Source organism: Providencia sp. R33 (assembly GCF_019343475.1).
Lineage (GTDB): Bacteria > Pseudomonadota > Gammaproteobacteria > Enterobacterales > Enterobacteriaceae > Providencia.
This window is the reverse complement of the sequence record NZ_CP072453.1, coordinates 4,314,623-4,372,293: the sequence shown is the minus strand read 5'-3', so window position 1 is coordinate 4,372,293 and position 57,671 is coordinate 4,314,623. Positions and strand designations below refer to the sequence as shown.

General features: G+C 41.7%; 47 protein-coding genes, 3 tRNA genes and 3 rRNA genes (2 of these 53 running past the window's edge). 14 read left to right on the top strand and 39 right to left on the bottom strand.

Annotated features, from left to right (window positions below; genetic code table 11):
* On the bottom strand, nucleotides 1-123 hold the beginning of the coding sequence (locus J6836_RS20320; RefSeq protein ID WP_219245635.1) for an NAD-dependent succinate-semialdehyde dehydrogenase. Its footprint begins 1,326 nt before the window's first position; only the first 123 of its 1,449 coding nucleotides appear in the window; its start codon is at nucleotides 121-123; its stop codon lies beyond the left edge, outside the window.
* 32 nt (nucleotides 124-155) lie between these two features.
* Entirely contained in the window at nucleotides 156-1,283 is a 1,128-nt protein-coding gene (locus J6836_RS20315) for an aromatic ring-hydroxylating oxygenase subunit alpha (protein WP_219245634.1), read from the bottom strand.
* 322 nt (nucleotides 1,284-1,605) lie between these two features.
* Between J6836_RS20315 and J6836_RS20310 the strand changes: the two genes are divergently transcribed.
* Nucleotides 1,606-3,165 carry a BCCT family transporter gene (locus J6836_RS20310; RefSeq protein WP_219245633.1) on the top strand — a complete coding sequence of 520 codons (1,560 nt, stop codon included), beginning with the start codon at nucleotides 1,606-1,608 and terminating at the stop codon, nucleotides 3,163-3,165.
* 87 nt (nucleotides 3,166-3,252) lie between these two features.
* Here J6836_RS20310 and rimI read toward each other — a convergent pair whose 3' ends face one another.
* Together rimI and J6836_RS20300 are read right to left on the bottom strand one after the other, a co-directional pair.
* The gene (rimI, locus tag J6836_RS20305; RefSeq protein ID WP_219245632.1) at nucleotides 3,253-3,705 is read right to left on the bottom strand and encodes a ribosomal protein S18-alanine N-acetyltransferase; all 453 of its coding nucleotides are present in this window, start codon (nucleotides 3,703-3,705) and stop codon (nucleotides 3,253-3,255) included.
* Entirely contained in the window at nucleotides 3,674-4,084 is a 411-nt protein-coding gene (locus tag J6836_RS20300) for a DNA polymerase III subunit psi (protein WP_219245631.1), read from the bottom strand. Before J6836_RS20300 ends, rimI begins: the two co-directional genes overlap by 32 nt.
* 131 nt (nucleotides 4,085-4,215) lie before the next feature.
* Here J6836_RS20300 and rsmC point away from each other — a divergent pair, with 131 nt between their 5' ends.
* From rsmC to J6836_RS20285, 3 genes are all read left to right on the top strand, one after another.
* Entirely contained in the window at nucleotides 4,216-5,229 is a 1,014-nt protein-coding gene (gene rsmC / locus J6836_RS20295) for a 16S rRNA (guanine(1207)-N(2))-methyltransferase RsmC (protein WP_219245630.1), read from the top strand.
* Nucleotides 5,230-5,388: 159 nt separating this feature from the next.
* A tRNA-Leu gene (locus tag J6836_RS20290) sits at nucleotides 5,389-5,474 on the top strand.
* A gap of 48 nt (nucleotides 5,475-5,522) precedes the next feature.
* Nucleotides 5,523-5,608 (top strand) — tRNA-Leu (locus J6836_RS20285).
* Between the two features lie 94 nt (nucleotides 5,609-5,702).
* Here J6836_RS20285 and J6836_RS20280 read toward each other — a convergent pair.
* From J6836_RS20280 to J6836_RS20255, 6 genes are all read right to left on the bottom strand, one after another.
* Nucleotides 5,703-5,957, bottom strand: a complete 255-nt coding sequence (locus J6836_RS20280) for a DUF1435 family protein (protein WP_219245629.1) — start codon at nucleotides 5,955-5,957, stop codon at nucleotides 5,703-5,705.
* 119 nt (nucleotides 5,958-6,076) lie between these two features.
* Complete coding sequence (locus tag J6836_RS20275; protein ID WP_219245628.1) at nucleotides 6,077-6,607, bottom strand: GNAT family N-acetyltransferase; 531 nt, start codon at nucleotides 6,605-6,607, stop codon at nucleotides 6,077-6,079.
* 217 nt (nucleotides 6,608-6,824) lie between these two features.
* A complete protein-coding gene (gene phoA, locus J6836_RS20270) occupies nucleotides 6,825-8,264 on the bottom strand; it encodes an alkaline phosphatase (protein WP_219245627.1) in 1,440 nt (479 codons plus the stop codon).
* Nucleotides 8,265-8,446: 182 nt separating this feature from the next.
* Nucleotides 8,447-10,015: an alpha/beta hydrolase-fold protein gene (locus J6836_RS20265; RefSeq protein ID WP_255586273.1), complete on the bottom strand. Its 1,569-nt coding sequence runs from the start codon at nucleotides 10,013-10,015 to the stop codon at nucleotides 8,447-8,449.
* A 58-nt stretch (nucleotides 10,016-10,073) separates the two neighbouring features.
* The gene (locus J6836_RS20260) at nucleotides 10,074-10,688 is read right to left on the bottom strand and encodes a DUF3156 family protein (RefSeq protein ID WP_255586272.1); all 615 of its coding nucleotides are present in this window, start codon (nucleotides 10,686-10,688) and stop codon (nucleotides 10,074-10,076) included.
* Nucleotides 10,663-12,156 (bottom strand): APC family permease, encoded by a 1,494-nt coding sequence (locus J6836_RS20255; protein WP_219245625.1) that lies wholly within the window; start codon nucleotides 12,154-12,156, stop codon nucleotides 10,663-10,665. Before J6836_RS20255 ends, J6836_RS20260 begins: the two co-directional genes overlap by 26 nt.
* A 399-nt stretch (nucleotides 12,157-12,555) precedes the next feature.
* Between J6836_RS20255 and J6836_RS20250 the strand changes: the two genes are divergently transcribed.
* Nucleotides 12,556-13,221 carry a helix-turn-helix transcriptional regulator gene (locus J6836_RS20250; RefSeq protein WP_219245624.1) on the top strand — a complete coding sequence of 222 codons (666 nt, stop codon included), beginning with the start codon at nucleotides 12,556-12,558 and terminating at the stop codon, nucleotides 13,219-13,221.
* A gap of 4 nt (nucleotides 13,222-13,225) precedes the next feature.
* Here J6836_RS20250 and J6836_RS20245 read toward each other — a convergent pair whose 3' ends face one another.
* From J6836_RS20245 to J6836_RS20225, 5 genes are all read right to left on the bottom strand, one after another.
* The gene (locus tag J6836_RS20245) at nucleotides 13,226-13,969 is read right to left on the bottom strand and encodes an SDR family oxidoreductase (RefSeq protein ID WP_219245623.1); all 744 of its coding nucleotides are present in this window, start codon (nucleotides 13,967-13,969) and stop codon (nucleotides 13,226-13,228) included.
* A gap of 127 nt (nucleotides 13,970-14,096) precedes the next feature.
* Nucleotides 14,097-15,590: an aldehyde dehydrogenase family protein gene (locus J6836_RS20240; RefSeq protein WP_219245622.1), complete on the bottom strand. Its 1,494-nt coding sequence runs from the start codon at nucleotides 15,588-15,590 to the stop codon at nucleotides 14,097-14,099.
* Nucleotides 15,591-15,618: 28 nt separating this feature from the next.
* Nucleotides 15,619-15,987, bottom strand: coding sequence for a cupin domain-containing protein (locus J6836_RS20235; RefSeq protein ID WP_219245621.1), 369 nt, complete (start codon nucleotides 15,985-15,987; stop codon nucleotides 15,619-15,621).
* Between the two features lie 48 nt (nucleotides 15,988-16,035).
* Nucleotides 16,036-17,340: an NAD(P)/FAD-dependent oxidoreductase gene (locus J6836_RS20230; protein WP_219245620.1), complete on the bottom strand. Its 1,305-nt coding sequence runs from the start codon at nucleotides 17,338-17,340 to the stop codon at nucleotides 16,036-16,038.
* A 334-nt stretch (nucleotides 17,341-17,674) separates the two neighbouring features.
* Nucleotides 17,675-18,421, bottom strand: a complete 747-nt coding sequence (locus J6836_RS20225) for a helix-turn-helix transcriptional regulator (protein WP_219245619.1) — start codon at nucleotides 18,419-18,421, stop codon at nucleotides 17,675-17,677.
* A 262-nt stretch (nucleotides 18,422-18,683) separates the two neighbouring features.
* Between J6836_RS20225 and uriH the strand changes: the two genes are divergently transcribed.
* The gene (uriH, locus tag J6836_RS20220; RefSeq protein WP_219245618.1) at nucleotides 18,684-19,628 is read left to right on the top strand and encodes a uridine-preferring nucleoside hydrolase UriH; all 945 of its coding nucleotides are present in this window, start codon (nucleotides 18,684-18,686) and stop codon (nucleotides 19,626-19,628) included.
* A gap of 46 nt (nucleotides 19,629-19,674) precedes the next feature.
* Here uriH and J6836_RS20215 read toward each other — a convergent pair whose 3' ends face one another.
* Nucleotides 19,675-20,661 carry a glycosyltransferase gene (locus tag J6836_RS20215; RefSeq protein WP_219245617.1) on the bottom strand — a complete coding sequence of 329 codons (987 nt, stop codon included), beginning with the start codon at nucleotides 20,659-20,661 and terminating at the stop codon, nucleotides 19,675-19,677.
* Nucleotides 20,662-20,934: 273 nt separating this feature from the next.
* Between J6836_RS20215 and J6836_RS20210 the strand changes: the two genes are divergently transcribed.
* The 4 genes from J6836_RS20210 (at nucleotide 20,935) to idi (ending at nucleotide 25,440) form a co-directional block, all read left to right on the top strand.
* Nucleotides 20,935-21,843, top strand: a complete 909-nt coding sequence (locus J6836_RS20210) for a DUF808 domain-containing protein (RefSeq protein ID WP_219245616.1) — start codon at nucleotides 20,935-20,937, stop codon at nucleotides 21,841-21,843.
* 470 nt (nucleotides 21,844-22,313) lie between these two features.
* Complete coding sequence (narX, locus tag J6836_RS20205; protein WP_219245615.1) at nucleotides 22,314-24,080, top strand: nitrate/nitrite two-component system sensor histidine kinase NarX; 1,767 nt, start codon at nucleotides 22,314-22,316, stop codon at nucleotides 24,078-24,080.
* A gap of 38 nt (nucleotides 24,081-24,118) precedes the next feature.
* Complete coding sequence (narL, locus tag J6836_RS20200; RefSeq protein WP_374447600.1) at nucleotides 24,119-24,757, top strand: two-component system response regulator NarL; 639 nt, start codon at nucleotides 24,119-24,121, stop codon at nucleotides 24,755-24,757.
* Nucleotides 24,758-24,918: 161 nt separating this feature from the next.
* Nucleotides 24,919-25,440, top strand: a complete 522-nt coding sequence (idi, locus tag J6836_RS20195; protein WP_219245613.1) for an isopentenyl-diphosphate Delta-isomerase — start codon at nucleotides 24,919-24,921, stop codon at nucleotides 25,438-25,440.
* A gap of 15 nt (nucleotides 25,441-25,455) precedes the next feature.
* Here the strand turns inward: idi and J6836_RS20190 are convergent, their stop codons facing one another.
* The 9 genes from J6836_RS20190 to pepQ form a co-directional block, all read right to left on the bottom strand.
* The gene (locus J6836_RS20190) at nucleotides 25,456-27,006 is read right to left on the bottom strand and encodes an HAL/PAL/TAL family ammonia-lyase (RefSeq protein WP_219245612.1); all 1,551 of its coding nucleotides are present in this window, start codon (nucleotides 27,004-27,006) and stop codon (nucleotides 25,456-25,458) included.
* A 1,634-nt stretch (nucleotides 27,007-28,640) separates the two neighbouring features.
* Nucleotides 28,641-28,756 (bottom strand): 5S ribosomal RNA (rrf, locus tag J6836_RS20185).
* A 142-nt stretch (nucleotides 28,757-28,898) separates the two neighbouring features.
* Nucleotides 28,899-31,807, bottom strand: a 23S ribosomal RNA gene (locus J6836_RS20180).
* Between the two features lie 245 nt (nucleotides 31,808-32,052).
* A tRNA-Glu gene (locus J6836_RS20175) sits at nucleotides 32,053-32,128 on the bottom strand.
* 132 nt (nucleotides 32,129-32,260) lie between these two features.
* Nucleotides 32,261-33,801: ribosomal RNA gene (locus J6836_RS20170) — 16S ribosomal RNA — on the bottom strand.
* The 16S, 23S and 5S rRNA genes sit together here with 1 tRNA gene alongside, the layout of an rRNA operon.
* Nucleotides 33,802-34,264: 463 nt before the next feature.
* Entirely contained in the window at nucleotides 34,265-34,789 is a 525-nt protein-coding gene (hemG, locus tag J6836_RS20165; protein ID WP_219245611.1) for a menaquinone-dependent protoporphyrinogen IX dehydrogenase, read from the bottom strand.
* 50 nt (nucleotides 34,790-34,839) lie between these two features.
* Nucleotides 34,840-36,291: a Trk system potassium transporter TrkH gene (gene trkH, locus J6836_RS20160; RefSeq protein ID WP_219245610.1), complete on the bottom strand. Its 1,452-nt coding sequence runs from the start codon at nucleotides 36,289-36,291 to the stop codon at nucleotides 34,840-34,842.
* A 28-nt stretch (nucleotides 36,292-36,319) separates the two neighbouring features.
* Nucleotides 36,320-36,934 (bottom strand): IMPACT family protein, encoded by a 615-nt coding sequence (locus tag J6836_RS20155; protein ID WP_219245609.1) that lies wholly within the window; start codon nucleotides 36,932-36,934, stop codon nucleotides 36,320-36,322.
* Complete coding sequence (gene pepQ, locus J6836_RS20150; protein WP_219245608.1) at nucleotides 36,934-38,268, bottom strand: Xaa-Pro dipeptidase; 1,335 nt, start codon at nucleotides 38,266-38,268, stop codon at nucleotides 36,934-36,936. The genes J6836_RS20155 and pepQ overlap by 1 nt, the downstream gene beginning before the upstream one ends.
* Nucleotides 38,269-38,525: 257 nt before the next feature.
* Here pepQ and fadB point away from each other — a divergent pair, with 257 nt between their 5' ends.
* Both fadB and fadA read left to right on the top strand, forming a co-directional pair.
* On the top strand, nucleotides 38,526-40,718 hold the full coding sequence (gene fadB / locus J6836_RS20145; protein WP_219245607.1) for a fatty acid oxidation complex subunit alpha FadB: 2,193 nt from the start codon (nucleotides 38,526-38,528) through the stop codon (nucleotides 40,716-40,718).
* Between the two features lie 4 nt (nucleotides 40,719-40,722).
* Nucleotides 40,723-41,889 (top strand): acetyl-CoA C-acyltransferase FadA, encoded by a 1,167-nt coding sequence (gene fadA / locus J6836_RS20140; protein ID WP_219245606.1) that lies wholly within the window; start codon nucleotides 40,723-40,725, stop codon nucleotides 41,887-41,889.
* A 212-nt stretch (nucleotides 41,890-42,101) separates the two neighbouring features.
* Here fadA and fre read toward each other — a convergent pair whose 3' ends face one another.
* The 3 genes from fre to pepE form a co-directional block, all read right to left on the bottom strand.
* Entirely contained in the window at nucleotides 42,102-42,803 is a 702-nt protein-coding gene (gene fre / locus J6836_RS20135) for an NAD(P)H-flavin reductase (protein WP_219245605.1), read from the bottom strand.
* A 10-nt stretch (nucleotides 42,804-42,813) separates the two neighbouring features.
* Nucleotides 42,814-44,286 carry a 4-hydroxy-3-polyprenylbenzoate decarboxylase gene (gene ubiD, locus J6836_RS20130; protein ID WP_219245604.1) on the bottom strand — a complete coding sequence of 491 codons (1,473 nt, stop codon included), beginning with the start codon at nucleotides 44,284-44,286 and terminating at the stop codon, nucleotides 42,814-42,816.
* A gap of 112 nt (nucleotides 44,287-44,398) precedes the next feature.
* Entirely contained in the window at nucleotides 44,399-45,124 is a 726-nt protein-coding gene (gene pepE, locus J6836_RS20125; protein ID WP_219245603.1) for a dipeptidase PepE, read from the bottom strand.
* A gap of 163 nt (nucleotides 45,125-45,287) precedes the next feature.
* Here pepE and rfaH point away from each other — a divergent pair, with 163 nt between their 5' ends.
* A complete protein-coding gene (gene rfaH / locus J6836_RS20120; protein ID WP_219245602.1) occupies nucleotides 45,288-45,785 on the top strand; it encodes a transcription/translation regulatory transformer protein RfaH in 498 nt (165 codons plus the stop codon).
* A 77-nt stretch (nucleotides 45,786-45,862) separates the two neighbouring features.
* Here the strand turns inward: rfaH and tatC are convergent, their stop codons facing one another.
* The 10 genes from tatC to udp form a co-directional block, all read right to left on the bottom strand.
* Complete coding sequence (tatC, locus tag J6836_RS20115) at nucleotides 45,863-46,633, bottom strand: Sec-independent protein translocase subunit TatC (protein WP_219245601.1); 771 nt, start codon at nucleotides 46,631-46,633, stop codon at nucleotides 45,863-45,865.
* 3 nt (nucleotides 46,634-46,636) lie between these two features.
* A complete protein-coding gene (gene tatB / locus J6836_RS20110) occupies nucleotides 46,637-47,197 on the bottom strand; it encodes a Sec-independent protein translocase protein TatB (RefSeq protein WP_219245600.1) in 561 nt (186 codons plus the stop codon).
* A 3-nt stretch (nucleotides 47,198-47,200) separates the two neighbouring features.
* Nucleotides 47,201-47,482, bottom strand: a complete 282-nt coding sequence (tatA, locus tag J6836_RS20105; protein WP_219245599.1) for a twin-arginine translocase TatA/TatE family subunit — start codon at nucleotides 47,480-47,482, stop codon at nucleotides 47,201-47,203.
* Nucleotides 47,483-47,595: 113 nt separating this feature from the next.
* On the bottom strand, nucleotides 47,596-49,230 hold the full coding sequence (ubiB, locus tag J6836_RS20100; RefSeq protein ID WP_219245598.1) for a ubiquinone biosynthesis regulatory protein kinase UbiB: 1,635 nt from the start codon (nucleotides 49,228-49,230) through the stop codon (nucleotides 47,596-47,598).
* On the bottom strand, nucleotides 49,217-49,870 hold the full coding sequence (locus J6836_RS20095) for a ubiquinone biosynthesis accessory factor UbiJ (protein WP_219245597.1): 654 nt from the start codon (nucleotides 49,868-49,870) through the stop codon (nucleotides 49,217-49,219). Before J6836_RS20095 ends, ubiB begins: the two co-directional genes overlap by 14 nt.
* Before the next feature lies 1 nt (nucleotide 49,871).
* Nucleotides 49,872-50,627, bottom strand: a complete 756-nt coding sequence (ubiE, locus tag J6836_RS20090; protein WP_219245596.1) for a bifunctional demethylmenaquinone methyltransferase/2-methoxy-6-polyprenyl-1,4-benzoquinol methylase UbiE — start codon at nucleotides 50,625-50,627, stop codon at nucleotides 49,872-49,874.
* Nucleotides 50,628-50,701: 74 nt separating this feature from the next.
* Nucleotides 50,702-52,057, bottom strand: coding sequence for a DNA recombination protein RmuC (rmuC, locus tag J6836_RS20085; protein WP_219245595.1), 1,356 nt, complete (start codon nucleotides 52,055-52,057; stop codon nucleotides 50,702-50,704).
* Nucleotides 52,058-52,164: 107 nt separating this feature from the next.
* Nucleotides 52,165-52,695, bottom strand: a complete 531-nt coding sequence (locus J6836_RS20080) for a DedA family protein (RefSeq protein ID WP_206086343.1) — start codon at nucleotides 52,693-52,695, stop codon at nucleotides 52,165-52,167.
* A gap of 137 nt (nucleotides 52,696-52,832) precedes the next feature.
* Nucleotides 52,833-53,615 carry a tyrosine-protein phosphatase gene (locus tag J6836_RS20075; protein ID WP_219245594.1) on the bottom strand — a complete coding sequence of 261 codons (783 nt, stop codon included), beginning with the start codon at nucleotides 53,613-53,615 and terminating at the stop codon, nucleotides 52,833-52,835.
* A gap of 275 nt (nucleotides 53,616-53,890) precedes the next feature.
* The gene (udp, locus tag J6836_RS20070) at nucleotides 53,891-54,649 is read right to left on the bottom strand and encodes a uridine phosphorylase (RefSeq protein WP_219245593.1); all 759 of its coding nucleotides are present in this window, start codon (nucleotides 54,647-54,649) and stop codon (nucleotides 53,891-53,893) included.
* 448 nt (nucleotides 54,650-55,097) lie between these two features.
* Between udp and J6836_RS20065 the strand changes: the two genes are divergently transcribed.
* Nucleotides 55,098-55,487 carry a YidB family protein gene (locus tag J6836_RS20065; RefSeq protein WP_219245592.1) on the top strand — a complete coding sequence of 130 codons (390 nt, stop codon included), beginning with the start codon at nucleotides 55,098-55,100 and terminating at the stop codon, nucleotides 55,485-55,487.
* A gap of 56 nt (nucleotides 55,488-55,543) precedes the next feature.
* On the opposite strand, the gene metE is transcribed toward J6836_RS20065, so the two are convergent.
* Nucleotides 55,544-57,671 carry the 3' portion of a 5-methyltetrahydropteroyltriglutamate--homocysteine S-methyltransferase gene (gene metE / locus J6836_RS20060; RefSeq protein ID WP_219245591.1) on the bottom strand. It continues 152 nt past the right edge of the window, so only the last 2,128 of its 2,280 coding nucleotides appear in the window; its start codon lies off the right edge, out of view; the stop codon is at nucleotides 55,544-55,546.

Sequence of the window (57,671 nt, the reverse complement as noted above, 5' to 3'; positions counted from 1 at the left end):
AATATTTCCCAGCACAGATTGGTCAGCAGGGTTAGTCACAGGAATTTTTTTATCTGAATCAACCCATTGCCCGTTAATATAACAAGACTGGCGAAAAAGCGTTGGGTGAGTGACTGTCTGCATGTGTGACGACTCCTTTGGTGATTATTCAAAAATTATTCAGTATGTGCGCCAGCAACAATTTTGTGGAAGTGTGCCACGCCATGCTCACTGATCCCACTGCGCTGCCTATCCGCCATAATGCGTCCTTGGCCACGATAGCCACGGGATCTCAGCCCTTTTTGAACACTTTCAACTAAACGCAAATCTTCTGGGCGGAACACAGTGCGATACCATTCCACTAAGTTTTTCTGATATTCCGTCAGCTCTTCATTAAGGAAATAAATATCATAGTGCTGCAAAGTCTCCCCTGCGCTCACTGGAAATTCATAAATAACGGTCATAAAATCCCCACCCGGCGGCATGTTGAACATAGTGCTTGGCCAAATCCAAAAACCAAAGAAGCGCGGGTCTAAAACTGATTCATCAAACTGATAGGAGGAATCAGATGGCTTGGCTTTACCAATTTGTACCGTCCAATTATCCAGAAGTTGATGTTCGTAAACATTCACATCTACAGAGCTGGCGAAACTGACGTGGTTTGTTGGGCAGTGATAACATTCAATATAGTTATCAACGATTGTTTTCCAGTTTGCTGGTGTACGGCTAACAAAACGCGCTGCCAGTTTTAAATCGCCAATCACCGCGCAGGCTTCTTGCATTTTTTCAGCTAGGCCTGGCAGTTGTTCTTCAATCGGCTGTGGCTCACCCACCGTCATATTCACATAAATAAACCCTGCATGTTCAGTCACATGGAAGCTGCTTAGTGACATCGCATCAGACTCAAAGTTATTCACGTTTTCACAGTTTGTCGCATGGGCTAACTGACCATCGAGTTTGAACGCCCACGCATGGTAAGGGCAGGTAATCACATTTTTAACTTTACCGCTGTCACCACTAATTAATTGGTGCCCACGGTGAGGGCATACGTTATAAAAACCACGTAGGACATCATCACGACCGCGTACAATCACTAAGCTTTCGCCAATTAATTCACGGGTGATATAGGAATTTTTTTCTTTAACTTCACTAATATGGGCAACGCAAACCCATGAGTTAGCAAAGATTTTTTCTTTTTCATATTCAAAAATATCATTAGATGTGTAATAACGTGCAGGGATTGTCCATGCGTTATCAATATCAAGGTGATCATTAATCGAAATGACTTTTGCTGCATTGCTCATAATTGCCCTCACTTATGTAAACTTATAGTTAACATCTTTTGCACAGATGTTAACGAAGATCGCATAAATGATCAAACAAAATATTGGGCAACATTCAGACGAAAACATTTAATCAATTAAAATCAATGCACTGAGTTATAAATAATTAATTTTAATGTTAACGCTCAGTTAATTACTTGTTGACTACGCAATCTTTGCATGGCTATTCTCTGTAAACCCAAAGTAACCATACACCCGATGTACCCTTAAAAAATAAACAGGCATTCCCTGCAAGCCAACTCTCATAAAAGACAAAAAATAAGTGAGCAACTGGAGAAGAGGTATGATGAATCATAAGAAATCCGTATTTTACGTGTCGTTAGCCATTAGCTTGGCTATTATCAGTGTGGGCGCGTTTATCCCAGACAAACTGGAAGCATTTTCACATTCTGCTCTGAGCTTTATCTATAACAACCTAGGCTGGTTTATTCTAGGTTCCGTCTTTATCTTTTTTAGCTTTTGCATGTTCCTTGGTTTTTCTAAATTCGGTCATATTCGTCTTGGTGATGATAGTGATAAACCCGAATACAGTACGGTGACATGGATTGCCATGTTATTTAGTGCATCTATCGGTATTAGCTTGATGTTTTGGGGGGTTGCTGAGCCAGTCTCTTACTATATCAGCCCTCCGATTGGCCAAGGCTCAACCGAGCAATCGGCAAAAGCAGCAATGCAATATGTTTACCTACATTGGGGGGTTTCCGCATGGGCTTGTTATGCGTTAGTCGGTGTTGCCCTTGGTTATTTCCAATTCAGAAAAAAGCTACCTTCATCAATTAGTTCCGTTTTCTATCCCTTAATTGGCGATCGTATTTATGGTTCTGTCGGTAAGCTAATTAATGTGTTAGTGATGCTTTCCGTTGTAATTGGAATCGCCACCTCATTGGGGTTTGGTACACTGCAAGTTAACAGTGGAATGAATTACTTATGGGGACTCCCTATTAGCATTTACGTGCAGGTTGGGTTAATTGCAGTTATCACTGTTGTTTATATCGCATCAACCATTTCAGGATTACAAGGGGCGATTAAACACCTATCAAACCTGAATATAATCCTTGCTTTAGCATTGATGGCATTTATCTTTATCTCTGGCCCAACACAAACCATTTTGAAAGTATTGTTCCAAGGTATTGGCGACTATGTGCAAAACTTTGTCAGTATGTCATTTCGTACCGAGCCTTATAATGACGGTACTTGGATTGCTAACTGGACACTGTTTTACTTCGGCTGGTGGATTGCTTGGGCGCCATTAGTGGGTAGCTTTGTTGCACGCATTTCAAAAGGCCGAACCATTAAAGAATTTATGATTGGCGCAGTATTTATTCCAGTATTAAGTGCATTTGCATGGTTTGCCGTGATGGGAGGTTCTGCAATTCACTTAATTCAAAATTTAGGGCAAACCGCACTCGCCGACGCAGTAAAAACCGATGTAACGTCAGCGCTATTTAAATTCTTAGATTATTTCCCTGCATCCACTTTCATTAGTGTGCTTGCCATTGCGTTAGTGCTGATCTTCTTTATTACTTCAGCAAACTCCGCGGTATTTGTATTGGGAATGGTCAGTGAAAACGGTAACCCGAACCCGTCTCACATCACCAAAATCATTTGGGGTGTTGTGATTGCTGCAATTGCTGTTGTACTTATCATGACAGGTGGGCTATCTGGCTTACAATCAGCGTTAGTTGCCATGGCAGTTCCCCTTTCCATGATGATGCTAGTGATGTGTTATTCCACCTATAAAGGGCTAAATGAAGAATTGAATGCACAGGCTACAGCCAAAAAGCAGATAAAAGAGCCTCTTTCTATTGCTAATGAACCGGTGTTACCAGAGCCCGAGAAGTAATTAGTCAGTGAATTAATAATGCCTCAATAACAAAAACCCCAGAACATTTGCCATGTGCTGGGGTTTTTTACTCACTTTCAGGGGCAATTATTGGAAGCCAAATAGCGTGAGCGCTAAAACTAATGCGTCTTCTCGACCTTTTTTAGCAGGGTAGTAGTCTTTTCGTACAGTGACCTCATGAAACCCGAGCTTTTCATATAAATGCAATGCAGAGGCATTTGATTCTCGAACTTCTAACCAAAGCGTCATAATACCTTTATTAATCAGCTCACTAATCAACTGTTCCAGTAATAAACGCCCGTATCCCCTACCTTGAAAATCAGGGTGAATAGCGATATTAAATAATGTTGCTTCATCAAGAACACATTGTGTTATCGCATAACCAACAATCTGATTATTAACAGAAATTTTTAGGTTATGATACCTTTCCCCTTGATTTCCATAAAAAACCCGCTCAGTCCATGGAAAATCATGGCTTAACTTCTCAATTAAGAAGGCAGTAGCAAGGTCAGATTGCTTTAGTGTTGAAATTTTCATCATATTGATAAATTTGTTTCCATAGTGCCTGTTTGGCGCTAATACTCGTCATAAGTTCAGACAAAACAGGTGAAAAGTACGTCATTTTTGAACCTTCTGGATGGACTTCTCCCCCCAGAACCCAACAAGGAATTGTTATTGGCGTTGGGATTAAATTTAGCTGCTCAGAATTAATACAAACCACATCATCTTGTGCAATTTGCATTGAGAGAAAAATATCTTTTAACAGCTGACTATTTAAATCAAGGTTCTCATCAGTAATAATAATAAGCTTAGTCGACGCTGGGATCCTGACACCACGTTCACCACGTAACACAGCCGGATTTCTCACCATCCATTGAGTGATCCCCATTTGTTCTAAAAGCCTGTCACGTCGTGTCATTTATTTTTCCAGTCGCAATTTTACAACCCCATCTTATCAAAGGGGATTAATAGCGCCAACAGAGCAATGCGATTTCTCGCATTTCTGGTATGGTGTTAGCAGTTTTTATCATTTTAGGAGATTGACAGAATATGTCATTACTGACACCGGCCAGTGAAGTTATCCAGCGCCATCTTGAGCATTTTACGGATCGTCATGTCATTTTGGCTGGTGACATTCAGGATGAATTGGCTGCCACTCTCGAAGCCGCAAGCGTTCGCGTCGTAACCAATCAATACCACCGTTGGAAAAACCTACAGCCATTAATGGGTGAAATGGTTTTATTTTCAACAACAACACCTGCTGAATTTATCCAACCTTGCGATACGTTGATTTACTTCTGGCAAAAAAATAAGCAAGAAGCGTGCTTCCAACTGGACGACCTGTGCACCCATCTTGCTGCGGGTAGCCAAATTTTTGTTGTCGGTGAAAACCGCAGTGGCGTTAAAAGTGCTGAGTCCATTATGGAAGGCATCGCAACCTTACAAAAAATCGACTCTGCTCGTCGTTGTGGTTTGTATTATGGTGAATTAGAGCAACCAACGACCTTTGATATTGCACGTTGGTGGCGTCACTATGATCTTGATACTGTGAGAATTAATGCACTTCCTGGTGTGTTTAGCCATAATGAGCTGGATATCGGCAGTGATTTACTGCTTTCGACATTAACAGAACCAATGAAGGGCGATGTTCTCGACCTCGCTTGCGGTAATGGCGTTCTTGCAACCGTCATTGGTACGCAAAACCCAGATGTTAAGCTAACTTTAAGCGATGTTAGCGCCTCTGCATTAGATTCTGCAGCCTCAACACTTGAAGCCAATAAGCTCACGGGGACAGTGGTAGCAAGCGATGCTTACTCTGATATTCACGACAAATTCGATTGGATTATCTCTAACCCACCTTTCCATGATGGGCTAAATACCAGCTACAATGCCGTTGAAAACATGATTTACCAAGCACCTAAGTTCCTGAAAAAAGGTGGTCGCTTACGTATTGTTGCCAATGCGTTCTTGCCTTACCCTGACTTATTAGATAAAGCCTTTGGTAGCCATGAAGTGCTAGCAAAAACAGGTAAATTCAAGGTTTACCAAGCCACGAAACGCTAATTACTGGCTGTATTATCGCGCAATTTAACGGTCAGCCTAATGTGCTGGCCGTTTTTTAATCAAACAAAAAATTGATGATTAAAAAAATATTGACGTCCGCTAAAATTAGCCTAAAATCCGCTGCGTATTATCGTTGTTAGAAAAGTTAGATTTGGCATTGCGAGGGTGGCGGAATTGGTAGACGCGCTAGCTTCAGGTGTTAGTGTCCTATGGACGTGGGGGTTCAAGTCCCCCCTTTCGCACCACTAACTTTCAAATAAAACACGGTAATTCAGCATTGACGAAACAGTATTGCGAGGGTGGCGGAATTGGTAGACGCGCTAGCTTCAGGTGTTAGTGTCCTTCGGACGTGGGGGTTCAAGTCCCCCCTTTCGCACCACTGGTCAGTGAATATATTTCCCTAGAGCCCTGCTCGCATTCCTCTTAAACTTCCCAGTTTGCATTCAACTCAATTAACGCTTTCGCGAATCAAATTACCTTTGCAATACAAAAGCCATCAGAAAGCACAGCAATGAAACCACCGCTGGAATAATTAATAAGCGGCGAGAGCCCCGGTTAAATAACATCCCCGCTGTTGCGATCATCATAGTGATCATCACCACTTTTAGGTTATCAAACCCCATCTTGCTGAGAACATAAGCAATGCTCAGCAATACCACAGCAAAAACACCCCATAGACCTGCGCCTATACGCCGTAAACCTGCGGTTTTTGATATGCTAGTTGGCATCGTGACCTCAACAACCTTAAATGATAATGATTATCAATCATATCTTCTTTTTAGTGAATTTCAATCGTTTTTATTCAGAAACAACCATAAATTAACATGGTTTTTACAAAATAGATAACTTAAGAAAAACAATAAACGAAATGAATATCTTCAGGCTCAAGGGCGAATAGTTCTGGATCAGGTATTTTAATCAACTCGCATCCCATATATTGGTAAAAATGCACCGTATTTTCAGAGGGTGTTGCTGAGATATACAGGCCTTTCGCCCCTTTTTGCGTTGCAATGTCCACACATTGTTGGAATAACCTCCCTGCAAGCCCTTTGCCTCGATATGCGTGGCTCACGTGCAAAAAGGATAGTTGCAACAAATCCTTTTGCTCCCCTCGCCACATATTATCCACACTCGCAGCCGCAATGATTTTCCCTTCATCAAAAACCCCAAAAAAAATCGCCCCTTGGTCATAACTGTCTAATAAATGAGGGGTATAGGCCTCTGGTTCACCTTCAGGCCAGCCTTTCATATCAAAGCGCTGCTTCGAAAGCACCAGTTTGCCCTCTTGATGTAAATAAAGGTGTTCAATTAATTCAGTGCGATCAATTGACCAAACTGAAGGGATTTCATCTCGTTGTAGCTTGCGGATTTCTCTCATGTCTTGCTCTCATTACCTGCGCAAATATAAATGCACTTTATTGTTATCTAGTGAATTTGTGTCCCACGATAACAAGTAAAAAAACAAGTTCAACAATTTCAGTAGGCTGTTAAGTCAAGGTTGAAATAAAAACGAGGAATTGAAAAGAAATGGAGACGATAAAATAAAAATTCCCCACAACATCCGTATTGTGGAGAATTTACACTACAGGGTTGGTTTATTGCTTCAGTCCCATTGCATCACGCATGGTAAAGAACAAATCGGTTTGGTCAGTCAGGCCCATTACATTCGCAGCATGTGGGCCATAAGCCGCAACACGTAGCTGAGCACCTGTATGCTCTTGTGAATCATCTTCTTCAGAGTTGCCGTAATTCACCACCATCACAGAACCATCTTTGGTAATCAACGCTTGAGTTAAACCCGTTGATTTCGTGCCTTCAGGAATGATTTGGCTTGAGTGTGAATGGTCAGCCGTGACGATAACTAAGGTATCACCATGTTTTTTCGCGAAATCTAAGCCCACTTGTACTGCTTGGTCGAGGGCAACAGTTTCACCAATTTGGCCACATGGGTTGGCTTTGTGATCCTGTTTATCGATAGACGCACTTTCAACTTGCAAGAAGAAACCATTTGGGTTGACTTCTAATAGATCGATCGCCTTTTGCGTCATTTGCGCTAATGTTGGCGCATTTGGATCTAATTTCGGATTCGGTTTACACTCCAATGGCGCATTGTTGATGTTGCCATAATGCACGGCTTTCGGGCCTTCCCACGCAACGGTCATGTTGCCATCGTGGAATAATCCAAGCACAGGTTTGTCTTGGTTTGCCACTTTCACATCGTTCAGCGACTGTGCATCACGTACGATGGTGTAACCACGCTCAACGGCTTGTTGTTCAAGCGTTTTACCCTTGTAGTCACCCGCTTTCGCTTCTTGTTTGAAGCTCTTCGCACCACCGCCTAACGTGACATCTGCACGGGTCACCAGTAGCTGTTCTGAAATTGAACCACGACCGCCATTTTCAAGGGCATTGGTTCCACATTTTTCTGAGGTTTCTTCTGGGCCGTAACATTTACGTGCTGTCACGTGGGAGAATTGCGCCGCTGGCGTTGCATCTTGAATTTCAGAGGTCGTCACGTTACCTGTTGCTTTACCATTACGTTTAGCGATTTCAATTAAGGTTTCGTGGTCTTTACCGAACACATCAATCCCTAACGCGCCGTTGTAGGTTTTCACACCAGAAGACCATGCCGTTGCGGATGCCGCTGAATCTGTGACGTAATCAGGTTTTTGTGTCTTTTTATCTAACGCATAATGCGTATATTGGCCTGTAATTGGCAATGCATCGATACCTTTAAAGAAGCCAGAAGCCCCTTCTGCATAGTTACGTGCAACGGTGATTTCTGAATCGCCCATTCCATCGCCAATAAATAAAATGACGTTTTTCGCTTTGCCATTATGCAGTGCGGCTTTCATAATATCCGTTTGCTCGGTCGCTAAGCGGCGTGCGCCACCAAACTTGGTGATATCGCCTTGTGCTGCGCGGTTTTCTGAAACTGCATCATTTTTGTCCGCCGCATAAGCCGGAAGGGTGCTACCTAACATTAATGTGCTGACTGTGACAGCTAAAAGGGATTTCATAAAATTACCAGTCATAACTGTTTTCCTTGCCAATCAATAATGAAAAAAGAGGAAGTATGCTTCAAATAATGACTGGCATGCTAAAGTAGCCAGATGACAGTTGAATGACGCTTTTATGGCGAAATGAAGACGATTGTCATAAATGTGAAAAAAGCAGCGCATTATCCGCTGCTTTTTTTATTGAAATTAACGCACGATTACCACTGAGAAGTGAGCTGTTTAGTGCCTTCGTACAACGTTTCGCACCAAGATACATAATCGTGGCCACTGGGTAATTCGATGGCATCAACGAAATAGCCTTTATGTTTCAATACTTCCAGCAACTGGTAATGATTTTGAATGATCCCGCCCCAGCTTCCCCGTTGCTCAAATAACCCCGCTTCAAGGAAAAAACGAATTGGCTGCGGTGGCATCGTTTCTATTTCGCTGATTAACCATTCAGGGTCTTCCCCTTTTGGCGACCACCAATAAGACCCTGACATACTGAGAACGTTGCCAAATATTTCAGGGTGTTGTAGCGCATTCCATGTTGCCCCTAACCCACCAAAACTTGAGCCTGCAATAATGGTATGATCCGCTTTGGCATCAACACCTTTTTTCGCCAATTGTGGCATTAGTTCCTCCGCCAGCAATTGCGGGAAAAGCGCATTAGGAGGTAGCTCCTCACCACGCCTATCAGAACTAATGCTATCAACAAACACGATATTCATGGGTGGGAGAACGCCCTGATTCATCCAGCCATCAAAGAATTTCGCCATTTGGTAGGTATGAAGATAAATTTGCCCATCCAAAAGTACCAATACAGCAGGCTGCTTCATCGGCATATTTGGCCGGTACACGGTAATTTGCCGCTCGTTATTCAATATTTTGCTAGATAAGGTAAAAGTCTCTAACTGCCCTTTAATTTGGTTTTTTTCAATGACAGGAAATTGGCACTGGCGAATATTCGCTGCCAGTGATAGCAAGGAAAAACGGTTATATTTATCCGTTGAGGCAGAAGGAATGCTTTGTGAATTGTAAGGGTCAGCCTGTGCGGTGACTAAAATGGCTTTACGCTGTGCAAACCCGCCTTCTGGCACCGTTGGGATATCTGGGGCAATTTTATATTGGGTTAAGGTATCAGCTGGAATGATAAAAGAACGGTACCAAATATCTGTTCCTTCTATTTGTGCCATTCTTTCATGGTTACCTGAAGGCGCCCCGAGAATGTAGGCATTGGATTTTGCGCCGCGCCATAAAAATGTCGCCCGTTTTTGCCGACCTGCGAGGTCTTCAACCAGCGGTGTCCCTTGTGCGGCAACCGCCAGCCAAAACGCCTTAGTATCACCATGTTGATAATGTTCATCAAGCAGGCTTTGCAGTTTAGGGCTAATAGGCTCGTTATCTTTTTTAATCGCTAAAGGTAGATAATCGCTAACATCAAACTTGAGTTTCCATGCTCTCCCCGGAGAGCCTTGTAAATCAAGGTAATACACCCCGTTTTTTGGAACGATGTAATCCGCTGAATGGGGTTCTTTATCGGAACCATATGCCTGTAAAACACGCACAGGCTGCTTGTCTGCATTCAACAAAACGACCTGAGAGACCCCCTCGCCGCGCTGTTTAATAAAATCTTGCTGCGAAGCTTCAAAATAAACGCAGCTATGGCCTTCGCTATCATGTACGCCTTCTACAGAAGAAAGCTCACCTAAACGAATGCAGTCCGATTGCGAGGCCATCGCTGCACAGGAGAACAGAATACAACCTAAAAGCGGCAAAGATTTCACATCTAATTCCAAGGAGTCAACTGATAATAATTATTACTATCAAAAAACCTTTTTAAACTCAATGGGTCGCGGTATGTTTTTCCATCAATTGGTTAATCAACTGAAGAGCACTAAGTAATCGATGCTGTTGCTTTTGGGATATTTTCAAGTAACGCCTTGTTGCTGGCACACGGCTAACAAGCTCCGATGCGGTAAAAGGCTCGATTTCACAATGCCAGTGACCCTGATTAAACGTCATTTGGCATGAATTAAAATCTAACTCTTCCAGCGTCTCTCTAATAATTGGGTAGGCATTCAGCCAATCAATCACTTTTTGCCCATCCGCTTGCTTCGATACAAAATGAATGTGTTTTTTTCTCACGCTACCGCGCGTTTTCACGACAATTTTTGCATTTAAATTTTCATCACAAAAACCTGATACGGAAAAACGGCTGTATACAATAAATGCGAGAAATAATTTTCTAACACGCTCAGTGACGTTGACAGTCAACGAGGGTTGCGGCTGGATCAGAAGCACACCTGGTGCTCCCCACTCACACGGATAAAACGCCATGTCCCTCTCAATGCGATTCAACGTCAAACCAGCTTGATAACCTGCGGGTAATCTTTTCTTCGTCAAATTGCTCACTCGCTGCCATAACGAAGGTTTAGGCGAGGTTACGTAATGGCTCAAGTTGCACCTCCTCATGCTCTTCATCTCTAAAGGAATTAGAGAGAACCAATTCAACATCAACAGGTTTAAATGGATTCACTTTTTGAACAAACACCGTCCAAATCAATGCATAACCTGATGTTAAACCTAACATTATCGCAAATGGTATATACACATCCGACTTATTCATACCTGGAGGAGTGATATACACAATCGCTAAAATAATCCCCACACTTGAAATAATTTGTGGAATTGGGAAGAACGGTGAACGGTAAGCACGGTGTAAGTCAGGACGACGAATACGTAATAACACCACGGAAATCGTCACTAATAAATAAGCTGTTCCCCAAGAGCACACCGCCGCGAGCACTAATGGTATGATGCGGTCAAGGTCGCCTTGGATAGCAAAAGCATGCAAGCATGGGATCATCACAGCCACTAAAATACCGAATACGGGTGTTTTAAAACGAGGGTGCAAATACGTGAAGATGCGCGGCAATGCCCCATCCAATGCCATACCATATAAAATACGCGGTACAGCAGCCATCAGTGTATTGATAGTTGCCCCGCCCGCTAATAACAACGCGACACCAATCCAGTATTTACCAAATTCGCCCATTACACGCTCAGCAAATGCAGGGATTGCCATCGGTGTTTCCAGTAAGCGCGTGCCCGTTTGAGGATCAACCACCACGTTTTCAACTTGGTTAGCTAACGCCGCACCGAACAGCACCATACATAAGGCCACGCAGAATAAACCGGTTGTCATAGCACGAGGGATCACTTTGGCAGAGTTTTTAATTTCGGGTGCCATTGGTGTCACCAATTCACAGCCCACAAACATAAACATCGCCATGCCCACAAAGCTTAAAACCAGTGTCGGGTCAGAGATATTTAGCTCCGCACCAAACCACCCTTCCATTGGTACGTTAAATGGCAGCATCAAGCCTGTAATACTAAAAATCACCAATGTAGACCACATGGCGAAAGTCAGCACCACTTCAACCTTACCAAACGCTTCAATGCCGAAAGCATTTAAGATACCAAAGGTGACAACTAAACCAACACCAACCATCCACGATGAATTACTGGTTTCCAGTACGGTATTCAGGTGCTCAAAGTTCACGAGTGCCATAATTCCCGACAAAATGGTTTCTGCGGTTCCTGCAAAGACGTGCACAATCAAATAGGCGGATAGCGCGCCGGTGATAGCCCAAAAGCGCCCCATACCGCAAGAAATATAGTCATACACCGAGCCAGAGGTAGGTAGAATCGCCGCTGCCTCAGAAAAGGTGGTAAGCTGTGCCTGCATCATAATAAAGCTCAGCAGTACCGCTAACGCAAAAGTATCGCCACCAATACCAAATCCACTGGTGACCGTTAAAATAACAGGGCTCGCCATAATTAAGCCCGCAGAACTCGCCAGCGTCGTTGGAAACCCAACTTTCCCCTTTTCGAGGTGTGACGACAATTTTGAGGATAGATTCATTTTGTTTCCCTCTTGCTCACAACGCAGTCAAAGATGTGAATTTTTTGTAAAAATAGCGTGACTACATTGCCACTATAGAAAGAAGCACAAACCCGCCACCATCGTTCTAAAGAACGATACCCAGAGAGAGGGGGGAATTCTTGTAACTATCCGAAAAGTACCAAAAAAACCGACAGAAATAAAAATATACACTTGAATATCAATGCATAACGAACATTTCAGTCATTAATATATTAATAATTAATTGGCAAAAGATACCAAATCCCAACAAACCAAGGTCAAGCCACTTTTTATCAGTTTCAAATACTGTTATCGACCTCACGTTATTAACATGTTTATTTTATGTTAATAACAATAAAGTGCATGATAATTACCAGACTCACTATGGGAGGTAATCAAATGAGCTCACCTCAATTTAGCGACCACCAGCAGACATTAATTGATTGCTGCCTAAATACTATCGCGCACATTATTCCGATTTCTGCGTCAGTATATTACCTTGTCAATGACCACTGGCAGCCTGACAACTATGTGTTATATGGGATCTCTGCTCAAATGCATCGCGATTATCTGGCTTATTTTCACCAGATAGATCCGCTCCACCCTAATAAATTTCGTGGGGACGACCTACGATTGGTGAGAATGGATCCTGAGGTCCGCCAGCAAAATCAGGCTTTTTTTCATGATTTTATGCAGCCAAATAACCTAACCGATATGGCAGAGGTTTTTATTCGCCGGAAAAATAAAATTATTGCGGGGATTTCGGTGTTACGAGATAGCCCATTTTCTCAACACGAAATTATGCGGTTAAATGCCATTTTGCCTGTCGCCGAGTTAATGACGTTTGATATCCTGCCTGATTCGTTGGTGTCCTACACACCCAAAGAACAAGAAATCATACATTTAGTGCGTGAAGGCGCGAGCAACAAGCGCATAGCATTGTTATTGGGTGTGTCATTATCCACAGTAAAAACTCATCTGCGTAATGTATTCACCAAAGCCAATGTCACTAACCGAACTGAGCTTGTATCATCAGGTTTTATTATTCGTCAGGAAAAGTTTTAATTAACTAGCGGCCACCCGCCGCATCAATAATCGAGCCCGTCACATAGGATGAGGCCTCACTCAGCAACCATGAAATGATTTCAGCAATCTCTTCAGGCTCGCCGCCTCTTTTCAGTGGCAACTGCCCAGCAACCCGATCAACCCGCCCAGCCTCACCGCCATCTTGGTGCATTTGTGTATAAATATAGCCGGGGCGGACGCCGTTTACCCGTATCCCTAACTCTGCTAATTCTAATGATAGCCCCTTTGTAATGGAATCTACCGCGCCTTTTGATGCGGCATAATCGATGTACTCTCCAGGCGCACCTAAACGTGCTGCGGCTGATGAAACATTCACAATCGCTTTTTTATCAAAGTGGTTAAAATGGCGAGCGAGTTGGATAAACTCGCGACAGCAAATCAATAACCCAGTGACATTTGTGGCCAAAACCGTATTAATTCGCTGCGCCGTTAATGCCTCTGTTTTGCATTGCTGAAATAAAATACCCGCATTATTGACTAAGTAGTGCAAGTCACCATGTTGCTGCTTAATGGTCTCGAACAACTTAACAACCTCATTTTCACTACTGATGTCACACGCTAATGCATACGCAAGGCCACCAAACGCCTGAATCTGCGCGATCACCTCTTTTGCCGCCTGATGATCACTTTTATAGTTAATGATTACTCGCATACCAAGCCGTGCAAGCTGTATTGCAGTTGCACGACCAATACCTCGGCTCCCACCGGTGATCAATACTGTTTTCATACCATGACCTATCTCAACGATAATAGATTGCTATCATAGCCATAATTTTCATATCAAGACGAATTAAAGCATAAAAAAACCCGGCACGATGGCCGGGAAGCAGTTGATCAATACTCAAAATTAACCACTAATAACGCACCATGACAGATTTTAATTCGGTGTAATACTCAATAAAGGCACTGCCAAACTCGCGGCCAATACCTGAAGATTTAATGCCACCAAATGGTACCGCAGGGTCAAGGAAGGTATGCATATTCACCCAAACCGTCCCCGCCTCAATGCGTGAGATCATCCGCATCGCCTTACTGAGGTCGTTTGTCCACACGCTAGCCGCTAAACCGAATGGTGTGCTATTCATCATCTCAATAAGTTGTTCTTCATCATCGTAACTTAAGAAGGTACCGACAGGGCCAAAGGTTTCCTCTTTCATCAACACGTCTTCTGGGCTATTCGCTCGAATGATAGTGGGTGGAACAAAATACCCAGCTCCTGCAATAGGCTGACCACCATAAATAATTTCGCTACCATCTTGGCGAGCTTTCTCAAACAAGCTGAGAATTTTTTCATAGTGGGCTTTGTTGGCAAGCGGCCCCATTTCCGTTGTTTCGTCTAATGGAGAACCAATTTTTATCGCAGATAAACGGGTTTTAAGCTCAGCCAATACCTCATCCATTAATTTGGATGGGATGTAAAAACGCTCTGCCGCCGCACAGATTTGCCCTTGGTTTAGGTAACCTGCTTCGATAATCCCATTAACGATTTTCTCGACCGGTAAATCTGCCAAGAATGCCGCACCGTTTTTACCCCCCAGCTCTAAAGTCACACGGGTTAATTTCCCTTCCATCGCTGTGCGCCCTACCGCCAACCCAGTAGGTACAGATCCCGTGAAGGTTACTTTAGAACATAATGGGTGTTGAATAAGTGCAGGTCCAACTTCATGACCACCACCGTTGACGATATTAATCACACCGTCAGGAATACCTGCTTCTTTCGCTAATTCCACCACGCGTAACATGGTCAGTGGCGTAAATTCGCTTGGTTTCAATACAATCGTACAACCACACGTTAATGCAGCCGCCAATTTCCATATGGAAATCATGATGGAAAAATTCCATGGAATGATCCCTGCAACTACCCCAACAGGCTCACGCTGCGTAAACGCAGAATACTTTTCACCATTAAATGATGGCAGTGACACATTTAACGTTTCGCCGCTAATTTTTGTCGCCCAGCCAGCGAAGTAGCGTAAAAACTGCGCCGCTGAACCTACTTCAAGGAAACGTGAAAGCTGGATCGTTTTCCCTGAACATAAGGTTTCGAGCTGTGCGAGCTCTTCAAGGTGCTTCTCAAGTAAATCCGCAAGGCGGTTTAGGCAGTTACCACGTTCCATCGGCGTAGTATTTGCCCAAACGCCTTTGAATGCTGCATATGCCGCGTTCATTGCAGCATCCACTTCCGCTAACGTCCCTTCTTTGACTTTAGCGATAATCTGTTCAGTGGCTGGATTGACGACATTAAAAAAAGTATCGCCTTTGCCAGAAACCGGCAACCCATTGATAAAATGCCCATGTTGACGTTTCAGAAATTCGCTGACTTCTGGTAATAGGGTTAACTCACTCATCGCAATCACTCCACTAAATAGAAATTAATTAAGCATTTACACAGGCTAGGTAGTGCTTAACGAAACGTGGGGTAGCAATTTCCCATAAAACTTCAGTACCTTTCGCTGCAAACCATGTGTCACCTTTATGGTACTCAACGGTCACACCCGTTTTGACATCGGTTAATTTAACCGAGCCTTCATGCACTGTTGCCATTTCATCAAACGGATAAACCATTTTGAACTTGCCTGTTGTACACGCGAAAATACCGCAAGTTAGGTTATCTGTTGGCTCACCGTGAACCATTGCCACGCTTGCTTGTGGGTCGCCTTCGACAACCACTGAGCCTAAGTTTGTTACGCTACCAATGTTCAGCAGTTCTGGAAGTGGTTTATTCAGCAGTAATGGACTAATCATGATGTTTACCTTTAATCGATTTCAATAAAATAATTAAACTGATGTGAATTATCGGCGACCTTGCCAGTAACCCGATGTTTGGTGCATGATTTTTGCAAGTGAAACAATCACATTGCGCATGCTGTCTTTACCAATAATATTGGCGTGAGGAATCGAACTCATTAAGTCATAACGATGAGAACCTTCCACCATTCCTTCAGCCAGTACCTTGCACACAATTTGGCTTGGCGTCACACCAAAACCTGAGTAACCCTGCGCATAAAACACATTCTTATGTTGAGGCAACGAACCTATTTGTGGGAAAAGATTCGCACTACAGGCCATCGGTCCACCCCATGCTAATTCGATTTTGACATCTTTTAGGTAAGGGAAAACTTTCAACATTAAGTTACGGTTCCACGCTTTTAAATCAGACGGAATGTACTCAAGAAAATGTGTTGAGCTACCGAATAACAAACGGTTTTCGTTGGTTACGCGGTAATAATCAATCACAGGGCGAATATCACTATACGCGCCACGGATTGGGCTGATTTGCTCAATTAACTCGTCAGATAGCTCTTCCGTCATCAACTGATAGGCATAGGTGTTAATAGTTTTTGGGTAAATCGTCGGCTCAAGTCCATTTAAGAATGAGTCACATGCCCACAGCATTTTCTGGGCTTTAACGGTTCCCATCGCTGTTCTAACTTTGATGGTATTACCATACTCAACATTCAAAACTTGGCTATTTTCAAAAATCTTAGCGCCATAAATTTCGCTAACCGCTTTCGCCTCACCCAATAACAGGTTCAACGAGTGAACATGCCCACCGCCCATATGCTTGATACCACAGGTATAAGCATCTGAACCGATAATTTGTTTTAGCTCAGAGCCGCTGTAAAATTCAATTTCCTCGTCTGGATCAACGGATTTGAAATCTTTCAGCCAACTACGTAGTGTTTTTTCTTGGCGAGCGTTACTCCCTAAATAGGCATATCCACGGCAAAAATCCGCATCAATATCATATTTAGCAATACGCTCACGCATAATTCCAGCGCCCATATTGCTGAGCTTAAAGATGGTTTCTAACCCGTCTGGACCCACATATTTTTTGATTGCATCGATATCATGGCCAATTCCTGCCATCACTTGACCACCGTTGCGACCAGAACCACCGTAACCGAGGTAACGCCCTTCCAAAATAGCGATATTAGTAATACCTTTCTCGCACAATTCAAGCGCAGTATGGATACCTGAAAATCCCCCCCCGATGATCACAACATCCACATCAAGGTCTTCTTTCAATGTTGGAAAGCGTAAATCGTATTTTTTAGTCGCTGAGTAATAAGTTAATGATTCTACTTGGTTATTCATAATGGATACCCTGTTTAGTATCTTGCAATACCCTCGATTATCTTAACCTTACATTAACAATTACATAGCCCTTTAGGGACATTCGAAACATTAAGTTAACAATTGTGAGCCAAGTAGAATATTTAAATAAAAATAAAATATTAAAAAAATATTATTTATTCTTTATATTCAATGGATTAAGAAAACATTTCGATATTAACAATATTTAGTGTGTTTTTTTAACAAAATTTAATGGAGTATAGAAAAGAAATGAAAGCATCCGTAATCAAATGATTAATAACGTATAATTACGGATATTTATTGTTCTAACTGCACTTACACTCACCGAGTACAATCACTGAGTTATTCGATTCATTAATAAATTAAACAATTCAGCTTGTGAGTTAATATTCAATTTTTGATAGATGTTTTTACGGTGATTTTTGACAGTACCAAGACTAATGAAAAGTGACTCTGCAATTTGAGGAGAACCCTTCCCTTCAAGAATCAACTCCACCACCTCACACTCCCTTGGCGTTAGGCCGAAACGTGTCTGTCTATCTGTATTTTGATAATGACTTGATACGGCATTAGGGGAGACCTCTTTATGTAATCGAGCCATACTACAAATAATTTCAAACGCTTCTTTTAATGGTGCTTGTGTATATTTTTCAGAGAAAAATGGCCGGTCTTCATTACCAAAAAAGATGCCCAACTGCCTATCCGCAGAAATTTCCAACAGTAACCCTGCTTCATCACACCAGCCTGTTTTACGATAAAAATTAAGATAATAATCCGTATGATAAAAACCTTTAGGCGCTAATTCTTTCAATGTAAGAACTTTAGATGTCCCCCCTTTTTGGATCTCTTGGTAAAACGGATCCATTAAATAAGCGCCTCGTTGATAGATTCGGTTCACACTATCACTGTTACGCCGTTCAACTTTGGACAAAAAGCGAGGAGGAGTTCCTTTCTCAAAGGAATAAACAATCGCATTATCAAATGCAATGAAAGACGACAACCATGATAATAAATTAGGGTAAAACTGATTAGTTGCAACAGAATCAATCACATACGGTAATTTTGTAAGATAATTATCCATTTCGCCCCCAAGTTTATTAATTTATTAATGAATTAAATTTGACTCACAAATGCATCAGCCCAAAAGGATATAAAAAACATATTATCTCTATAAACACAACATGACTGTTATTAATATGTTAATTACATCACGACCATTAGTAACTCTAATAAATAATTTCATTACATTAACATTCATGAAAACAATACTTAAATCACAAAAAAATAATTGAATCCATATATTATGTTAATCAAAAGTAAATAACACAACGTAAGGAGGAGTAATGCCTAAATGTAAAATTATTTTAGATTGTGACCCTGGCCATGATGATGCTATGGCCATTTTTTTAGCATTAGGTAATCCAAATATAGATTTACTTGCTGTGACCACCGTCGTGGGCAACCAGACCTTAAGTAAGGTAACTCACAATACACGTGCCATTATGGAATTCGCTGGCGCAACTCATATCCCTATCGCAGCGGGTTGCGCTCGTCCACTTGTACGAACAATACAAACAGCCCCTGAAGTTCACGGAAGCACTGGGCTTGATGGGACAAACCTTCCAGAACCAACTATCGCTATTGATAGTCGCCATGCGGTCGACTTGATAATTGACACACTCAAATCTCATCCCCCTAAAACAATTACCCTCGTACCTATTGGCGGATTAACAAATATTGCTTTAGCCGTCAGAAAAGCGCCTGAAATTGTAGAACTCGTTAAAGAAGTTGTTTTGATGGGAGGTGGCTATCATACGGGCAATCGTTCAGCCGTTGCAGAATTCAATATTATTATTGACCCAGAAGCAGCTCATATTGTTTTCAATGAAAAATGGCCGCTCACTATGGTTGGATTAGACCTAACACATCAAGCTAGACCAGATGACCAAATCATGGAGCAAATTGCAGCGTTAAATACCCCTATAAGCCAATTTGTCGTTGACTCACTAAATTACTATACCGCAGGTTACCGCCAACGTAATGGCTATACTAACCATGCACCTGTCCATGATCTCTGTGCCGTCGCTTATGTGATCTCTCCTTCAATTATGGAAACGCTTAAAGCGCCAATTGATATAGAATTACAAGGTGCACTCACAACAGGAATGACAGTTACTGATTTTCGTCCTCAATCAACCACTGACTGCCATACTCAAGTTGCTACAAAGCTAGATAACTCGAAATTATGGGCGATGTTTATTGATTCTTTAAAGCGATTAGATAAATAGAAGTGACGGGTAGCCTATCATAAAAATAAGCTACCTTTTCAAATGGTTAAGACTTAATGATTTCTTTTAACTTTGTATAGCGTCTAATTAAGCGCCATTTTAATTTTACTGTTGTCGCATGATTCCACACAATTTCCCAATACCCTTTATCGAAAAATTGCTGCACCATTTCTTTGCGAATTTCAGGGGATTTAATCGCCAGTAAAGCTTGAACCACCCCTAGCCCCTCTTTACCGACCTGCCAAAGACATGCAGGTGCTTGTTTGACTTGCTCAGGGTAACGTTGATAAATCGCTAATAACATATCAATAATTTTTAAATACGTATTAATTTTACGTACTGAGCGGTCATCACCACTCAATGAATGAGAAACAGATTGGTTATGGATCAGGTAGCGATAATATTGCTCATTAATAAATTGCACGCGTTTCGCAACCAACAAAACTTCCGTTGTCCACGGAATATCTTGATGGTGTAACTTCGGCTCAAAGAAAAAGTTATGTTGGCGTAACATGTCTAAACGGTACAAATTCAGCCAAGTTACATGCAAAAACTTACGAGAGCTCAGCCCTTTCTCTAGCCATTCGGGGCCACTAATTACCCCTGTAGAAGGCACCTTATTTGGAGGGAAAATCGCTTTTGGTGCATCTCCATTGGTATAAACGTAGGTACCATTACAAGTTGCAACATCCAAGTCACCCGCCAATGCAATTTCTAACAACCTGCCATACATTTTGGGGCTAATTTCATCATCAATATCAGGAAATGTAATATATTTGCCAGTTGCTTCAACCATTCCAGTATTACGCGCAACTGATACGCCTTGGTTCTCTTGAGACAATATTTTCAAATGGCTGAATTTATCTTCATACTCTTTGATAATTCCATCGCTGTTATCCTTAGAGCCATCATTAACCACAATGAGCTCCCAGTTTTCTAAATTTTGTGCTAATAGGCTATCAAAGAACTGAGGTAAAAATTTTTCACCATTATAAACTGCAACAACAATACTCAAAACTGGTTGAGAAGACATGTATTAACCCTATACCAATCAATTTAAAATTACTTACCCAATGCAACATTGCTAAATACAACAAATAAAACCCACCTTGTGAGCTCTTAGAAAAGAAGAAACCATATTGGTTCCATTGTCATAAAAATTTCATAATCCAATAACTCTAGGAATAGTTAGTAAAAGTATAATTAAAAATTTGAATGTATCCATAAACTCTAATGAACTAATTATCACTTAATCAACCTAATAAACATTAACGACATATTAAACAATCTGAATTGAGGATTTCTTGTGGCTGGAAGTAGTTTACTGACCTTACTTGATGATATTGCTGCCGTGCTCGATGATGTCGCGATGATGACGAAAATGGCCGCGAAAAAAACGTCTGGCGTTCTAGGGGATGACCTTGCTTTAAATGCGCAGCAAGTGTCAGGAGTTCGTGCTGAACGGGAAATTCCCGTTGTCTGGTCCGTTGCTAAAGGCTCATTCATCAATAAATTAATTTTGGTTCCTCTGGCCTTATTAATCAGTGCATTTATTCCTTGGGCTATCACACCTTTATTAATGCTAGGGGGCGCTTACTTGTGTTTTGAGGGAGCAGAAAAAATTGCCCATAAAATTTTTCATTCAAGTGAAAAATTAGCAGCGAAAATACACGCAGTACCTGAAGAGAAACTGGCTGAGTTCGAAAAAGAAAAAATCAAAGGAGCTATTCGCACCGATTTTATTTTATCAGCAGAGATTATCGCAATCACATTAGGCATTGTGTCTACCACAACCATTGTTAATCAATTCGCAGTACTGTCTCTCATTGCGATTATAATGACCATTGGTGTTTATGGGCTCGTTGCTGGGATTGTTAAACTCGATGACTTAGGGTTTTACCTCCAAAAGAAAACGTCTTCACTATTACAAAAAATGGGCAATGGCCTTATTTATGCAACGCCATATTTGATGAAGACACTTTCCGTTGTCGGCACAGCCGCAATGTTTATGGTTGGAGGTGGGATTATCACTCATGGTATTCACTATTTGTCTGAGTGGATTGAAGAAATATCCTTCACTGCCCTATTAACCCCCTTTATTGGCAGTACTATGCAGTTTATCCTACCAACAATCATTAACTTATTTTTTGGTTTCATTGTTGGTATGTGCCTTGTCATGGCATTATTTTTAATCAAAAAAATTAAAAAAGCCTAATTTCAAAAATAGAATAGAGCATTTTATTCGTATTATTCTATTTTTCTCCCTTGATAAAATAAAAACTTATCTACTCAAATTTTTATTAACTTATTTTGTTTCACGCCATCGATATGTAATTTAATACATATTGATAGATTCAAAATTGGTGTATTTACGAGATTCTTGAATCCACTTTTTGGAAATGTGAAAACGTCCAATCTGATCTAAATCAAAAGAAACTCATCTTTAATTTACGTTATAATACATGACTGCTACCAGAAAAATAACAAGGTAACCTATTTTATCTATCCATATCAATAAGTAAGGTTAAGCACGGATTTTAATTTTCTACTTTCAGCTCGTTATACACAATGCAAGTCCTTTAAATTACTACTAAAGTAGTATATTTAATTAGGTTGCCTTTATGAACAATATAGCCAACCTACCCTTAAAACGAATTGTGCCACGGATTTTTTGAGGAACTATAAATGCCGACCCTGTATCGTCGATTCTCTATTATTAACCAAGTTATTGGCCTAATGTTGCTGATTGCTATCCTTGGTATTATAGGAATGACGATTTCAAATCGAATGATTATCAGCGTTCAGGGTAACGCTCACGCAATCAACAAGTCAGGTTCATTACGCATGCAGAGCTACCGACTGCTCTCATTAGTTCCTCTTAATCAGCAAACTCAGCACTACTTAGATGCACTAGAAAGTGATTTATTGAGCCCTGAGCTCACGCAAGTCGTCAAAGTTGAGAGTTTAACACCGCAATTCAATGAGCTTCATAATTTTTGGCTACTCACATTACGCCCCGCATTAATGAATGCGAATACACCAAGTGATGCAAGATACGAAGTTATTTCGTTTGTTAATAAGCTCGATGAATTAGTCCACAATATCGATGAGAAAACCGAAAGAAGAATAGCCTACGTAGCCATGACACAACTCATTTTCATTAGTTTAGTTTTCTTACTACTGATGGGAACGATATGGCATTTACGGCGAAAAATTTACTACCCATGGATAAAATTGCTATCCATGGTAACGGCTATTGGGAAAAAAGATTTCAGTCAACGCTATCCAAAAAATAACCGACAAGACGAGTTAAATGCATTGGGTGAAACATTAAATCAAATGTCTGAAGAACTGGCGCAAAGCTATCACCAATTAGAAAAAAGAGTGGCAGAAAAAACAGCTGACCTCACGAAAAAAAACCGAGTACTATCCTATTTATACCAGTCAAATCAAATGCTCCACTCATCTGAACCACTTTATTTAAGATTGCAAAAAGTTCTTATTGAACTGAAAAATATTACAATATTGAATAACCTGAGTTTACGATTATATGAAGACAGTAATGAGGCGTATTTTCACAAAATAAACTGCCAATCCACTGGGTTAGATGATGAGTCTCCCAATCTAAATGATCAACAAGAAAGTTTATTAGAAAATAAACAAGTCACCGTTTTACAGTGGGAGTTGTCCGATAATATGCATCGTTATGGTGTCATTATTGGTGAAACAGCCACAGGCCAAACCTTATCTGATGAACAAAATAATTTAGTCTCCATGTTGGCTAAACAAATATCCGGCATGCTCGCAATGGAACATCAAATCGAACAACAGCAGCAATTATTAATTATGGATGAGCGCTCAGCGATTGCACGTGAACTGCATGATTCAATCGCCCAGTCACTCTCTTGTTTAAAAATGCAAATTAGTTATCTACAACTACAACCTGAGCCATTACCTGAAAAACCTCAACAATTATTAACTGAAATGCGCAGCGAAATTAACACCGCTTATAGTCAGTTAAGGGAGCTTCTAACCACTTTTCGATTGAAACTAACTGAACCAGGATTGCTTCCCTCTTTAGAAAGTACAATTAGTGAATTTAGCGAGCGAATGGGTTATTCGATTAAGTTACACTATGACATTCCTGCGAAAAGCATTTCACCACATCAATCGATTCATATAATACAAATAATCCGAGAAGCCCTGAATAATATTTTAAAACATGCAAATGCAAGTTGGGCCGAAGTGTTATTAACACAAAATGCAGGTATTATTTGTATCAAAATTATCGACGATGGCACTGGAATTACTGCAAATACAGACAAACTTAATCACTATGGCTTAATTATTATGAGAGAACGAGCCCTTAGCCTTAATGGTGAGTGTTTTGTGGCCCCTAGACCTCAAGGCGGAACAGAGGTTAGGGTAACGTTCCCTCTATCTGATGCTTAATACACCGGAGAAAATCATCTATGGAAAATACAAATACAATGAACGATAAATCAACTATCCTACTGATTGATGATCACCCGATGCTACGAAATGGCGTGAAACAACTGATTAGTTTAGAACCTTCACTGCAAGTTATTGGAGAAGCTGGTGATGGGAAAACAGGTATCCAAATTGCAGAAGAACAAGATCCTGACCTAATCCTTCTTGACCTAAATATGCCTGGAATGAATGGATTTGAGACACTTGATGAGCTAAGAAAAAGAGAATTATCAGGGCGAATTATCCTCTTTACCGTTTCAAATTATAGTGATGATTTAGTGAATGCTTTAAAACGTGGTGCTGATGGCTATTTATTAAAAGATATGGAGCCAGAAGAACTTATTGTCGCACTAAAGGAAGCGGCAAGTGGCAAGCTTGTTGTTAGCCCAACACTTACATCCGTTCTTGCTGAATCTTTACGTGACAATCCTAGCCACGATGAAAATAATATTACGACCCTAACACCTAGAGAAACTGATATTTTAGAGCTAATCTCACAAGGACTTTCTAATAAAATGATCGCTCGTAAACTCGATATTGCAGAAAGTACTGTAAAAGTACATGTAAAACACTTACTTAAAAAATTAAACTTAAAATCTCGAGTCGAAGCAGCTGTTTGGGTTTTGCAACAAAAATGAATATTAAAAGTGGCAGTTTAAATAAAAATATAACTGCCATCTTTTAAAATAAATACACTTAAACCTATAAAAATATTTTAAATAAATAGCTCAAATCTACAATTTTGTTTTTTTAGTTATAATAAACTACAGCAATAATTTTAATCACCGGAGTTTGAACGATGGAAGATGATTTAATTTTGGTTAACGAAAATGATGTTGCAATAGGCACTATGCCTAAATTACTCGCACATCAACTCGGCCGCTTACATCGCGCCTTCTCTATTTTCATTTTTAATGACCAAAAAGAACTCTTAATTCAGCAAAGAGCACCGCATAAATATCACTCTGCTGGCCAGTGGGCGAATACATGTTGTAGCCATCCAAAACCTAATGAAGAAACACTAAATGCAGCTGAGCGCAGGCTCCAAGAAGAGCTGGGTTTTACTACACCACTAACTCATGTAGGTTCTCTTATCTATCGAGATGATGTAAATGGTGGGTTAATTGAACATGAATATGATCATCTATATATTGGTTACTATAATAAAATGATCTACCCCAATGCAGAAGAAGTCGCATCTATTCGCTGGATTAGTATTTCTAAACTTATCAATGAAGTTAACCAACAACCAGAGATTTTTACCCCTTGGTTTAAAAAAATATTAACTAAATACCCATCATTAAATTTTAATATAAAGTAAGTAACTACCCGATGATTATATTTCATAACTTAAAATATAATCATTTATCTGCCTTAGTTCTTTCGAAAGTGATTTATCCTCTCCATTTAAATCAACACATTCACATATCACACGATAAATACCTTCTGTTTTTGAAGATAATGAATAAGAAGGTTCTTTTTCCTTCCTTAAATTAATTGCTTGCACAACGCATAAAAATACAATCGAAATTAACTCATACCCATACGCTAATTGGCTTTGTAATTTTTCAGCAACGAGTTGTGCATTCGTGGCTGTATCCTCAATACCACCTGCGACAGGAAAGTAATCTAATGAAACTGGCATTGCTAGATTTTTAATTCTCATTGCTAAAGCAACTGCAGGTTTTTCAATGGCACCAAGTGCATGAAATGCGGTTGTATTACCTAAAAATCGAGTTAGTTGTGTAAAATAAGGGTCATTCAGTTTTACTATCTGCTGCACGCTTGCTAACGCATGATGAGCAATCGCTAAACTTAACTTTTCGGTAGCTAAAACCCAAGGTAATGTTTCAAAATTTCCACTTGGAAGCACTGCCTGATAACGATAATTCTCAGCCAAATTATTATGCGCAATATCAGTAAGCACACATGGATTATCATTTGATCCATTTATTTGAATGAGTAGCTGTGCTTTCGCTTGTTCATAACTTAAGCGTAATTCGGCGAGCCGATATACCCCGCAACGATAACTTAATGGATCTTGTAAATGTCGTTCATCGTCATGAGACTCCAACGTGGAGCCCACTAATAAGCCTCTAAGTTTTGCTCCCATAGCAATAACCTCAGGGTAAGCTGAAGCATCCAAAACCTGCTGATTTAAAGGTGAGAGATTACCATTTAAGGCTTGAAGATTTAAACAATACAGCAACTCACTTATATTTATGTAATGCGCTGTTTTTAATAACGCAACTACTGCTATAGCAACAGAATAAGCGTTTGAACATATTAAAGAGAGTGAATCTTTTGCCCAAGGCTCTATAGGTGTAATCCCTGCAAGTTGAAGAGCCTTTGAAGAACACATTGTTTTACCTTGATAAATTACCTCTCCCTCACCTAATAGTGTAAGCCCTATATGACTCAATATAGTGATATCCCCCTCACCAATAGAGCCAATACTTGGTATAAAAGGAATGATATCTTTGTTAAGCAATTCAACATAGGTATTCACTATTCTAGGTTGAATTCCACTATAACCATTGAGCAACATGTTAATGTGAATTCCCATGATCCCTCTAACTAAACAGCTATCTATGGGCTTACCTATACCCACAGAATGTGCACGTATTAGTTTTTTATTAAATATCGTTGACTCTTCAATTAGCTCTTCAGTAAACCTACCATTTAGTTTTATATATTCCATATCTTTATTCAAACCGACACCTACTGTTAGACCATATATCTTTGCTCCTTTCTCCGCTTCTAATATTAATAGATTATGGCTTTTCTCTAATTTTTTCACTACCGTACAATCAACAGCAATACCTTCGCCATTCATAATTAATTTTACATCATGAAGTTTCAACTTTTTTCCATTTAGTAAAACCATATATCTCCCTTTTAAAATAAATAAAATGATAATAAAAAACCGTTTTACTCATTTATTTATATTAAATACCATTTTTATATTTTTAAACTTTGATTAACAGTCATTATTTATTAGGAAGGAACAATAATTATAATGGAATAGCTTTATTAATTTTAACAAACCTTAATAAATATAGTGGGTTATTAGCAATGAAACCTTTGATTATTTAGATTTATCTTTCACGACTAGCCTAATCTAGGCTATTTAATTGCTGAGAGGATTATTGATTAGCTTACGGTTTTTTCATCTGCTTCCACTTTTAATAAGTTACGAATTAAGTAAACAAAAAGAATATCGATTAGCCACTATCAAGCCTGTCTAAGAAGCAAAAGCGCCATAAACAAATAATTTAGTTGCTGAGTAAATTATTGATTAACAATAAGTGGCATAAATACAGAGGACGATTTTCAATGAGAAAAGGGAGGATAATGGAAGCTAACCTGATAAAAACCGTGATAACCCCTGTTAATTGCTAAGCCGATTATTGATTAACGATGATAAAAAGAGCTATAGATAACAAATTAATTGCTAAGTGAACTACTGATAGGCTTATGATTAACTAACGAGGGGCTTTGTCGCGTCATCGCCATACCTTACCAACATTGAAAAAGACAAAACCAACAATAGGAATCCCCGCTAATCTTTATCAAATTCACTTACGCAGCACAGTATCATCAAAAAACACGTTAATTGCTGAGCCGATTATTGATTAACGATGATAAAAAGAGCTATAGATAACAAATTAATTGCTAAGTGAACTACTGATTGGCTGATGATTAACTAACGAGGGGCTTTATCGCTTCATCGCCATACCTTACCAGCGTTGAAAAAGACAGCGCCAACAATAAGAATACCCGCTAATCTTTATCAAATTCACTTACGCAGCACAGTATCATCAAAAAACACGTTAATTGCTTAGCCTATTATTGATTAACGATGATAAAAAGTGCCATAAATCAACACCTTAATTGCTAAGTGAACTACTGATAAGCTTATGATTAACTGACGAGGGGCTTTATCGCTTCATTTTCAGGCCTTACCCTCGCTAAAAAGACAGCGCCAACAATAAGAATACCCGCTAATCTACATCAACTTCACTTACTCAACTACAGTACCATCAAAAAACACGTTAATTGCTTAGCCTATTATTGATTAACGATGATAAAAAGCGCCAAAAATACATAGATTAATTGCTAAGTGAACTACTGATTGGCTGATGATTAACTGGCGAGGGGCTTTATCGCTTCATTTTCAGGCCTTACCCTCGCTAAAAAGACAGCGCCAACAATAAGAATACCCGCTAATCTACATCAACTTCACTTACTCAACTACAGTACCATAAACAGATAAGTTAGTTGCTGAGTGGATTATTGAATAACAATGATAAAAACTTCCTAGATAAATAAGTTAATTGCTTAGTGGATCATTGATTAACTTATGGCTTTTGAGTCTCTTCCTCTTTCAACCATAAAAAATAACGGGCAGAGCAAACAAAGCGAAGCATACCGAACAGCTCAACTACCGTAAACTGCGTCATTTTTATTTCCCCAAACGCAAAAAAGCCACCCATTGGGTGGCTTTCTCACTAATTTAATGTCTGGCAGTTCCCTACTCTCACATGGGGAGACCCCACACTACCATCGGCGCTACGGCGTTTCACTGCTGAGTTCGGCATGGGGTCAGGTGGGACCACCGCGCTATTGCCGCCAGACAAATTCGGTTTCGTTCCCGTTTAGCATCATTTCTCACTAAACCAGAACTTCAATCTTGAACAAGCTGTGTGTCCTTCACCTTTCGGCTTCTCACGTTCTTTGAAAATCAACTCAATCTCTCTAAAACACCTTCGGTGTTGTCAGGTTAAGCCTCACGGTTCATTAGTATTGGTTAGCTCAACGTATCGCTACGCTTACACACCCAACCTATCAACGTCTTAGTCTTAAACGTTCCTTTAGGACCCTTAAAGGGTCAGGGAAGACTCATCTCAAGGCAAGTTTCCCGCTTAGATGCTTTCAGCGGTTATCTTTTCCGCACTTAGCTACCGGGCAATGCCATTGGCATGACAACCCGAACACCAGTGGTGCGTCCACTCCGGTCCTCTCGTACTAGGAGCAGCCCCTTTCAATCTTCCAACGCCCACGGCAGATAGGGACCGAACTGTCTCACGACGTTCTAAACCCAGCTCGCGTACCACTTTAAACGGCGAACAGCCGTACCCTTGGGACCTACTTCAGCCCCAGGATGTGATGAGCCGACATCGAGGTGCCAAACACCGCCGTCGATATGAACTCTTGGGCGGTATCAGCCTGTTATCCCCGGAGTACCTTTTATCCGTTGAGCGATGGCCCTTCCATTCAGAACCACCGGATCACTAAGACCTACTTTCGTACCTGCTCGAGCCGTCACTCTCGCAGTCAAGCTGGCTTATGCCTTTGCACTAACCGCATGATGTCCGACCATGCTTAGCCAACCTTCGTGCTCCTCCGTTACTCTTTGGGAGGAGACCGCCCCAGTCAAACTACCCACCAGACACTGTCCGCACCCCGGATAACGGGGCAACGTTAGAACATCAAACATTAAAGGGTGGTATTTCAAGGTTGGCTCCACGCAGACTGGCGTCCACGCTTCGAAGCCTCCCACCTATCCTACACATCAAGGCTCAATGTTCAGTGTCAAGCTATAGTAAAGGTTCACGGGGTCTTTCCGTCTTGCCGCGGGTACACTGCATCTTCACAGCGAGTTCAATTTCACTGAGTCTCGGGTGGAGACAGCCTGGCCATCATTACGCCATTCGTGCAGGTCGGAACTTACCCGACAAGGAATTTCGCTACCTTAGGACCGTTATAGTTACGGCCGCCGTTTACTGGGGCTTCGATCAAGAGCTTCTCCTTACGGATAACCCCATCAATTAACCTTCCAGCACCGGGCAGGCGTCACACCGTATACGTCCACTTTCGTGTTTGCACAGTGCTGTGTTTTTAATAAACAGTTGCAGCCAGCTGGTATCTGCGACTGGCTTCAGCTCCATGGGTAAACCACTTCACCTAATGCCAGCGTGCCTTCTCCCGAAGTTACGGCACCATTTTGCCTAGTTCCTTCACCCGAGTTCTCTCAAGCGCCTGAGTATTCTCTACCTGACCACCTGTGTCGGTTTGGGGTACGATTAATGATAATCTAGAGCTTAGAGGCTTTTCCTGGAAGCGGGGTATGAGCTACTTCGCCACCGTAGTGACTCGTCATCAGACCTCAGCATATAGTGAACCGGATTTGCCTAATTCACCTGCCTACATCCTTAAACCGGGACAACCGTCGCCCGGCCAGCCTAACCTTCTCCGTCCCCCCATCGCAATTATCACCAGTACGGGAATATTAACCCGTTTCCCATCGACTACGCATTTCTGCCTCGCCTTAGGGGTCGACTCACCCTGCCCCGATTAACGTTGGACAGGAACCCTTGGTCTTCCGGCGTGCGGGTTTTTCACCCGCATTATCGTTACTTATGTCAGCATTCGCACTTCTGATACCTCCAGCATGCCTCACAGCACACCTTCACAGGCTTACAGAACGCTCCCCTACCCAACAATATTTACATATCGCTGCCGCAGCTTCGGTGCATAGTTTAGCCCCGTTACATCTTCCGCGCAGGCCGACTCGACCAGTGAGCTATTACGCTTTCTTTAAATGATGGCTGCTTCTAAGCCAACATCCTGGCTGTCTGAGCCTTCCCACTTCGTTTCCCACTTAACTATGACTTTGGGACCTTAGCTGGCGGTCTGGGTTGTTTCCCTCTTCACGACGAACGTTAGCACCCGCCGTGTGTCTCCCGTGATAACATTCTTCGGTATTCGTAGTTTGCATCGAGTTGGTAAGTCGGGATGACCCCCTAGTCGAAACAGTGCTCTACCCCCGAAGATGAGTTCACGAGGCGCTACCTAAATAGCTTTCGGGGAGAACCAGCTATCTCCCGGTTTGATTGGCCTTTCACCCCCAGCCACAAGTCATCCGCTAATTTTTCAACATTAGTCGGTTCGGTCCTCCAGTTAGTGTTACCCAACCTTCAACCTGCCCATGGCTAGATCACCGGGTTTCGGGTCTATACCCTGCAACTCATTCGCCCAGTTAAGACTCGGTTTCCCTACGGCTCCCCTATACGGTTAACCTTGCTACAGAATATAAGTCGCTGACCCATTATACAAAAGGTACGCAGTCACCCTGATAAATCAAGGCTCCCACTGCTTGTACGTACACGGTTTCAGGTTCTATTTCACTCCCCTCGCCGGGGTTCTTTTCGCCTTTCCCTCACGGTACTGGTTCACTATCGGTCAATCAGGAGTATTTAGCCTTGGAGGATGGTCCCCCCATATTCAGACAGGATAACACGTGTCCCGCCCTACTCGTCGAGTTCACAACACTAACACCTTCGGATACGGGGCTATCACCCTTTACTGCCGGCCTTTCCAGACCGTTCTCCTGATGCTAATGCTGATTAAGACTCTGGGCTGCTCCCCGTTCGCTCGCCGCTACTAGGGGAATCTCGGTTGATTTCTTTTCCTCGAGGTACTGAGATGTTTCAGTTCCCTCGGTTCGCCTCGTTTGACTATGTATTCATCAAACGATAGTGCAACGAATTGCACTGGGTTTCCCCATTCGGACATCGTCGGTTATAACGGTTCATATCACCTTACCGACGCTTTTCGCAGATTAGCACGTCCTTCATCGCCTCTGATTGCCTAGGCATCCACCGTGTACGCTTAGTCGCTTAACCTCACAACCCGAAGGTGTCTTTTATGTCGGTCGACGCAAAACCCGACGGCTTTGTGTCTGTTGACAACATCTTCAAGTTGAGATTTTTGAGAGACTCTCACATTGTTTAAGCGATAAACAATGTGCGTTGTTTTCAATTTTCAGCTTGTTCCAGATTGTTAAAGAGCATAATTGTTAAACCAACTATTTACATAATTGGCTTAATCATTATTGGGGACATCGTCTTTCACTCGATATCGGCGCAATTGGCGTCCCCTAGGGGATTCGAACCCCTGTTACCGCCGTGAAAGGGCGGTGTCCTAGGCCTCTAGACGAAGGGGACACAAGATATTGCACAAAACATGCGGTATCTCATGTAAGTCCTATTCTCTCGAATAAGTCTCCCACGTATAGCCTATTGCTCTACTTTCTATCAGACAATCTGTGTGAGCACTTCACAAAAACACTTCAATGGTAAGGAGGTGATCCAACCGCAGGTTCCCCTACGGTTACCTTGTTACGACTTCACCCCAGTCATGAATCACAAAGTGGTAAGCGCCCTCCCGAAGGTTAAGCTACCTACTTCTTTTGCAACCCACTCCCATGGTGTGACGGGCGGTGTGTACAAGGCCCGGGAACGTATTCACCGTAGCATTCTGATCTACGATTACTAGCGATTCCGACTTCATGGAGTCGAGTTGCAGACTCCAATCCGGACTACGACGTACTTTATGAGTTCCGCTTGCTCTCGCGAGGTCGCTTCTCTTTGTATACGCCATTGTAGCACGTGTGTAGCCCTACTCGTAAGGGCCATGATGACTTGACGTCATCCCCACCTTCCTCCGGTTTATCACCGGCAGTCTCCTTTGAGTTCCCACCATGACGTGCTGGCAACAAAGGATAAGGGTTGCGCTCGTTGCGGGACTTAACCCAACATTTCACAACACGAGCTGACGACAGCCATGCAGCACCTGTCTCAGAGTTCCCGAAGGCACTAAAGCATCTCTGCTAAATTCTCTGGATGTCAAGAGTAGGTAAGGTTCTTCGCGTTGCATCGAATTAAACCACATGCTCCACCGCTTGTGCGGGCCCCCGTCAATTCATTTGAGTTTTAACCTTGCGGCCGTACTCCCCAGGCGGTCGATTTAACGCGTTAGCTCCGAAAGCCACTCCTCAAGGGAACAACCTTCAAATCGACATCGTTTACAGCGTGGACTACCAGGGTATCTAATCCTGTTTGCTCCCCACGCTTTCGCACCTGAGCGTCAGTCTTTGTCCAGGGGGCCGCCTTCGCCACCGGTATTCCTCCACATCTCTACGCATTTCACCGCTACACATGGAATTCTACCCCCCTCTACAAGACTCTAGCTAACCAGTTTTAGATGCCATTCCCAGGTTAAGCCCGGGGATTTCACATCTAACTTAATTAACCGCCTGCGTGCGCTTTACGCCCAGTAATTCCGATTAACGCTTGCACCCTCCGTATTACCGCGGCTGCTGGCACGGAGTTAGCCGGTGCTTCTTCTGTCGGTAACGTCAATCGTTGATGATATTAGCATCAACGCCTTCCTCCCGACTGAAAGTACTTTACAACCCTAGGGCCTTCTTCATACACGCGGCATGGCTGCATCAGGCTTGCGCCCATTGTGCAATATTCCCCACTGCTGCCTCCCGTAGGAGTCTGGGCCGTGTCTCAGTCCCAGTGTGGCTGATCATCCTCTCAGACCAGCTAGGGATCGTCGCCTAGGTGAGCCATTACCTCACCTACTAGCTAATCCCATATGGGTTCATCCGATAGCGCAAGGACCGAAGTTCCCCTGCTTTGCTCCTGAGAGATTATGCGGTATTAGCCACCGTTTCCAGTAGTTATCCCCCTCTATCGGGCAGATCCCCATACATTACTCACCCGTCCGCCGCTCGTCAGCGAGAAGCAAGCTTCCCCTGTTACCGCTCGACTTGCATGTGTTAGGCCTGCCGCCAGCGTTCAATCTGAGCCATGATCAAACTCTTCAATTAAAAAGCTTGATGCTCAAAGAATGTTTACTGTCGTATGTCTTCTTGCGAAAACATATTACCTATTAGTTCATATATATGAATTAACGTGTTAGTCACTCTTCAAGACTTAAAATCAAATATTTTTTTGATAGTGTCCTGTGAGTGCCCACACAGATTGTCTGATAAATTGTTAAAGAGCGTTGCGACTTAATCTTTCGATTTTCGACTTCAAGGTCGTTGTCGCGAGGTGACGTATAATACGTTTTCCTCATCGAGAGTCAAGCGATTTTTTGCTTTTTCTTTTCAGAATCTCTCGCTGCCGTTTCAGTGTTCATCGCGCTTTGCGTTGTCTTGTTCCCGGTCAGTGGATGCGCATTATAGGGAGTCAGAAAAATCTGGCAACCCCTTTTTTGCATTTTTTTATTCAACAGCTGGATTATTAAACAAATCGTGTAAAAAAAGTATGATTTGTTGAAAAAAGGTACTATAAGTTATCAAATTCAACTACGAATTGTGAAACATTTGCCCAATTAGTGTATTCAATCTCTGTATTAGGATCAGTTGGCCCATCCGTCATTTTCATAATTAGACGGATCATCATTCTATCAAACCATTTATAACGCGGATAAAACAATGCACCAGCAAAAACAGACTTCAATGTTGGCTTCCAAGGGCAGGCTTCTAAGAACTTACGTGTGTAAGCATTTGTCTCTACGGTATTCTTACCTTCTTTTCTTGCCGTAAGATTCACAGCAAAAAAAGCACTCGTCATTGAATTCAATTGGCTTTGATGGGAAATCACGAAACGCTGAAGTTTTTTATTGAAATGTCCATAACGGATAGAAGCGCCCACCAAAACCTTATCATAAGCAGCCAAATTGAAACTTTGCTCTGTATTTAAGTCACGAATATCACATTCTCTTCCTAAGCTCCGCAATTGCTCTGCCATTTTTAAAACAATTTTTTTAGTCTGCCCATCTGTGCTGGAGTGTAGAAGTAAATAGCTCATTATCGTTCCTAGATTTTTATCGTTTCTATATATAACAAGATTGTACTGAATTACTCACGCCAAAACGTTGGGGTCAGTAACACTAATAAGGTAAATACCTCTAAACGGCCAAATAACATGGTAACAACTAAAATCCATTTACCTGCAGGATTCATGCTCGTAAAGTTATCCGCCACAGTCCCTAAACCAGGGCCTAAGTTATTCAACGTGGTTGCAATCGCAGAAAACGCTGAAAATTCATCAACCCCTGTTGCGATTAACAATAATAAGCTAACAACAAAAACCAATGCATACGCAGAAAAGAAACCCCAAACAGCTTCAATGATACGCTCTGGGAGTGCCCTTTGCCCTAGCTTAATAGTGTAAACCGCATTTGGGTGAACAAGGCGTTTTAGTTCTCGGGAACCTTGTAAGAACAATAATAAAATACGAATAACCTTTAAACCGCCCCCTGTTGAACCTGCACAGCCACCAACAAACGCCGCGCACAATAAAAGCATCGGTAAAAATAGTGGCCAGCCAGAGAAGCTATCTGTCGTAAACCCAGCCGTTGTAGCCATCGATACGACTTGGAAAAAGGCTTGATCAAGCGTTTGACCAAAACCACCATATACTGAGTGGTACATCAATACCGCAGTACAAACCACCACTAGAACAAATTGGAAGCTGATAAACATTCTAAATTCAGGGTCGCGCCAATAAATCCCAAGGCTTCTTCCTGTTAAAACTGCAAAGTGTAAACCAAAGTTACACCCCGATATTATGAGAAACACACCAATAATGGTATTAATGGCTGGGCTATTAAAGTAGCCGACGCTTGCGTCATGGGTAGAAAACCCGCCAATGGCTATCGTTGAGAAGCTGTGGGAAATTGCATCAAATACATCCATGCCTGCTATCCATAACGCTATTGCACAGGCAATCGTCAATAACACATAGATAAGCCATAAGGTTTTTGCTGTTTCTGCAATTCGCGGCCGCATTTTATTATCTTTCAATGGCCCCGGCATTTCAGCTCGATAGAGCTGCATTCCCCCAACACCTAACAGCGGAAGGATAGCGACGGCCAACACGATGATCCCCATTCCTCCTAACCACTGTAACATTTGCCGATAGAACAAAATTGCTTTAGGTAGAGAATCAAGCCCTGTTAGCGTTGTTGCACCTGTCGTGGTTAAGCCAGAAAAGGATTCAAAAAAGGCATCTGTAACGGAAAGATTCGGCCTTTCAGAGAAGATGAACGGTAATGCTCCCACGCTACCCAGTACAGTCCAAAATAAAACAACAATCAGGAAACCTTCTTTTGCTTTCAACTCATGTTTGCTATTGCGTGTAGGCAACCATAAAAATAGGCCAATGAGTAAAGCCGTCACAAATGTTTGGCTAAAAGCGCGCCCCGCACCATCACGGTAAATTAACGCGACAATACCTGGAATAACCATGGTAAAAGAAAAAATGATGACAAGCAGCCCGACAATACGGGTTATTGCACGAAAATGCATTCGGCAGGTTCCTTGCTAAAGCGGTTGACTATTCAGATTCTGGTGTGAGCGTCAAAGCACCACGGCTTATATCGCGTAATCTATCATTGACCTCCTGCTCAAGGGTAGCAGGAATTGTAATTTGTAAAGCGACAGCTTCATTATAATCACTGTGCAAAATCACGCCATTGACCTGAGCAAGCAACTGCTCTATGGCATTAATCAGCGAATAATCACACACTAAATTAAATACTTTCTGTGGAACTTTGGTTTTTGTCGGTAATATTTTCAGCGCTTGCTGCACACCGTTACCGTAGGCTTTTACCAACCCACCCGTTCCCAACTTGATCCCACCAAAATAGCGTACAACGACACAGGTGATCTCACCTAATTGGCTTCCTAAAAGTTGCGCCATTATAGGCTTACCTGCCGTTCCTGTTGGCTCTCCATCATCAGAAAAACCCAACTGTTGAGAGTCATCAGGACGGCCAGCAACAAATGCCCAGCAATGGTGCCGGGCATCAGGGTATTGCGCCTTAATCGATTGAATATAATCTTTTGCCGCGTCAATACCCTCGGTATGGGCTAAATAAGTAATAAATCGGCTTTTTTTTATTTCTTCGGTAAAAGAAATCGTTTCTGCCGGTATTAAATAAGGTTTCATTAACGTAAATGCAGGTCTCGAGTCATATTTTCAATACGATTCGCATGGATCACGATATTGTCTTCGATGCGAATACCGCCGTATGGCTTAAAGAACTCAATTTTATCCCAATTAAAATGCTGACTAAACTCACCCGTTCTCCACGATGAAAGCAGTGATTCAATGAAGTAAAGGCCTGGCTCAATAGTTAACACCATTTTAGGCTCTAGAACCCGAGTACAACGCAAGAAAGGATACATTTTTGGTGCCGCAAGGTGTGTTCCGCTATCGTCTTGCATAAAGCCAGCCGCATCATGAACTTGCAGACCCAATGGATGCCCTAAACCATGAGGCAAAAACGGTGTCGTTAAACCATTCTCAACCATTGATTCCTCGCTAATACCATTAACAATATCATGTTTTGCAAGGATTTTAGCTATACGGTGATGCATATCTACATGGTAGTCAGTATAACGGACACCCGCTTTAATTGTATCAATGAGAGAAAGCTGTTCTTTATTAACATCCGCAACCAGCTCAGCAAATTCATCTTTACCTTTTGCAGCGTAAGTTCTCGTAATATCAGCAGCATAACCGTTATATTCAGCCCCCGCATCAATCAAGAAACTCCTTAATTCAGCAGGGACAGATTGCTGTAATTTAGTGTAATGGAGCACAGCTGCATTTTCATTTAACGCAACAATATTGCCATACGGTACGTTAGTATCGCGGTGACCTGTTGATTGTAAGTAGCTGACATTAATATCAAACTCACTCATTCCTGCACGGAATGCTTCCAATGCGGCAAGGTGGCCATTTACTGCCATTTTTTGCGCTTCACGCATACAATACAGTTCATAGTCTGTTTTATAGGCACGATGGAAATGGTAATAGTCTAGAACTGGCTTTGGATTGATATTATCTAATGAGATGCCTAAAGATTCAGCTCTTGATGCCGCTGAACCAATGTAAGCAACATTATTTTTTGGCAAGCTGGCAAGGAACCCTTTGATATCATCTGCATTTTTTAAATGAATCAGTTCGACATCTTTCGTCCAAAAACCATTTGGTAACGGCTCAACGCTGTGCCAATAATCAACGGGTGAATAAAACCATAATTTAGGCTTATTAACACCATCGACTAATAACCAAGAATGGGGAACGTCGGTAACAGGAACCCAAGCTTTAAAGTGTGGGTTAACCTTAAATGGGTAGTCACTATCATCAAGAAAGATGCGAAGTGGTTCACCCGAATGAATCAATATGGCATCTAATTTGCTGCGCTGTAAGACTTGCTGAGTTCTGTTTTGTAACGTTTTAATATGGTCAGCGTAGAGTGCAGTCAGTTTTTCCATTTCCTTCAACCTTTCAGCATTAATTAGAAAATCTAAGCTTATCACGTTCTGTTCTTAACGGATATGCACTCTGTTGCAAACTCGAATTAAACCATTGATTAATAATTAAAATATCATTTCAAATCAACGTTATTTAACTTAATTGCTGTGACCAAGATTCCAATTTCGTTATTAACCGTTTGCAATTAATTAACATTCTAGTCACACTTAAATCATCTGGTCGTACCAGATAACTTTATCATATAAAGGAGAACAGAATGCTTTATCAAAGTGAAACAATCTATATTCAATGGTTGAAAAAAGGTATTGCAGAACTGGTTTTTAACTCGCCAGGGCCAATCAATAAATTGGATACCCACACCGTTGCTTCACTGGATGAAGCCGTGTCTGTTCTTGAGCAACAATCTGATCTGCAAGGTGTTATTTTCCGTTCTGATAAATCGGCTTTTATCGTTGGAGCCGATATCAAAGAATTCCTTTCATTATTTGAAGCACCGAAAGAAACTCTCAGTGAATGGCTGCAATACGCTAATAGCATCTTTAATCGCATTGAAGATCTCCCCGTTCCTACAATTTGTGCAATCAATGGTTATGCACTTGGCGGTGGCTGTGAGTGTATTTTATCGACAGATTTTCGTATTGCATCCCCTGATGCACGCATTGGTTTACCCGAAACAAAACTCGGTATCATGCCAGGGTTTGGGGGTTCCGTTCGTTTGCCAAGGCTAATTGGCTTAGATAGCGCGCTGGAAATTATTACGGCGGGTAAAGATGTCAGCGGGCCTCAAGCCCTCAAATTAGGTTTAGTTGATGCCGTAGTTGAAACCGAAAAACTACCGCAATCTGCTTTAGCTGTTATTGAATCAGCTATAGCGGGTAATATTAATTGGCAGAAGAAGCGTCAGCCTAAACTAGCCCCTCTTCAATTAGGCCCACTTGAGCAAACCATGAGTTTTAATGTTGCAAAAGGCATGGTATATCAAGTCGCAGGGAAACATTACCCAGCCCCAATGACGGCAGTCAATACCATCGAGAAAGCTGCAAATTGCACTCGTGATGAGGCATTAAAACATGAAACAGCAGCTTTTGTTCCTCTCGCCCACAGTAATGTTGCCCGCGCATTGGTAAGTATTTTTCTTAATGATCAACAAATTAAATCTAATAGCAAAAAACTTGCTCAAAATGTTAAAACACCAAGTCAAGCCGCCGTTTTAGGTGCTGGTATTATGGGGGGAGGTATTGCCTACCAATCGGCCAGTAAAGGCGTTCCTGTTTTGATGAAAGATATCAACGAGAAATCTTTAGAGCTTGGTATTGAAGAAGCACAAAAACTGCTGAATAACCAATTTGAGCGAGGGCGGATTAATGCAGCTAAAATGGCGACAACTTTAGCCGCGATTCACCCTTCACTATCTTATAGTGGTATTGAGAATAGCCAAATCATTGTCGAGGCAGTCGTTGAAAATCCTAAAATAAAAGCCGCAGTTTTATCTGAAGTGGAATCACTTGTTTCACCAGAGACGATATTGGCATCTAATACTTCAACAATTCCAATTTCCACATTGGCTAAGTCACTAAAACGCCCTGAAAAATTCTGTGGAATGCACTTCTTCAACCCTGTGCATCGTATGCCTTTAGTGGAAGTTATTCGTGGTGCACAAACATCTGACGATACAATCGCACAAGTCGTCGCTTACGCCAATAAAATGGGTAAAACCCCCATTGTGGTGAATGACTGTCCTGGTTTCTTTGTGAATCGCGTTCTATTTCCTTATTTTGCAGGTTTCAATTTGTTACTCCAAGACGGTGCTGATTTTAGAGAAATCGATAGAGTCATGGAAAAAGAATTTGGTTGGCCAATGGGCCCTGCTTACTTACTTGATGTTGTTGGCATCGATACTGCCTTCCATGCCGAACAAGTGATGGCTCAAGGTTTCCCTGAGCGCATGAGTAAAACAGCTAAAAATGCGATTGATGTGATGTATGAACAGCAGCGTTTTGGCCAAAAAAATGGGAAGGGTTTTTATCAATATGAAAAAGATAAAAAAGGAAAACCTAAAAAAATTAATGACCCACAAACTGATGAGCTACTGAATTCTATCTGCAAAGTTAAACGTTCATTTACGAAAGAAGAGATTATCGCTCGAATGATGGCGCCAATGATAAACGAAGTCGTTCGTTGTCTGGAGGAAGGCATTATTCAAAGCCCATCGGACGCTGATATTGCTCTAGTTTATGGCTTAGGTTTCCCACCATTTAGAGGTGGTGTGTTCTGCTATTTAGATACTCTCGGTAGCCAGTCATACTTAAAAATGACAGACACATATGCATCATTGAGCCCACTTTATCAAGCTCCTGAAGGTTTAAAATCGAAAGCGGCTACCAATGCCACATATTACCCACAACCTCCTGTTGTGGCTATTGATCTCAAAAAAGTTGCGAGGGGTTAATTTTATGGAAAACGTCGTCATCATTGATGGAATACGCACACCAATGGGTCGTTCAAAAGGTGGAGTATTTCGCCATGTTAGAGCTGAAGACCTTTCTGCACACCTTATGAACGCAATTTTTGAACGCAACCCTAATGCAAGTAAGAAAGAATTAAATGACATTATTTGGGGGTGTGTGCAGCAAACATTAGAGCAAGGTTTTAACATTGCGAAAAATGCCGCTTTATTAACCGATATTCCTCATACAGTGCCAGCTGTTACGGTTAACCGCCTTTGCGGTTCATCAATGCAAGCACTACATGATGCAAGCCGATTAATTATGACGGGTGATGCAAACTCAGTTTTAATTGGTGGCGTTGAGCATATGGGGCACGTCCCTATGACACATGGCATCGACTTTAACCCAAAGCTCACTTTGAGAGTGGCAAAAGCCGCTGGTGCAATGGGGTTAACCGCAGAAATGCTAGCCAAAATGTACAAAATTAGTCGCGAAGAACAAGATGCATTTGCGCTTAGATCTCACCAACTTGCTGCCGCTGCTACAAAAAATGGCAAGTTTGCCAATGAAATCGTTGCTATTGAAGGTCACGATGCTGATGGAAATCTTATTTCCGTAAATTATGACGAAGTCATTCGCTTAGATGCAAGCCTTCAAGGCTTAGCCGCTCTTCGCCCTGCTTTTGACCCAGTAAGTGGCACAGTAACTGCGGGGAATTCATCTGCGTTATCAGATGGCGCATCCGCCATGTTACTCAGTAGCGAAAGCTATGCTAAGCAACATGGTATAAAACCGAGAGCTAAAGTCAGAGCAATGGCGGTTGTCGGTTGTGACCCATCTATTATGGGATTTGGCCCTGTACCCGCGACTGAAATGGCGCTAAAACGGGCCGGCTTATCTTTAAATGATATTGATATTATTGAATTAAATGAAGCATTCGCAGCTCAATCTATCGCATGTTTAAAAGGATTGAATATCTCTGAAAGTCTTTTCGATGAGAAAGTAAACCTAAGTGGGGGTGCTATTGCGCTGGGTCACCCACTTGGTTGCTCTGGGGCACGGATCACAACTGCGCTACTGAATCAGTTAGAGCAAAAAGATAAGCAATTTGGTTTAGCCACAATGTGTATTGGTTTTGGTCAGGGGATCGCCACAATTATTGAACGAATTTGATGCCGTTTTTCGTAAAACATTGCATTTTTGTCGATGTTCCCGCCTAGTCAGGGGCGGGTTTTTTTTGCCTTTTTTGACTAGTTCGCCTCGACAAATTTAACTCCATAGTTAGGGTTATAGACAGCAGAAAGTGAGGATATCTCTAGGGGCTATGTAACATAGGATAACTAAGGGAGCAGAGTGAAGCCCCCTACGATTTGAACTAAAACAGATTAAATGAATTCATAAGCATCACCAAACAACCGTTCAACTTTGGCTCCACGCTCATTACAAAAACGATCTCTCGCACTTTTTGCCATCTCAAAACGGCCTGCAATATAAATATCGTGCTCTGAAAGGTCGCCAAAATCGTCTAATACTGCACTAAGTACCGTTCCTACTCGGCCTCGCCATAATTCATCTGGCTGCTCAACAACAGGAACCACTTTTAAACTTGGGTATTTTTCACTAAGGGCCTGAAGCTCACCAAGATCATACAAATGCTCTAACTGGCGGCCTCCCCAATAAAATGTGATATCACGCAAAGGGTTTTCCGCTAAAGCGGCAAGCAGTATTGAATGGGTATAAGAGAACCCCGTCCCCCCGGCAATTAGAATCATTGGGTTTTGGCTATCTTCACGAAACCACGCTTTGCCATGAGGAATATCGATATCAATACGTTGCTGATCTAAAATCCTATCCATTACCGCCATGGCATATAAATTAATTTCTGAGGCACCAATATGTAACTCGATGGTGCCTTTAGTACAGAGGGTAGAAGCCATTGAAAATGGTCGCTTATCTCGCTCATCCATCACGACCATCAAATATTGACCTGCTTTAAAATGAAAGGGACCATCTGGCAACAAGATAACCCGATAAACCGTATCCGTGATAGATTCGACAGATGTGACTTTACAGCTTAAAGTTGCCATGCATTCCCTCTTATTTTTCAAAAATTTTCAATTGTTCCCAAATATCATCAACACGAGATTTAACGCTTTCAGTCATGACAATTGGGCGCCCCCATTCACGGTCTGTTTCACCTGGCCACTTGTTTGTTGCATCAAGCCCCATTTTTGAACCTAAACCAGATACTGGGGAAGCAAAATCAAGATAGTCAATTGGGGTATTTTCCATCATAACGGTATCCCGCGCGGGATCCATTCGTGTCGTAATCGCCCAAATCACATCCTTCCAGTCGCGTGCATTGATATCATCATCACAAACAATAACAAATTTAGTGTACATGAATTGGCGCAGGTATGACCAGACCCCCATCATGACTCTTTTTGCGTGTCCTGCATATTGCTTTTTCATTGTGACAACGGCTAAACGGTATGAGCAGCCTTCAGGAGGTAGATAAAAGTCGACAATTTCTGGAAATTGCTTTTGTAAAATTGGGACTAAAACTTCATTTAACGCTTCACCAAGTACGGCAGGCTCATCAGGTGGGCGGCCTGTATATGTCGAGTGGTAAATAGCATCACGACGTTGAGTCACGTGAGTGACGGTGAACACTGGGAAGTTATCAATTTCATTGTAATAACCCGTGTGATCTCCATAGGGCCCTTCTGGTGCCATCTCGCCAGGTTCAATATAACCTTCAAGAATAATTTCAGCACCCGCAGGTACTTCAAGATCATTAGAAATACACTTCACAACTTCTGTTTTATTGCCGCGCAATAAACCAGCAAAAGCGTATTCGGATAAAGTGTCAGGCACAGGAGTAACAGCACCTAAAATTGTCGCTGGATCCGCGCCTAGCGCAACAGCAACTGGAAATTTTTCCCCTGGATGCGCTTGGCACCATTCTTGAAAATCAAGTGCGCCGCCACGATGGGATAACCAGCGCATAATAACTTTATTTTTACCAAGAACTTGCTGACGATAAATACCGAGATTTTGACGCTCTTTATGCGGACCTCGAGTAACCGTAAGACCCCATGTAATTAGTGGTGCTGCATCTTCTGGCCAGCAATGCATGACAGGGATTTTAGTCAAATCGACATCTTCACCAGCCCAAATTTGTTCTTGGCAAGGCGCAGAACTTAGCCGTTTAGCGGGCATATTCAACACTTGTTTGAATTTAGGAAGCTTATCGAACAAATCACGAAAGCCTTTCGGAGGATCTGGTTCTTTCAAAAATGCGAGTAATTTACCCACATCATGAAGGGCTTTGATATCTTCTTGCCCCATTCCCATTGCAACTCGTTTGGTTGTACCAAACAAGTTGCACAGAACAGGCATATTGTAACCTTTTGGATTTTCGAATAATAAGGCCGGCCCCCCTGCTCTTAGGGTGCGATCTGCAATTTCCGTCATTTCCAAATAAGGGTCGACTTCCATTGTAATGCGTTTTAACTCGCCTTGCTTTTCCAGCTGCGCGATAAAATCTCTAAGGTCACGATATTTCATTATCTTCTTTTACTATCACAAAGGGAGTCCCATTATAAGACGTCCAGCCAAGGTTACAAGTTACTGCCTAAATCACTTAAAAATCAATCTTGTTCTGGTTTAGTATACCATTTTACTGGCAATCAAAAGGGACTAATTTTTCTAATAATAATGTATCGAATTGTTCAGGAAATGTTTTGTTGTGCTGAAATAATTTAAAGCCTTCATTTTTTCCACTGAAATAATGAAGTTCATTACCTTTAATTTGCAGGCCACTGCCTTCTCTAAGTGCAACAACCACTTCATGTGGGTTAATCACACAAAACTCTTGGAGTCTTTCATCACGAGTTTCCCCCATATGCCCAGAAATGTGTGCATCAATATAATGAGGGTTAATTTGTAATGGAAAAAGCCCCAGAGATGGCATGATTGCAGCGTTACTGACAGGCATATCATTGGTTGTACGAATACTTGGTGTTGCAACATTACAACCCGCACTCCAACCAATATATGGAACACCGCGTTCCCTGACCGCACGTTGAATTGCTACAATTAAGCCATTCTCATGCAAGCATTTGTTTAGCCACCAAGTATTACCACCGCTAACCAAAATACATTCAGCTTGCTCAATAGCTTCAACCGGGCTCGAGAAATGTTCTATTGTCGTTACTTTGATACCAAGAGCTTCTGAAAGCTGTTCTGCGCGCTCATCATGAGAACCACGTAGAACAGCATATGGAACAAGAACAGCGGACTTAATGTTTTTACGCGCGAGTGTTTCTTGGATTCGAGATAAGGCATAACTTAACCAAACAGGGTTTCCTGACAATTTACCATTACTCAACAAAAAGATATCCATTGTGTCTCCTACAGACTTAGGTTCTATATAACAGTTAATATAAGCAGTAGCTTGATAACTTTAGCTTACCGATATGAATAATATTGTGCAGAGATTCATTAGTCACATTGTTCTGTCGTAATTTGTTATCATAAACATATTATTGTCATGTGAGATTCAAAAAATGGAAAAATGGTATCTGCTTTATTGCAAACGAGGCCAAATTGAACGAGCTATTGAGCATCTAAATAGACAGAGCGTACTTTGTATGACTCCCATGACTGAGATGGAAAAAATTATTAGGGGCAAAAGAACAACAGTGCAAGAAGCATTGTTCCCTAATTATTTATTTGTAAAATTTGATCATAACGAAATTCACACAACGACAATTCAATCCACTCGAGGTGTTAGCCATTTTATTCGTTTTGGCCAATTACCGACTGAAGTGCCAGAAGAGGTTATTGAATTATTGCAGCTAGCGCCGATGACCCATGCTGTTGCACCAGACCTGCCTAAATCAGGCGATAAAGTCACAATTACAGACGGTATTTTTGCAGGTGTTCAAGCTATCTTTGACGAACCCAATGGAGAGTATCGCTCTATTCTTCTGTTGAATATTTTAAATAAAAGCGTCCCCAAAACACTCGAAAATACACAATTCAAAAAATCATCAGAGCAGTAATTCAAGATAATAAAAAGCCCATCGTCGATGGGCTTTTTATTATCAGTAAAATCCGAACCTCAATGCTTTTATTAAGCTTAAGATTCTTCTTTTTCTTCGTCTTCTTCGCCTTCTTCCTGTCGTTTCCTTCCTTTACCTACGTAGAAATTAGACAGTAAAACACCTAACTCAAAGAGTAAGTACATCGGAACCGCAAGTAGCGTTTGGGATAAAACATCTGGAGGCGTTAAGAACATCCCGACGATAAACGCCCCTACAAGAATATATGGGCGTTTACGTTTAAGTGACTCTGGTGTCGTAACCCCTGTCCAACACAGTAGGATAATGGCGATAGGCACTTCAAAAGCAGCACCAAAAGCCATAAACAAGGTCATAACGAAACTGAGATACTTACTAATATCAGGAATAAAATTAACGCTATCTGGCGTTGTTTTAACAAAGAAGCCAAATGCTAGTGGGAAGACGACAAAATAAGCAAATGCCATTCCAAGATAAAACAAGAAGCTACTTGAAACCAGCAGAGGCAGCATCAACTTGCGCTCATGCTTATAGAGTGCAGGTGCAATAAATGCCCAAATTTGATAAAGAATAACAGGTATCGATACAAAAACCGAAACCATCATTGTTAATTTAATCGGGGTAAAAAATGTTGATGCCACATCAGTCGCACTCATTTGCGAACCCACAGGCAGCTTATCAATCAAAGGGGCTGCAACGAGCCGATAAATATCATTTGAAAAATAAGCGAGCGCTGCAAAGACAATTAAAACTGTGATTAAACAGTTTAATAGCCGTTTGCGAAGTTCAATGAGGTGGCTAATAAGTGGTTGTGTATCATTTACAGCCATGTGTTATTTTTCACTTTCGGTTTGATTGGAGTTTTTTGCTTTAGTATCTTGCGGGTCTGTTGTTTCTATAGCGACTGGCTCTTCAGCTTTTGCTGATTCCTCAGTTTTTACTTCCTCAACAACAGCAGCCATTTTAGCCGCATATTCTGGATCTGGATCCGATTCTTGCGCCTGTTCAGAGCTGTTTTTCGCATCTTTGACAGCGGTATCATAGCTATCAGTGATTTCTTTAGCTTTGTTTAACTCTGTTTCAATATCATTTGTTGTTGCTTGATAGCCGCTTTTTAACGACTGAGCCGCTGTACGCAGTTCTTCCATAGACTGCTTTAGTTCTGGTGAAAGCGCTTCTAAATTAGCTTTCTCCTCAACCTTTTTCAGCGTCTCTTGCAGTTCCTGCAATTTCAGCTCTTGCGATAACTCATTTTGTACATTAGCAGCCATCGAGCGCATAGCACGGATCCACCCAGCGACAGTTCTCACCGCCACTGGTAAGCGCTCGGGGCCTAAAACAACAAGACCAATTACAGCAACAAGCAACAGTTCACTAAAACCTATGTCAAACACGGTTTAACCCTGCTCTTTGTTTTTGCTCTCAACTGGGCTTTCTTTTTTCTCAGCAGCCTGTTGTTCTGTAATGTTTTTGGTAGCAAAATCAGCATCTTGCTTTTCTTGTTCTGCTTTCGCTTTTTCGTCATCGCTCATCGCTTTTTTAAAGCCTTTGAGCGACTCACCTAAATCAGAACCTAAAGAACGTAATTTTTTGGTGCCGAAAATTAAAATAATAAGCAAAGCAATAATAATTAGTTGCCAAGGGCTACCAAAAGCAGCCATTGCAATAGTTGATTCCATTGTTAATACCTCTATAGTTTTGGGATCAAATGTTATTAGGTCTATTATATACAACCAACACAAAATACGGAAATGTTCACAGCCTTATAAACTTGTCGCAAAACAAAGTTTACTTAATTTTCGCCTGCTTTACACCAACCAAGCAACCAAGATAAAGCACCAGCAGCCATAAACACTGCAGAAAGGCGTGTTAAATCAGAAATAAAGAATAAACTACCGCAAAGGATAAATGTAGCCCCTATTCCTAATAGATACTGCGACTTGCGTTGTTTACTACGCTGAGCTTTCAGTTGCTGTGCAAGTTGCTCAATATTTGACTGCAAATATTTGTGTTGTTTCAACGCACCATATATTAAATCGGGCAGTTCAGGCATTTTTTCTGCCCAATAAGGCGCCTTTTCTTTCAGTGCCTGTGTAATTGCGGGTAAACCAACTTGGCTATGCACCCAATCCTCTAAAAATGGTTTTGCTGTTTTCCATAAATCCAGTTGAGGATAGAGTTGCCTACCTAAGCCTTCCACATACAATAATGTTTTTTGCAATAGCACTAACTGAGGTTGCACTTCCATATTAAAACGGCGTGCCGTGTTAAATAAATTCAGTAGTACATGACCAAAAGAAATTTCCGCTAATGGCTTTTCAAAGATAGGTTCACATACAGTGCGAATGGCGAATTCAAAATCTTCGACATTAGTATCTTGTGGAACCCAGCCAGAATCCACATGAAGCTCGGCAACTTTACGATAATCACGATTGAAAAATGCGATAAAGTTTTCAGCCAAATAACGCTTATCTTCTTTATTTAGCGAACCGACGATGCCACAGTCAATACCGATATACAGTGGATCTTCAGGGTGCTCATAGCTAACGAAAATATTCCCAGGGTGCATATCAGCATGGAAAAAGCTATCGCGAAACACTTGAGTAAAAAAGACTTTTACACCGCGTTCAGCCAACAACTTCATATTGGTTCCCTGCGCTTTTAGCGCAGCAATATCTGAAACGGGGATCCCATAAATGCGTTCCATTACCATGACATTTTCACGGCAATAATCTGGGTACACTTCTGGGATGTACAGCATAGAGCTGTTTTCAAAGTTACGTCGTAGTTGAATGGCGTTCGCCGATTCACGTAAAAGATTCAACTCATCAATTAATGTTTTTTCGTATTCGCGAACCACTTCTTTTGGACGCAAACGGCGCCCATCTGGTAACAAAGGCACCCAATTTGCAATACGGTACATGAGCTTAATGTCCGCTTTAATAATGGGTAAAATATCTGGGCGAATGACCTTGATAACAACATCTTTACCATTTTCTTTTAAAATAGCGGTATGAACCTGAGCGATAGATGCAGAGGCAAGTGCTTGTTCATCAAAGTTATCAAACCATTGCTCAAGCGGCCCACCTAAAGACTCTTCAATATAACCACGCGCTAATTTACCATCAAAACTGGCAACTTTGTCTTGCAATAGAGAGAGTTGGTCAGCAATTGCTGGCGGAAAGAGATCACGGCGAGTTGATAACATTTGGCCAAATTTGATCCAAACAGGGCCTAACTCTTGCAACGCGAGTCGAAGCCTTTCGCCTAAGTCTTTATCTTTATGTTTATTTCTTATCCAAAAGAAACCTAAGCGGCCAATACGAAGTGGCAACGTAAGCTTAATTTTGGGGATTAACTCGTCTAATCCGTAAGAGAGAAAAACCCGAACAATGAAGTAAAGTCGTTTTAATTCACTGGGTGTCATTCTTCTCCTCCAACTGGCTTAGCCGTTGTTCCAGCGTACTCATTGAGCTCTCAATTTGCTCAATTTCGTCACTAAAATGCGCGAGTTCAAGTTGGCTAGGCGCCATTTTCCACTCTTCAACCAGTGTATCTTTTACATAAGTCTTTTGGCGTTTAACGAAATGAGATGCAAGACAAACGCCTTTGTTCAGCAATTTACTTAGCCCTTCAGCGGCAACATCACCAATATAAGGTGATAGATAGTGAGCAGGGTTCCAAATCGCCAAATCTAACAATGAAGACCAATGTTGGACTATCTGCATATCCCCTTCAATCACGATATCACCACGATTGATGAGTTGAGATAGTTGCTGTTTATCTTTAAGCTTCACTAACGTAAACAATGACGTTTTGATTGTGCAATCAGCCGCTTCAGTCCATTCACTCAGTACATCAACATGATTTTCAGCAAAAATTAGGGTCAGTGTTTTATTGAGCTCTTTTAGTTCAATGGACATCACTTTGCCCGCCAAGCGCATTCTTGCGGGCTGTAACACTTTTTCTTTAAACAGCATATGGTTAAGAGAGGTTTCCATCATTGCTGTTATCAAAGAATATAAAACCGTATGCTGAGTTTCGCTATTTACTGATGGCGCTTCCATCTTAGAATTTAAACCCTTTATGCAATGCGACAATGCCACCAGTCATATTGGTATAAGAAACTTGCTCAAAACCTGCATTCTCCATCATCCCTTTCAAGGTTTCTTGATTAGGGTGCATACGGATTGATTCTGCTAAATAGCGATAGCTATCAGGATCGTTGACGATGGCTTGACCAATACGCGGTAAGATATGGAATGAATAGGCATCATAAGCTTTATTCAGTGGCTCAATGACTGGTTTTGAGAACTCTAATACCAGTAAACGACCACCTGGTTTTAGCACTCGAAACATTGAACGTAGTGCTTTGTCTTTATCGGTAACGTTCCGCAAGCCAAAAGAAATGGTAATGCAATCAAAATGGTTATCTGGGAATGGGAGTTCTTCTGCGTTAGCTTGAACATAATTAACATTTCCCACAATGCCGAGGTCGCGTAATTTTTCACGCCCCATTTTCAGCATGGAGTCGTTAATATCAGCCAGAACGACTTCCCCTTTTTCGCCGACTAAACGTGAAAATTTTGCGGTTAAGTCCCCTGTTCCACCAGCAAGATCCAGCACGCGCTGGTTACGGCGTACACCACTTGCTTCGATAGTGAAACGTTTCCAGATACGATGAATACCAAATGACATCAGGTCATTCATTAAGTCATATTTTGATGCTACAGAGTGAAAAACATTCGCTACTAAGCCAGCTTTGTCCTCTTTGCCGACAGTGCGGAAACCAAAATCAATGGTTTCTTTAGTTGGTTCAGTCATTTCTCTTATGCCTGCTTATAATTCAAACTTTGTAGGAAGTGTAACAGCCTTTGAGGTAAAACCCTATCAGAAGTCTACGATTCCGCACAATTAGGCGAATCTGACCGCTCAACAAGTTGAGGCTCAATAGGTTGTTTTATCTCTACCCCAAGCTCCTTAAAACTTTCCGCTTGGCTAATCAAGTTACCTCGCCCTTGAGCAAGGCGTTTCATCGCCGAATGGTAAGTATTATTCGCTTTATCAAGGCTGGAGCCTAAAACTTGCATATCATCCACAAATAAACGCAGCTTGTCGTACATTTTTGCTGCTTTATCCGCAATTTCTTGGGCATTTTGCCCTTGCCGCTCATAGCGCCATATATTATTAATTGTTCGAACCGCCACTAGCAAGGTGGATGGACAAACTAACATGATATTTTGCTTTATCCCTTCATCAAGTAACTCGGGCGCTTCTTTCAAAGCCAGCAAATAGGCAGGTTCAATAGGGATAAACATTAAAACGTAATCCAGTGAACGAATTCCCGGTAACTGATGATAATCCTTTCGGCTCAACATTCGCATATGGTTACGAATGGAAGCGACATGGTTTTTTAACGCTTGTTGTTGTTCATGTGGGTCTTCACTATTGAAATAGTGCTCGTAAGACACCAGTGACATTTTGGCATCCACAACCACATCTTTACCTTCAGGCAGGTGGATAATGACATCAGGTTGGTAGCGGCTATTATACCCCGTATTGATGCTAACTTGGGTTTCAAATTCACTGCCTTCGCGCAAACCAGAAACTTCTAAGATACGAGTTAGGATAGTTTCCCCCCAATTACCCTGTATCTTGTTATCCCCTTTCAGTGCACGCGTGAGGTTAACGGCCTCTTTGGTCATTTGGTTATTGAGTTGCTGCAACTGCCTAATTTCATAAGCCAACGTATGCCTTTCTTTTGCTTCTTCACCAAAACTTTGTTGAACTTGTTGGCGAAAGCCGTCTAATTGTTCGCGAAAAGGCGATAACATTGCTAATAAACTTTTTTGCTGCTGTTCTGAAGCTCGGCGCTCATTTTGCTCAAAAATACGATTCGCTAAATTTTCAAACTGAGTCGTCAAGCGCTGCTCACTGTTTTGTAAAATACGTTGTTTTTCTTCGTTAGCGAGCTGATTTTGCTCTAACCGAGTGATGACTTCACGTAATTCAGCCTCTTGCTCTCGGTTAATATCACGTTGTGTACGAAGCTCTTGATCAAGCCTGTCATACTCCTCTTTCCACTGAGCAAGATGCACATTTTTTTCATCACTGGCTGCAAGTTGCCGATAAGCCTGTTGCAATTCTTGATCTTTATGCGTGATTTTTTGGGCAATAGAGAACCACGTCGCTAAACCACCGACTAAAATGCCACTCAACGCACCAATAACGGCATATAAAAGAGAGGTATCCACGATTAAATCCTTACTTTACAAAATCTAGTGTAAGGTAATGGGATACTGTATAAGTGTCCAGAGGTAATTTCATTTACAGCCGTTTATTTGCGAGCCGCTTCGCAAGCTTAGCCTATCCAGCTCGCAAACCATTTAAGGCCTAGTGCCCCTGGGGCAAGTATGCCAAATGCCCAGATCATCGCAGAGGCAATATTGGCAAGTTGGAAATGGCGCTGCGGCATTGCACAGATCCCTGCAACTAAGGGTACAACTGCCCTCAATGGCCCGAAGAAGCGACCAAAAAAGATCCCCCAGATCCCCCAGCGATCAAAAAAAACTTGTCCTTTATCAATCATTTGTGGGTTACGGGAAATTGGCCACATTTTGCGTACATTTTCTTTGTAATGAAAGCCAAACCAGTAAGAAAGCCAATCACCAAAGAATGCACCTAATGCAGCAGCCAACCAAATAGGCCAAAAAACAATATTGCTTTCGCCAATCAAAGCGCCAAGCGCAAGCAGTATCACTGTTGCAGGTAAAAGAAGTGATAAGAAAGCGAGAGATTCACCAAAGGCGAGAAAGAAAATAATTGGTAGCGCCCATACTTCATGTTCGCGAGTAAAGTCCGTCACAACGGTCACTATTTCATTGAGCGTCACAGCACATTCCTTTCATCAATGGTTTGATGTATTACAGTAGCGAAAAACGTATAAATCAAGATTAAACAGGATAATAAATTCAGCTGAGTTATGTAGTCATTCCTTTACTCACACAACATCAGCCAAAGTAACATCAATTATTCGAGAAAGTGTTGCTGCAACTCTTCACGCTGTTTTAGGCCTAGGCCAAAATCAGCTTCCAACCACTTATCCACATTACCATATTGTTTTTCAATGCTTTTTAGAGCTGTTTGTAAGAACTCTTCACGAACTGAATACACATACTCAAACTTTTTCAGCACACTTTCACTCATGGTTTTTGCGTGTTCTTCAAGTAGGTGCTTGCGATATGGCGCTAAAGTTTCATTAGTGAGTAAATAGTCTTCCATTACTGTGTCTAGGTCAGCACCTAACGCAAATAAAACCAGCGCCGAACCTACGCCAGTACGGTCTTTCCCGACTGCACAGTGCTGAACAACCCCGCCTTTTTCTGGTTGTTGTAGCATGCTCACCAGCTGATGGTAAGCAGGGTTATTCAGTGGTAATAATTCATACAAACGGAACATAAAGGCTTGTGGATCAAATTGTTCCAATATCTCTGGCGTGAGTTTATCTAAGTTTGCGGTGACTTCTTTCGCTAATGGATTTGCTGGAGCATGAACATAATGCGCCCCTTGCCATACGACATCAGGCTTAGCAATAATTTCAACTTCGTCACGATAATCAATGATTTGAAAAAGATTTTGTGATTGTAAAACAGTTTCATCATCTTGAGTTAAACGGTCTAATGCTCCTGAACGAAACAGCACACCAGGTTTGATTTTATTGCCATTTGATAGCTTTTTCCCGCCTAAATCGCGAAAATTAATGCCACCTTTGAGTGGAAGGACGGAGGGGTGAAGATAAGGTGTTGTTGACATAATTATTCCTTTTGCCCACAGCACACGTTCAAGTTGCGAATAAAAAAGATGCAACCCAAACGATTAAAGGGCACATAATATTGATAATTGTTTTTATGACAATAACAGATCTAACGCATAAGAGGATCAGGATATTTTCTGGAAATTCATTACAAATTGTTAAAAATTTGTCGGGGTTATATCTAGAGTGAATAACTTAGGAGCAAAACTAAGCCCGCCTATTGTCTTTCCACAACCGAGTGAATTTTTAAATAGGCGAGCCAGTAAATCATTGACTACAGTAAGCGACGTGCCGCTTCAACAACAATACTTAGCACATTACCTTCTGTTTTCTTCAGTAATGTTTCATTTGGGATTTCTTGTTGTGTACGGTTAACAATGACCCCTGCAACCATACCTGCACGTAGACCTTTACTGCTTGAGCACATGGTCAGTAACGTTGCTGATTCCATTTCATAATTCATGACGCCCATATCTTGCCACTCTTTCATTGAGCCTCTGAAATGGCGCATAACACGGCCAGTATAGGTATCATAACGCTCTTGACCTGGGTAGAAGGTATCTGAAGAGGCTGTTACACCCACATGGACGGTTGCTCCCGCATCTTTTGCCGCAGCAAATAATGCATTAGTACAATCAAAATCAGCCACGGCTGGGTATTCAAGTGGTGCAAAATGCTGGCTCGCACCATCTAAACGTACTGCACCTGTAGTGACTAATACATCCCCCACATTGATATCTTCTTGGATTGCACCTGTTGTACCAATACGTAGGAAAGTACGGATCCCTAATTGTGCCAACTCTTCGACTGCAATAGAGGTAGATGGACCACCAATACCCGTTGAGCAAACAATGACAGCTTTACCATCAAGCTCACCACGCCAAGAGGTATATTCACGCAATGACGCAAGATGCACAGGGTTATCCATCAGACGTGCAATTTTTTCAACACGGTTAGGATCCCCAGGAACAATCGCGACGGTTGCACCCTGTAAGTCACTTTTCTTTAAACCTAAGTGGAAAACGTCAGACATATCAAACTCCTTTACACAATGGCATCATTGAATTGTTTAGCTGCTATTAATATAGCGATAAGTGCAGGTCAATTTAGTGATGAGTGTCTCTTTTAATGAAAGCATCATCATTTTATTTTCAATAAAATGTGATTAATGTCACATAAAAAACACCTTACAGCCAAAATCGGGCTAAGATGCAATCAGTATAGATGAATGTACGCGATTATCGAAAATGTATTAGAGAGAACTTCGCCTGCCTTCTTACTGATAAGTTACCTTATAATTTTTGGGTTAATAGCTTTCATTCAAAACATTAAATTATGTTTTTATACATTTAGTTATCGACAATGGCTCATTTTCATTGACCTGAAAAATAAATTGATCAAAATAGCGACCTACAATTTTTCGAATAATGCTCCATACTATGAATGAGAGCATCAATTGGCATGTTACCTAGGAGTCAAAAATGGGGCTATTAGATCAAATGTTAGGCATGGTTGCAGGCGATAAAATGCAACAGTTTCAATCCGTTATTAAGTGGATTGAAAACCAAGGTGGTCTGTCTGGTGTCGTTGATAAATTTAACGAGCAAGGCTTAGGTGGCATTATTACTTCGTGGATTAGCGAAGGGGCAAATTTACCGATTGATGGAAGCCAATTAATGCAAGTTTTTGGTAACGTTAATATTCAAGAGCTCGCGCAATCTGTAGGCTTAGATACACAATCAACCTCAGATTTAGTGGCAAAATACCTGCCTCAACTGGTTGACAGTGCAACACCAAATGGCGAGCTACCTGAGAGCCTTGACCTTGCTTCTATTGGCATGAACCTGTTGAAGTCAAAATTATTTGGTTAATGCGTTAACCACCGGCACATTCCAAAAGGCAGGAAACCCTGCCTTTTATCCCGTATTTAAGATGTATGCTCATTTCTTAGCAGTTTCGCAGCTTCAACCATATTAGCTAAGGCTTGGCGAGTTTCCGTCCAACCACGGGTTTTTAATCCACAATCTGGGTTGACCCATAAACGCTCAACAGGAACACGTTTTGCTGCTTTTCTGAGTAATGCGACAATCCATTCTACATTCGGCACATTCGGTGAGTGAATGTCGTACACACCTGGTCCAATTTCATTTGGATAATCAAAATTTTCAAATGCATCCAATAAATCCATATCTGAACGTGATGTTTCAATGGTAATCACATCTGCATCTAGCGCGGCAATCGAATCCATGATGTCATTGAATTCGCAATAACACATATGGGTATGAATTTGCGTGTCATTTTCAGCAATCGCGGCGCTCAGTTTAAAAGCATCAACAGCCCATGTTAAGTATGCCGTCCACTCGTCTCTACGCAGTGGCAAGCCTTCACGTAACGCTGGCTCATCAATCTGAATAATACCAATGCCTGCTTTTTGTAAATCATCCACTTCATCACGCAGCGCAAGCGCAATTTGTTTTGCGATGGTTTCACGGCTGACATCTTCACGTGGGAATGACCAACACAAGATAGTGACAGGGCCCGTTAACATGCCTTTGACAGGTTTTTCCGTTAGTGATTGTGCATATTTCGCCCATTCAACGGTAATGGCCTCTGGACGGCTAATATCGCCAATAATCACTGGGGGCTTCACACAACGCGAGCCATAGCTTTGTACCCAGCCATTTTGTGTAAACACATAACCATCAAATTGTTCACCGAAATACTCGACCATGTCGTTACGTTCAGCTTCACCGTGCACCAGAACGTCGATATCCAAAATTTCTTGTTCTTTAATCGCCTGTTTGATGTGCTCGCTAATATTTGTACGGTAATTATTTTTATCCACATTACCTTTTTTGAAATCTAACCGTAACGTCCTGATTTCACTGGTTTGAGGGAAAGAACCGATCGTGGTCGTTGGCCATAATGGTAAGTTGAAACGCTCACGCTGAAGCTGTGCACGTTGAGGATATGGGATAGCACGTTCTGTATCCCCCTCACGAATTGCCGCTAAACGTTGTGCAACCGTGACATTATTCACTCGAGTTGATGTTTTACGATCACGAATTGGTGCGCTGTATGTTTCTAACGATGCGATGTTTGCCTCAGTGGGTTGATTGAGCGCTTTACTCAGTAGGGCAAGCTCTTCACATTTTTGTAATGCAAACGCAAACCAGCTTTTCACTTCCGCATCTAAACGCGTTTCATCATTCAAATCAATGGGGCTGTGCAACAGTGAACAGGAGGTTCCCACCCATACTGAACGCTGACCTAACAGCGGTTTTACTTGGGCAAATTTTTCACCCAGAGAGGCTTTCCATACATTGCGCCCATTAATCACGCCTAGTGATAAAACCCAGTCAGCAGGCAGCGCTTGGTGCAGTTTTTCAATATCATCTGACCCCGCCACAACATCTACATGCAAGCCCTGCACTGGTAATTGTTTGATGATATCTAAATGATGGCCAATACCATCAAAATACGTGGTAAGTAGTAGCTTTACTTGGCCGGATAGCGTTTGATAGGTCGATTGGTATGCGTGTTGCCACTCAACTGGTAAATCTAACACTAATGCGGGTTCGTCAATTTGCACCCATTCAATGCCTTTTTCAGCTAAACGCGCCAATATTTGTTGGTAAACTGGCAATAATTCATTCAGCAATGATAAGCGATCAAATGGTTCGCCTTTGACCTTCCCTAACCACAGGTAAGTAATTGGCCCTACAATGACGGGTTTAACGTTGTGCCCTAATGCAAGAGCTTCGTCAACTTCATCAAACAATTGATTCCAAGATAAGGCGAATTTTTGCCCTTTTTGGAACTCAGGCACGATGTAGTGGTAATTCGTGTTAAACCACTTTGTCATTTCACCTGCTGGTGCAGGTGTCCCTGTTGGTGCACGACCACGGGCAACTCTAAATAAAGTGTCCAAATCAATAGCGCCGTCTTCATTTTGATGGCGTGGTGGCACGTTGCCTAATAGTAAACTGGTTGTCAGAATTTGGTCATACCAAGCAAAATCACCAACGGGTAATAGCTCAACACCCGCATTTTTT

What these genes read in the sequence shown, in the direction of transcription:
- J6836_RS20315 (WP_219245634.1), bottom strand. Translation starts at nt 1,283, where the DNA reads ATGAGCAATGCAGCAAAAGTCATTTCGATTAATGATCACCTTGATATT.
- J6836_RS20310 (WP_219245633.1), top strand. Translation starts at nt 1,606, where the DNA reads ATGATGAATCATAAGAAATCCGTATTTTACGTGTCGTTAGCCATTAGC.
- rimI (WP_219245632.1), bottom strand. Translation starts at nt 3,705, where the DNA reads ATGATGAAAATTTCAACACTAAAGCAATCTGACCTTGCTACTGCCTTC.
- J6836_RS20300 (WP_219245631.1), bottom strand. Translation starts at nt 4,084, where the DNA reads ATGACACGACGTGACAGGCTTTTAGAACAAATGGGGATCACTCAATGG.
- rsmC (WP_219245630.1), top strand. Translation starts at nt 4,216, where the DNA reads ATGTCATTACTGACACCGGCCAGTGAAGTTATCCAGCGCCATCTTGAG.
- J6836_RS20280 (WP_219245629.1), bottom strand. Translation starts at nt 5,957, where the DNA reads ATGCCAACTAGCATATCAAAAACCGCAGGTTTACGGCGTATAGGCGCA.
- J6836_RS20275 (WP_219245628.1), bottom strand. Translation starts at nt 6,607, where the DNA reads ATGAGAGAAATCCGCAAGCTACAACGAGATGAAATCCCTTCAGTTTGG.
- phoA (WP_219245627.1), bottom strand. Translation starts at nt 8,264, where the DNA reads ATGACTGGTAATTTTATGAAATCCCTTTTAGCTGTCACAGTCAGCACA.
- J6836_RS20255 (WP_219245625.1), bottom strand. Translation starts at nt 12,156, where the DNA reads ATGAATCTATCCTCAAAATTGTCGTCACACCTCGAAAAGGGGAAAGTT.
- J6836_RS20250 (WP_219245624.1), top strand. Translation starts at nt 12,556, where the DNA reads ATGAGCTCACCTCAATTTAGCGACCACCAGCAGACATTAATTGATTGC.
- J6836_RS20245 (WP_219245623.1), bottom strand. Translation starts at nt 13,969, where the DNA reads ATGAAAACAGTATTGATCACCGGTGGGAGCCGAGGTATTGGTCGTGCA.
- J6836_RS20240 (WP_219245622.1), bottom strand. Translation starts at nt 15,590, where the DNA reads ATGAGTGAGTTAACCCTATTACCAGAAGTCAGCGAATTTCTGAAACGT.
- J6836_RS20235 (WP_219245621.1), bottom strand. Translation starts at nt 15,987, where the DNA reads ATGATTAGTCCATTACTGCTGAATAAACCACTTCCAGAACTGCTGAAC.
- J6836_RS20230 (WP_219245620.1), bottom strand. Translation starts at nt 17,340, where the DNA reads ATGAATAACCAAGTAGAATCATTAACTTATTACTCAGCGACTAAAAAA.
- J6836_RS20225 (WP_219245619.1), bottom strand. Translation starts at nt 18,421, where the DNA reads ATGGATAATTATCTTACAAAATTACCGTATGTGATTGATTCTGTTGCA.
- uriH (WP_219245618.1), top strand. Translation starts at nt 18,684, where the DNA reads ATGCCTAAATGTAAAATTATTTTAGATTGTGACCCTGGCCATGATGAT.
- J6836_RS20215 (WP_219245617.1), bottom strand. Translation starts at nt 20,661, where the DNA reads ATGTCTTCTCAACCAGTTTTGAGTATTGTTGTTGCAGTTTATAATGGT.
- narX (WP_219245615.1), top strand. Translation starts at nt 22,314, where the DNA reads ATGCCGACCCTGTATCGTCGATTCTCTATTATTAACCAAGTTATTGGC.
- narL (WP_374447600.1), top strand. Translation starts at nt 24,119, where the DNA reads ATGAACGATAAATCAACTATCCTACTGATTGATGATCACCCGATGCTA.
- idi (WP_219245613.1), top strand. Translation starts at nt 24,919, where the DNA reads ATGGAAGATGATTTAATTTTGGTTAACGAAAATGATGTTGCAATAGGC.
- J6836_RS20190 (WP_219245612.1), bottom strand. Translation starts at nt 27,006, where the DNA reads ATGGTTTTACTAAATGGAAAAAAGTTGAAACTTCATGATGTAAAATTA.
- hemG (WP_219245611.1), bottom strand. Translation starts at nt 34,789, where the DNA reads ATGAGCTATTTACTTCTACACTCCAGCACAGATGGGCAGACTAAAAAA.
- trkH (WP_219245610.1), bottom strand. Translation starts at nt 36,291, where the DNA reads ATGCATTTTCGTGCAATAACCCGTATTGTCGGGCTGCTTGTCATCATT.
- J6836_RS20155 (WP_219245609.1), bottom strand. Translation starts at nt 36,934, where the DNA reads ATGAAACCTTATTTAATACCGGCAGAAACGATTTCTTTTACCGAAGAA.
- pepQ (WP_219245608.1), bottom strand. Translation starts at nt 38,268, where the DNA reads ATGGAAAAACTGACTGCACTCTACGCTGACCATATTAAAACGTTACAA.
- fadB (WP_219245607.1), top strand. Translation starts at nt 38,526, where the DNA reads ATGCTTTATCAAAGTGAAACAATCTATATTCAATGGTTGAAAAAAGGT.
- fadA (WP_219245606.1), top strand. Translation starts at nt 40,723, where the DNA reads ATGGAAAACGTCGTCATCATTGATGGAATACGCACACCAATGGGTCGT.
- fre (WP_219245605.1), bottom strand. Translation starts at nt 42,803, where the DNA reads ATGGCAACTTTAAGCTGTAAAGTCACATCTGTCGAATCTATCACGGAT.
- ubiD (WP_219245604.1), bottom strand. Translation starts at nt 44,286, where the DNA reads ATGAAATATCGTGACCTTAGAGATTTTATCGCGCAGCTGGAAAAGCAA.
- pepE (WP_219245603.1), bottom strand. Translation starts at nt 45,124, where the DNA reads ATGGATATCTTTTTGTTGAGTAATGGTAAATTGTCAGGAAACCCTGTT.
- rfaH (WP_219245602.1), top strand. Translation starts at nt 45,288, where the DNA reads ATGGAAAAATGGTATCTGCTTTATTGCAAACGAGGCCAAATTGAACGA.
- tatC (WP_219245601.1), bottom strand. Translation starts at nt 46,633, where the DNA reads ATGGCTGTAAATGATACACAACCACTTATTAGCCACCTCATTGAACTT.
- tatA (WP_219245599.1), bottom strand. Translation starts at nt 47,482, where the DNA reads ATGGAATCAACTATTGCAATGGCTGCTTTTGGTAGCCCTTGGCAACTA.
- ubiB (WP_219245598.1), bottom strand. Translation starts at nt 49,230, where the DNA reads ATGACACCCAGTGAATTAAAACGACTTTACTTCATTGTTCGGGTTTTT.
- J6836_RS20095 (WP_219245597.1), bottom strand. Translation starts at nt 49,870, where the DNA reads ATGGAAGCGCCATCAGTAAATAGCGAAACTCAGCATACGGTTTTATAT.
- ubiE (WP_219245596.1), bottom strand. Translation starts at nt 50,627, where the DNA reads ATGACTGAACCAACTAAAGAAACCATTGATTTTGGTTTCCGCACTGTC.
- J6836_RS20075 (WP_219245594.1), bottom strand. Translation starts at nt 53,615, where the DNA reads ATGTCAACAACACCTTATCTTCACCCCTCCGTCCTTCCACTCAAAGGT.
- udp (WP_219245593.1), bottom strand. Translation starts at nt 54,649, where the DNA reads ATGTCTGACGTTTTCCACTTAGGTTTAAAGAAAAGTGACTTACAGGGT.
- J6836_RS20065 (WP_219245592.1), top strand. Translation starts at nt 55,098, where the DNA reads ATGGGGCTATTAGATCAAATGTTAGGCATGGTTGCAGGCGATAAAATG.